General features: G+C 36.0%; 67 protein-coding genes (2 of these 67 cut by a window edge). 22 read left to right on the top strand and 45 right to left on the bottom strand.

The features are described 5' to 3' along the window. Positions 1 to 672, top strand: partial view of a M20 family metallopeptidase gene (locus J2Z26_RS10220; RefSeq protein WP_193539334.1) — the 3' portion only. The gene continues 498 nt to the left of window position 1, outside the view; 672 of the gene's 1170 nt are visible here — the last part of the coding sequence; its start codon lies off the left edge, out of view; its stop codon occupies positions 670 to 672. Between the two features lie 61 nt (positions 673 to 733). On the opposite strand, the gene cspD is transcribed toward J2Z26_RS10220, so the two are convergent. Then, positions 734 to 934 (bottom strand): cold-shock protein CspD, encoded by a 201-nt coding sequence (cspD, locus tag J2Z26_RS10215; RefSeq protein WP_193468961.1) that lies wholly within the window; start codon positions 932 to 934, stop codon positions 734 to 736. A gap of 329 nt (positions 935 to 1263) precedes the next feature. On the opposite strand from cspD, the gene adh reads away from it, so the two are divergent. Both adh and J2Z26_RS10205 read left to right on the top strand, forming a co-directional pair. Next, positions 1264 to 2784 (top strand): aldehyde dehydrogenase, encoded by a 1521-nt coding sequence (adh, locus tag J2Z26_RS10210; protein WP_193539336.1) that lies wholly within the window; start codon positions 1264 to 1266, stop codon positions 2782 to 2784. Positions 2785 to 2786: 2 nt separating this feature from the next. Further along, positions 2787 to 3107: a DUF779 domain-containing protein gene (locus tag J2Z26_RS10205; protein WP_193539338.1), complete on the top strand. Its 321-nt coding sequence runs from the start codon at positions 2787 to 2789 to the stop codon at positions 3105 to 3107. Between the two features lie 189 nt (positions 3108 to 3296). On the opposite strand, the gene msrA is transcribed toward J2Z26_RS10205, so the two are convergent. Further along, positions 3297 to 4253, bottom strand: a complete 957-nt coding sequence (gene msrA, locus J2Z26_RS10200) for a peptide-methionine (S)-S-oxide reductase MsrA (protein ID WP_193539341.1) — start codon at positions 4251 to 4253, stop codon at positions 3297 to 3299. A gap of 76 nt (positions 4254 to 4329) precedes the next feature. Next, a complete protein-coding gene (locus tag J2Z26_RS10195) occupies positions 4330 to 5256 on the bottom strand; it encodes a glycerophosphodiester phosphodiesterase family protein (protein WP_193539343.1) in 927 nt (308 codons plus the stop codon). A gap of 176 nt (positions 5257 to 5432) precedes the next feature. On the opposite strand from J2Z26_RS10195, the gene J2Z26_RS10190 reads away from it, so the two are divergent. After that, positions 5433 to 5684 (top strand): DNA alkylation repair protein, encoded by a 252-nt coding sequence (locus tag J2Z26_RS10190; protein WP_193539345.1) that lies wholly within the window; start codon positions 5433 to 5435, stop codon positions 5682 to 5684. A gap of 94 nt (positions 5685 to 5778) precedes the next feature. Here J2Z26_RS10190 and J2Z26_RS10185 read toward each other — a convergent pair whose 3' ends face one another. The 3 genes from J2Z26_RS10185 to J2Z26_RS10175 form a co-directional block, all read right to left on the bottom strand. Beyond that, positions 5779 to 5916, bottom strand: a complete 138-nt coding sequence (locus tag J2Z26_RS10185; protein WP_193539347.1) for a hypothetical protein — start codon at positions 5914 to 5916, stop codon at positions 5779 to 5781. 89 nt (positions 5917 to 6005) lie between these two features. Continuing rightward, the gene (gene rsgA, locus J2Z26_RS10180) at positions 6006 to 7067 is read right to left on the bottom strand and encodes a ribosome small subunit-dependent GTPase A (RefSeq protein WP_193539349.1); all 1062 of its coding nucleotides are present in this window, start codon (positions 7065 to 7067) and stop codon (positions 6006 to 6008) included. 443 nt (positions 7068 to 7510) lie between these two features. After that, positions 7511 to 7642 carry a YjcZ family sporulation protein gene (locus J2Z26_RS10175; protein ID WP_193539351.1) on the bottom strand — a complete coding sequence of 44 codons (132 nt, stop codon included), beginning with the start codon at positions 7640 to 7642 and terminating at the stop codon, positions 7511 to 7513. A gap of 154 nt (positions 7643 to 7796) precedes the next feature. Between J2Z26_RS10175 and J2Z26_RS10170 the strand changes: the two genes are divergently transcribed. Together J2Z26_RS10170 and J2Z26_RS10165 are read left to right on the top strand one after the other, a co-directional pair. Then, positions 7797 to 8156, top strand: coding sequence for a DUF2512 family protein (locus J2Z26_RS10170; protein ID WP_193539353.1), 360 nt, complete (start codon positions 7797 to 7799; stop codon positions 8154 to 8156). A 91-nt stretch (positions 8157 to 8247) separates the two neighbouring features. Beyond that, entirely contained in the window at positions 8248 to 8475 is a 228-nt protein-coding gene (locus J2Z26_RS10165; RefSeq protein WP_227413840.1) for a YozQ family protein, read from the top strand. 50 nt (positions 8476 to 8525) lie between these two features. On the opposite strand, the gene J2Z26_RS10160 is transcribed toward J2Z26_RS10165, so the two are convergent. The 4 genes from J2Z26_RS10160 to J2Z26_RS10145 all read right to left on the bottom strand — a co-directional run bounded on the left by J2Z26_RS10160 (position 8526) and on the right by J2Z26_RS10145 (position 11529). Next, positions 8526 to 9104: a YpmS family protein gene (locus J2Z26_RS10160; RefSeq protein ID WP_193539355.1), complete on the bottom strand. Its 579-nt coding sequence runs from the start codon at positions 9102 to 9104 to the stop codon at positions 8526 to 8528. Between the two features lie 20 nt (positions 9105 to 9124). Then, on the bottom strand, positions 9125 to 9907 hold the full coding sequence (locus J2Z26_RS10155) for an SGNH/GDSL hydrolase family protein (RefSeq protein ID WP_193539357.1): 783 nt from the start codon (positions 9905 to 9907) through the stop codon (positions 9125 to 9127). Positions 9908 to 10030: 123 nt separating this feature from the next. After that, complete coding sequence (locus tag J2Z26_RS10150; RefSeq protein ID WP_193539359.1) at positions 10031 to 10906, bottom strand: metallophosphoesterase; 876 nt, start codon at positions 10904 to 10906, stop codon at positions 10031 to 10033. 68 nt (positions 10907 to 10974) lie between these two features. Continuing rightward, a complete protein-coding gene (locus J2Z26_RS10145) occupies positions 10975 to 11529 on the bottom strand; it encodes a YkoP family protein (RefSeq protein ID WP_193539740.1) in 555 nt (184 codons plus the stop codon). A 190-nt stretch (positions 11530 to 11719) separates the two neighbouring features. Between J2Z26_RS10145 and J2Z26_RS10140 the strand changes: the two genes are divergently transcribed. Both J2Z26_RS10140 and J2Z26_RS10135 read left to right on the top strand, forming a co-directional pair. Beyond that, a complete protein-coding gene (locus tag J2Z26_RS10140) occupies positions 11720 to 12859 on the top strand; it encodes an MGDG synthase family glycosyltransferase (RefSeq protein ID WP_193539361.1) in 1140 nt (379 codons plus the stop codon). Next, a complete protein-coding gene (locus tag J2Z26_RS10135; protein WP_193539363.1) occupies positions 12856 to 13008 on the top strand; it encodes a hypothetical protein in 153 nt (50 codons plus the stop codon). Before J2Z26_RS10140 ends, J2Z26_RS10135 begins: the two co-directional genes overlap by 4 nt. A gap of 39 nt (positions 13009 to 13047) precedes the next feature. On the opposite strand, the gene J2Z26_RS10130 is transcribed toward J2Z26_RS10135, so the two are convergent. After that, positions 13048 to 13599, bottom strand: a complete 552-nt coding sequence (locus tag J2Z26_RS10130; protein ID WP_193539741.1) for an SCO family protein — start codon at positions 13597 to 13599, stop codon at positions 13048 to 13050. 265 nt (positions 13600 to 13864) lie between these two features. Here J2Z26_RS10130 and J2Z26_RS10125 point away from each other — a divergent pair, with 265 nt between their 5' ends. Continuing rightward, positions 13865 to 14485 (top strand): YitT family protein, encoded by a 621-nt coding sequence (locus J2Z26_RS10125; protein WP_193539365.1) that lies wholly within the window; start codon positions 13865 to 13867, stop codon positions 14483 to 14485. Between the two features lie 43 nt (positions 14486 to 14528). Here J2Z26_RS10125 and cysC read toward each other — a convergent pair whose 3' ends face one another. Genes cysC through J2Z26_RS10100 form a run of 5 tightly spaced genes read right to left on the bottom strand, consistent with a single transcriptional unit; the run spans position 14529 to position 18354 of the window. After that, entirely contained in the window at positions 14529 to 15128 is a 600-nt protein-coding gene (gene cysC / locus J2Z26_RS10120; protein WP_193539367.1) for an adenylyl-sulfate kinase, read from the bottom strand. A gap of 18 nt (positions 15129 to 15146) precedes the next feature. After that, positions 15147 to 16295: a sulfate adenylyltransferase gene (sat, locus tag J2Z26_RS10115; protein WP_193539370.1), complete on the bottom strand. Its 1149-nt coding sequence runs from the start codon at positions 16293 to 16295 to the stop codon at positions 15147 to 15149. Between the two features lie 29 nt (positions 16296 to 16324). Then, a complete protein-coding gene (locus J2Z26_RS10110) occupies positions 16325 to 17035 on the bottom strand; it encodes a phosphoadenylyl-sulfate reductase (RefSeq protein WP_193539372.1) in 711 nt (236 codons plus the stop codon). Positions 17036 to 17068: 33 nt separating this feature from the next. Then, positions 17069 to 17602: a histidine phosphatase family protein gene (locus J2Z26_RS10105; RefSeq protein ID WP_193539374.1), complete on the bottom strand. Its 534-nt coding sequence runs from the start codon at positions 17600 to 17602 to the stop codon at positions 17069 to 17071. Then, positions 17584 to 18354 (bottom strand): phosphosulfolactate synthase, encoded by a 771-nt coding sequence (locus J2Z26_RS10100; RefSeq protein WP_193539376.1) that lies wholly within the window; start codon positions 18352 to 18354, stop codon positions 17584 to 17586. The genes J2Z26_RS10105 and J2Z26_RS10100 overlap by 19 nt, the downstream gene beginning before the upstream one ends. A 286-nt stretch (positions 18355 to 18640) precedes the next feature. Between J2Z26_RS10100 and J2Z26_RS10095 the strand changes: the two genes are divergently transcribed. Further along, complete coding sequence (locus tag J2Z26_RS10095) at positions 18641 to 19864, top strand: MFS transporter (RefSeq protein WP_193539742.1); 1224 nt, start codon at positions 18641 to 18643, stop codon at positions 19862 to 19864. 15 nt (positions 19865 to 19879) lie between these two features. After that, complete coding sequence (locus J2Z26_RS10090; protein WP_193539378.1) at positions 19880 to 20164, top strand: hypothetical protein; 285 nt, start codon at positions 19880 to 19882, stop codon at positions 20162 to 20164. Positions 20165 to 20201: 37 nt separating this feature from the next. On the opposite strand, the gene J2Z26_RS10085 is transcribed toward J2Z26_RS10090, so the two are convergent. Continuing rightward, entirely contained in the window at positions 20202 to 21821 is a 1620-nt protein-coding gene (locus tag J2Z26_RS10085; RefSeq protein ID WP_193539380.1) for an ATP-binding protein, read from the bottom strand. A gap of 181 nt (positions 21822 to 22002) precedes the next feature. Here J2Z26_RS10085 and J2Z26_RS10080 point away from each other — a divergent pair, with 181 nt between their 5' ends. Continuing rightward, on the top strand, positions 22003 to 22266 hold the full coding sequence (locus J2Z26_RS10080; RefSeq protein WP_193539382.1) for a hypothetical protein: 264 nt from the start codon (positions 22003 to 22005) through the stop codon (positions 22264 to 22266). Positions 22267 to 22399: 133 nt separating this feature from the next. Continuing rightward, positions 22400 to 22891 (top strand): PCYCGC motif-containing (lipo)protein, encoded by a 492-nt coding sequence (locus J2Z26_RS10075; protein ID WP_193539384.1) that lies wholly within the window; start codon positions 22400 to 22402, stop codon positions 22889 to 22891. A 53-nt stretch (positions 22892 to 22944) separates the two neighbouring features. Here J2Z26_RS10075 and J2Z26_RS10070 read toward each other — a convergent pair whose 3' ends face one another. Together J2Z26_RS10070 and J2Z26_RS10065 are read right to left on the bottom strand one after the other, a co-directional pair. Further along, positions 22945 to 23787, bottom strand: coding sequence for a DegV family protein (locus tag J2Z26_RS10070; RefSeq protein WP_193539386.1), 843 nt, complete (start codon positions 23785 to 23787; stop codon positions 22945 to 22947). 119 nt (positions 23788 to 23906) lie between these two features. Further along, positions 23907 to 24158 carry a DUF2535 family protein gene (locus tag J2Z26_RS10065; protein ID WP_193539388.1) on the bottom strand — a complete coding sequence of 84 codons (252 nt, stop codon included), beginning with the start codon at positions 24156 to 24158 and terminating at the stop codon, positions 23907 to 23909. A 202-nt stretch (positions 24159 to 24360) separates the two neighbouring features. Between J2Z26_RS10065 and J2Z26_RS10060 the strand changes: the two genes are divergently transcribed. Both J2Z26_RS10060 and trhA read left to right on the top strand, forming a co-directional pair. Next, positions 24361 to 25407, top strand: a complete 1047-nt coding sequence (locus J2Z26_RS10060) for a sigma 54-interacting transcriptional regulator (protein WP_193539390.1) — start codon at positions 24361 to 24363, stop codon at positions 25405 to 25407. A gap of 19 nt (positions 25408 to 25426) precedes the next feature. Then, positions 25427 to 26068 carry a PAQR family membrane homeostasis protein TrhA gene (trhA, locus tag J2Z26_RS10055; RefSeq protein WP_193539392.1) on the top strand — a complete coding sequence of 214 codons (642 nt, stop codon included), beginning with the start codon at positions 25427 to 25429 and terminating at the stop codon, positions 26066 to 26068. A gap of 36 nt (positions 26069 to 26104) precedes the next feature. Here the strand turns inward: trhA and J2Z26_RS10050 are convergent, their stop codons facing one another. Genes J2Z26_RS10050 through J2Z26_RS10035 form a run of 4 tightly spaced genes read right to left on the bottom strand, consistent with a single transcriptional unit; the run spans position 26105 to position 28904 of the window. Further along, complete coding sequence (locus J2Z26_RS10050; protein ID WP_193539394.1) at positions 26105 to 26815, bottom strand: lysophospholipid acyltransferase family protein; 711 nt, start codon at positions 26813 to 26815, stop codon at positions 26105 to 26107. Further along, on the bottom strand, positions 26815 to 27321 hold the full coding sequence (locus J2Z26_RS10045; RefSeq protein ID WP_193539396.1) for a dihydrofolate reductase: 507 nt from the start codon (positions 27319 to 27321) through the stop codon (positions 26815 to 26817). The genes J2Z26_RS10050 and J2Z26_RS10045 overlap by 1 nt, the downstream gene beginning before the upstream one ends. Further along, positions 27318 to 28112, bottom strand: coding sequence for a thymidylate synthase (locus J2Z26_RS10040; RefSeq protein ID WP_193539398.1), 795 nt, complete (start codon positions 28110 to 28112; stop codon positions 27318 to 27320). The genes J2Z26_RS10045 and J2Z26_RS10040 overlap by 4 nt, the downstream gene beginning before the upstream one ends. A 45-nt stretch (positions 28113 to 28157) precedes the next feature. Then, positions 28158 to 28904 carry an anthrax toxin lethal factor-related metalloendopeptidase gene (locus tag J2Z26_RS10035; RefSeq protein WP_193539400.1) on the bottom strand — a complete coding sequence of 249 codons (747 nt, stop codon included), beginning with the start codon at positions 28902 to 28904 and terminating at the stop codon, positions 28158 to 28160. Positions 28905 to 29079: 175 nt separating this feature from the next. On the opposite strand from J2Z26_RS10035, the gene J2Z26_RS22280 reads away from it, so the two are divergent. Then, entirely contained in the window at positions 29080 to 29211 is a 132-nt protein-coding gene (locus J2Z26_RS22280; RefSeq protein ID WP_264467127.1) for a hypothetical protein, read from the top strand. Between the two features lie 38 nt (positions 29212 to 29249). Here the strand turns inward: J2Z26_RS22280 and J2Z26_RS10030 are convergent, their stop codons facing one another. From J2Z26_RS10030 to J2Z26_RS10010, 5 genes are all read right to left on the bottom strand, one after another. Further along, complete coding sequence (locus J2Z26_RS10030; protein ID WP_193539402.1) at positions 29250 to 29966, bottom strand: TerC family protein; 717 nt, start codon at positions 29964 to 29966, stop codon at positions 29250 to 29252. Positions 29967 to 30138: 172 nt separating this feature from the next. Continuing rightward, positions 30139 to 30729, bottom strand: a complete 591-nt coding sequence (locus tag J2Z26_RS10025; protein WP_193539404.1) for a YpjP family protein — start codon at positions 30727 to 30729, stop codon at positions 30139 to 30141. A 353-nt stretch (positions 30730 to 31082) separates the two neighbouring features. Continuing rightward, entirely contained in the window at positions 31083 to 31214 is a 132-nt protein-coding gene (locus tag J2Z26_RS10020) for a YuzL family protein (RefSeq protein ID WP_193539406.1), read from the bottom strand. A 69-nt stretch (positions 31215 to 31283) separates the two neighbouring features. Next, positions 31284 to 32060 (bottom strand): class I SAM-dependent methyltransferase, encoded by a 777-nt coding sequence (locus J2Z26_RS10015; protein ID WP_193539408.1) that lies wholly within the window; start codon positions 32058 to 32060, stop codon positions 31284 to 31286. A gap of 76 nt (positions 32061 to 32136) precedes the next feature. Further along, positions 32137 to 32571: a BrxA/BrxB family bacilliredoxin gene (locus J2Z26_RS10010; RefSeq protein ID WP_193539410.1), complete on the bottom strand. Its 435-nt coding sequence runs from the start codon at positions 32569 to 32571 to the stop codon at positions 32137 to 32139. Between the two features lie 649 nt (positions 32572 to 33220). On the opposite strand from J2Z26_RS10010, the gene J2Z26_RS10005 reads away from it, so the two are divergent. Further along, complete coding sequence (locus J2Z26_RS10005) at positions 33221 to 33886, top strand: polysaccharide deacetylase family protein (protein WP_209794334.1); 666 nt, start codon at positions 33221 to 33223, stop codon at positions 33884 to 33886. Between the two features lie 36 nt (positions 33887 to 33922). Here J2Z26_RS10005 and J2Z26_RS10000 read toward each other — a convergent pair whose 3' ends face one another. After that, complete coding sequence (locus J2Z26_RS10000; RefSeq protein WP_193539414.1) at positions 33923 to 35047, bottom strand: conserved virulence factor C family protein; 1125 nt, start codon at positions 35045 to 35047, stop codon at positions 33923 to 33925. Positions 35048 to 35309: 262 nt separating this feature from the next. On the opposite strand from J2Z26_RS10000, the gene J2Z26_RS22395 reads away from it, so the two are divergent. Next, a complete protein-coding gene (locus J2Z26_RS22395) occupies positions 35310 to 36299 on the top strand; it encodes a C40 family peptidase (RefSeq protein WP_193539416.1) in 990 nt (329 codons plus the stop codon). Between the two features lie 39 nt (positions 36300 to 36338). Here J2Z26_RS22395 and J2Z26_RS09990 read toward each other — a convergent pair whose 3' ends face one another. Both J2Z26_RS09990 and J2Z26_RS09985 read right to left on the bottom strand, forming a co-directional pair. After that, positions 36339 to 38228, bottom strand: a complete 1890-nt coding sequence (locus J2Z26_RS09990) for an ABC-F family ATP-binding cassette domain-containing protein (RefSeq protein ID WP_193539743.1) — start codon at positions 38226 to 38228, stop codon at positions 36339 to 36341. Beyond that, the gene (locus J2Z26_RS09985; RefSeq protein ID WP_193539418.1) at positions 38225 to 38872 is read right to left on the bottom strand and encodes an HD domain-containing protein; all 648 of its coding nucleotides are present in this window, start codon (positions 38870 to 38872) and stop codon (positions 38225 to 38227) included. The genes J2Z26_RS09990 and J2Z26_RS09985 overlap by 4 nt, the downstream gene beginning before the upstream one ends. A gap of 174 nt (positions 38873 to 39046) precedes the next feature. Here J2Z26_RS09985 and J2Z26_RS09980 point away from each other — a divergent pair, with 174 nt between their 5' ends. After that, positions 39047 to 39298, top strand: a complete 252-nt coding sequence (locus tag J2Z26_RS09980; RefSeq protein WP_193539419.1) for a hypothetical protein — start codon at positions 39047 to 39049, stop codon at positions 39296 to 39298. A 2-nt stretch (positions 39299 to 39300) separates the two neighbouring features. Here the strand turns inward: J2Z26_RS09980 and J2Z26_RS09975 are convergent, their stop codons facing one another. The 4 genes from J2Z26_RS09975 to J2Z26_RS09960 all read right to left on the bottom strand — a co-directional run bounded on the left by J2Z26_RS09975 (position 39301) and on the right by J2Z26_RS09960 (position 42858). Continuing rightward, complete coding sequence (locus J2Z26_RS09975; RefSeq protein ID WP_319638096.1) at positions 39301 to 39603, bottom strand: hypothetical protein; 303 nt, start codon at positions 39601 to 39603, stop codon at positions 39301 to 39303. A 29-nt stretch (positions 39604 to 39632) separates the two neighbouring features. Further along, complete coding sequence (locus J2Z26_RS09970) at positions 39633 to 40475, bottom strand: DegV family protein (protein ID WP_193539420.1); 843 nt, start codon at positions 40473 to 40475, stop codon at positions 39633 to 39635. A 140-nt stretch (positions 40476 to 40615) separates the two neighbouring features. After that, positions 40616 to 41143 carry a hypothetical protein gene (locus J2Z26_RS09965; RefSeq protein WP_193539421.1) on the bottom strand — a complete coding sequence of 176 codons (528 nt, stop codon included), beginning with the start codon at positions 41141 to 41143 and terminating at the stop codon, positions 40616 to 40618. Positions 41144 to 41169: 26 nt separating this feature from the next. Next, positions 41170 to 42858, bottom strand: coding sequence for a formate--tetrahydrofolate ligase (locus J2Z26_RS09960; protein WP_193539422.1), 1689 nt, complete (start codon positions 42856 to 42858; stop codon positions 41170 to 41172). A 195-nt stretch (positions 42859 to 43053) separates the two neighbouring features. Here J2Z26_RS09960 and metA point away from each other — a divergent pair, with 195 nt between their 5' ends. Continuing rightward, complete coding sequence (metA, locus tag J2Z26_RS09955) at positions 43054 to 43962, top strand: homoserine O-acetyltransferase MetA (protein WP_193539423.1); 909 nt, start codon at positions 43054 to 43056, stop codon at positions 43960 to 43962. 337 nt (positions 43963 to 44299) lie between these two features. Here the strand turns inward: metA and J2Z26_RS09950 are convergent, their stop codons facing one another. From J2Z26_RS09950 to J2Z26_RS09940, 3 genes are all read right to left on the bottom strand, one after another. After that, entirely contained in the window at positions 44300 to 45517 is a 1218-nt protein-coding gene (locus tag J2Z26_RS09950) for a thermonuclease family protein (protein ID WP_227413841.1), read from the bottom strand. A gap of 182 nt (positions 45518 to 45699) precedes the next feature. Further along, positions 45700 to 46392: an AIM24 family protein gene (locus tag J2Z26_RS09945; RefSeq protein WP_193539424.1), complete on the bottom strand. Its 693-nt coding sequence runs from the start codon at positions 46390 to 46392 to the stop codon at positions 45700 to 45702. Between the two features lie 6 nt (positions 46393 to 46398). Continuing rightward, entirely contained in the window at positions 46399 to 47082 is a 684-nt protein-coding gene (locus tag J2Z26_RS09940; protein WP_193539425.1) for a class I SAM-dependent methyltransferase, read from the bottom strand. 157 nt (positions 47083 to 47239) lie between these two features. On the opposite strand from J2Z26_RS09940, the gene J2Z26_RS09935 reads away from it, so the two are divergent. Continuing rightward, positions 47240 to 47395 (top strand): hypothetical protein, encoded by a 156-nt coding sequence (locus J2Z26_RS09935; RefSeq protein ID WP_193539426.1) that lies wholly within the window; start codon positions 47240 to 47242, stop codon positions 47393 to 47395. Between the two features lie 45 nt (positions 47396 to 47440). Here J2Z26_RS09935 and J2Z26_RS09930 read toward each other — a convergent pair whose 3' ends face one another. The 6 genes from J2Z26_RS09930 to J2Z26_RS09905 form a co-directional block, all read right to left on the bottom strand. Beyond that, positions 47441 to 49330, bottom strand: coding sequence for a PTS fructose transporter subunit IIABC (locus tag J2Z26_RS09930; RefSeq protein WP_193539427.1), 1890 nt, complete (start codon positions 49328 to 49330; stop codon positions 47441 to 47443). 14 nt (positions 49331 to 49344) lie between these two features. Further along, positions 49345 to 50256: a 1-phosphofructokinase gene (gene pfkB, locus J2Z26_RS09925; protein WP_193539428.1), complete on the bottom strand. Its 912-nt coding sequence runs from the start codon at positions 50254 to 50256 to the stop codon at positions 49345 to 49347. Continuing rightward, positions 50253 to 51005 (bottom strand): DeoR/GlpR family DNA-binding transcription regulator, encoded by a 753-nt coding sequence (locus J2Z26_RS09920; RefSeq protein ID WP_193539746.1) that lies wholly within the window; start codon positions 51003 to 51005, stop codon positions 50253 to 50255. Before J2Z26_RS09920 ends, pfkB begins: the two co-directional genes overlap by 4 nt. 232 nt (positions 51006 to 51237) lie before the next feature. Continuing rightward, positions 51238 to 53442: a DNA topoisomerase III gene (locus J2Z26_RS09915; RefSeq protein ID WP_193539429.1), complete on the bottom strand. Its 2205-nt coding sequence runs from the start codon at positions 53440 to 53442 to the stop codon at positions 51238 to 51240. Positions 53443 to 53544: 102 nt separating this feature from the next. After that, positions 53545 to 53799, bottom strand: a complete 255-nt coding sequence (locus tag J2Z26_RS09910; RefSeq protein WP_193539430.1) for a hypothetical protein — start codon at positions 53797 to 53799, stop codon at positions 53545 to 53547. Between the two features lie 89 nt (positions 53800 to 53888). Then, complete coding sequence (locus J2Z26_RS09905) at positions 53889 to 54833, bottom strand: HD-GYP domain-containing protein (protein ID WP_193539431.1); 945 nt, start codon at positions 54831 to 54833, stop codon at positions 53889 to 53891. Positions 54834 to 55069: 236 nt separating this feature from the next. Here J2Z26_RS09905 and J2Z26_RS09900 point away from each other — a divergent pair, with 236 nt between their 5' ends. Continuing rightward, the gene (locus J2Z26_RS09900; protein ID WP_193539432.1) at positions 55070 to 55339 is read left to right on the top strand and encodes a DUF2564 family protein; all 270 of its coding nucleotides are present in this window, start codon (positions 55070 to 55072) and stop codon (positions 55337 to 55339) included. 25 nt (positions 55340 to 55364) lie between these two features. On the opposite strand, the gene J2Z26_RS09895 is transcribed toward J2Z26_RS09900, so the two are convergent. Continuing rightward, positions 55365 to 55502 carry the 3' portion of a zinc-finger domain-containing protein gene (locus J2Z26_RS09895; RefSeq protein WP_193539433.1) on the bottom strand. The gene runs 42 nt beyond the window's last position, so only the last 138 of its 180 coding nucleotides appear in the window; the start codon falls outside the window, past its right edge — the gene reads right to left on this strand; the stop codon is at positions 55365 to 55367.

The raw sequence follows: 55502 nt of genomic DNA, 5'->3' as shown, positions 1-55502 counted from the left end.
GCAATTCAATTTGAATTTTTCGGCAAAGCTGCTCATGCCGCTGCTAGCCCTCATGAAGGAATTAATGCACTGGATGCAGTTATTCAAGTATTTAATAGTATGAATGCCTTAAGACAGCATATTACTCCAGATGCTCGAATTCATGGAATTATTCCAGAAGGTGGAAAGGCAGCAAATATTGTTCCTGATTATACTGTTGCTCAGTTCTATGTAAGAGCAAACTCTAGGGAATACGTGAATGAGTTGGTTGAGAAGCTAAAAAGGATTGCTGAAGGAGCAGCACTTGCAACTGGCTGCAAAATGGAATCCTCTTTTTATGAATTTTCATATGATAACATGGTAACTAATGAAAACTTATCTTCCGCTTTTACGAATGCACTTCTTTCTTTAGGCGTGAAAAGTGAGGAGATCAACGAAAAAACAGGTGGGTCAGGCTCTCTTGATATGGGAAATGTAAGTCAAGTTGTTCCTTCTATTCACCCCTATATTCAAATCTGCACAGAACCGTTTGCTTGCCATACTCACGAATTTAGAGAGGCAGCTATGAGTGACAGAGCTAAAGAAGCAATGATTTTAGGTGCTAAAGCGATGGCATTAGCAGGGTTAGAGGTTATCACTAGTCCAGAGTTACTTTCAAAAATAAAAGATGAGTTTACTAGCTCAAGAATCTAGTAAACTAAGAAAAAAACAGTTCCGAGATCGGAACTGCTTTTTTTATATATAAGACTCAAGCTTATAATTTTGTTACGTTAGCTGCTTGAGGTCCACGGTTACCTTCTACGATTTCGAAAGAAACTTCTTGACCTTCTTCTAAAGTTTTGAAGCCTTCACCTTGGATAGCTGAGAAATGTACGAATACATCTTCTCCACCTTGAACTTCGATGAATCCAAAACCTTTTTCGCTGTTAAACCATTTTACTTTACCATTTTGCATGTGTTTTGCCTCCTAAAAATTAACACACAATTACCTGTGTATCCCAAATATTTGACCATTTAACCCATAACATAAATCTTATGAATCCTTTGTACTCTTCGAACAATTTTCTTCATTAAACACTTATATATGTAGTACGGTCGCATTAATCATACCATTTTTAGAATAATTTAGTCAATATTCATGAGCTTCATTCAAGAAATATTTTCTACTAAATCCTTCAATTATTCTTTTCACTAAGTTCTATTGTTGAAGCGTCTTGAATACGCTTACAGTAGCTTGTACAACTCCGTATTAACCTCACATTTTTAAATTAGGAGGAAAGATAAATGATCTATAGTAAGCCAGGGACAACCGGTTCCAAAATCACGTTCAAAAGTCGCTATGAGAATTATATTGGTGGTGAGTGGGTAGCTCCCCTCAGTGGTCAGTATTTTGAAAATGTGAGTCCAGTAGACGGACAAGTATTTTGTGAGGTTGCTAGATCAAATCATGAGGATATTGAAAGAGCCTTAAATGCTGCACATGCAGCAAAAGATGCATGGGGTAAAACCTCTGTAACTGAACGAGCAAATATTTTAAATAAAATTGCAAACCGCATGGAAGAGAATCTAGAGATGCTTGCAAATGCAGAGACTTGGGATAATGGAAAGCCAGTTAGAGAGACTTTGGCTGCTGACCTTCCTCTTGCTATCGATCATTTTCGATATTTTGCCGGTTGCATTCGTTCTCAAGAAGGCAGTCTATCTCAAATTGACAATGATACAGTAGCTTATCATTTTCATGAGCCTCTTGGTGTAGTTGGACAAATTATCCCTTGGAACTTCCCAATATTAATGGCTACATGGAAATTAGCACCAGCTTTAGCAGCTGGAAACTGTGTCGTGTTAAAGCCAGCTGAGCAAACTCCAGCATCGATCATGGTTTTAATGGAGTTAATTGAAGATCTTCTACCACCTGGTGTTGTTAACATTGTTAATGGGTTTGGGTTAGAAGCTGGTAAGCCGCTTGCTTCTAGTTCTCGTGTAGCAAAAGTAGCCTTTACAGGTGAAACAACTACTGGTCGATTAATTATGCAATATGCTTCTCAAAATCTTATTCCTGTCACGCTTGAGCTTGGCGGAAAATCACCGAATATCTTCTTTGAGGACGTAATGTCTCAGGATGATGCATTTTTAGATAAAGCAATTGAAGGCTTTGTCATGTTTGCATTAAATCAGGGCGAGGTTTGTACATGCCCTTCTCGTGCCCTTATCCATGAATCCATTTATGAGCGTTTTATGGATCGTGCGCTTGCTCGTGTTGAACAAATTAAACAAGGTAATCCTTTAGATATCGAGACGATGATTGGGGCTCAAGCATCAAATGAGCAAGTTGAGAAAATCTTGTCCTATTTCGATATTGCCAATCAAGAGGGAGCTACTTGTCTAATCGGTGGCGGACGTAATACCCTTGAAGGTGACCTAAAAGATGGGTATTATATTAAACCAACCGTATTTAAGGGTCACAATAAAATGAGAATTTTCCAAGAAGAGATTTTTGGTCCAGTTGTTTCTGTAACTACGTTTAAAGACGAAGAAGAAGCTCTTCAAATCGCAAATGATACTTTATATGGGCTAGGTGCAGGAGTTTGGACTAGGGATGTTAATAAAGCCTACCGCTTTGGCAGAAATATTGAAGCTGGTCGCGTTTGGACAAATTGCTACCATGCATATCCTGCTCATGCAGCATTTGGAGGATATAAAATGTCAGGCATTGGTAGAGAAAACCATAAAATGATGCTTTCTCACTACCAACAAACTAAGAATCTACTTGTTAGCTATAGTCCTGACAAATTAGGATTCTTCTAAAAATGAAAGTAACAGCAACTGACGAAGCTCTTACACTCATAGAAAAACTGCAGATGAAGCATGGTTCTCTCCTTTTTCATCAATCTGGCGGATGTTGTGATGGAAGTTCACCGATGTGCTTTCCACGTGAAGAGTTTTTAATTGGTGATGCTGATATCCTTATTGGAGAGATTGGGAACACTCCGTTTTATATGAGTAAAAAACAATACGAATACTGGAAACATACAAATCTAATTATTGATGTTGTGAAAGGTCGCGGTGGAATGTTCTCACTAGAAGGGCCTGAAGGTGTTCGGTTTTTGATAAGATCTACGATTGCTTGATTGGTCTAAAGGGTAGAGAATATTTGGTCTCTACCCTTTTAACAATTAGGCGAATTACGGGCTATTCGCACACTTCAATTCAAATTTCTTCTAGCCAGAGCGACGATACTACCCTTTGATTGATTCAATTCATCCATATCACCAAAAAAATCACCCCAACCATAATCTGGTGGAGTGATCCATGCTTTTCTATTTAAATAACTTACTATATTCCCCATAACCCTCTTTTTCTAGGTCTTCCTTACGGATGAAGCGTAATGCTGCAGAATTGATGCAGTATCTTAATCCATTAGGTCCTGGGCCATCGTCAAAAACATGCCCTAAATGCGAGTCTGCTGTTTGACTTCTAACTTCAGTGCGAACCATACCATAAGTGAAGTCAGTCTCTTCTACTATTTCCGCTTCGTCAATTGGCTTTGTGAAACTTGGCCATCCGCAACCAGCATCATATTGATCCTTAGAGCTAAATAATGGTTTACCTGAGACAATGTCTACATAAATTCCTTCACTAGTATTATTCCAAAACTCATTTTTAAATGGTGGCTCTGTTCCGTTTTTTTGCGTAACTTCATATTGCATTGGCGTTAGCCTTGCCTTTAGTTCCTCTTTATTAAAAGTGCTCTTCCAATGATCTTTTATAAAAGCATCACGCCCTGAACCTTTACGGTAGCGTGTATAGTGCGTTGGGTTCTTTTTATAATAGTCCTGATGATATTCTTCTGCAGGATAAAAAGGTGCTGCTGGTAAGATATCTGTTACGATTGGCTTAGAGAATCGTCCACTTTCGTCAAGGTTTTTCTTTGATTCCTCGGCTATCTTTCGTTGTTCCTCGCTATGATAGAAGATGGCTGTTTTATACGAATCTCCTCTATCATAAAATTGTCCTCCACTATCTGTTGGGTCAATTTGCTGCCAGAATACATCAAGTAATTTGCTATAAGGAAATACCTCTGGATTAAATGTAATTTGTACAACCTCATAATGACCTGTTGTTTCCGAACAAACCTCTTTATATGTAGGATTTTCTTTCTGGCCACCAGAGTATCCAGAAATAACTTTTTCAATCCCCGGCTGCTCATCAAATGGTTTTACCATACACCAGAAACAACCACCTGCAAATGTAGCAAGCTCAAAATTTTGTGTCATGATTAACTCAACCTTTCATAAATAGCTGCTTTTTCCCCATTATATCATTGGAGATATAAACACCAAATTAACTTGCTTATATTTCACCGTTCCCCTTTTCTAAGAGGTTAATTAATCGATTAGGATAGTCCGTAATAATACCATCCACATTTAGCTCGATTAGCTTTTTCATCGTTTTTTCATCATTGATAGTCCAGTAATGGATAGCGATATTTCTTTCCTTGATTGTCTTTATTAAGCGTTCGGTTGCTAGGTCGATTTTTCCGACCTTAATGGGAATCTGAACAGCATGGCGTTCTAAGTTAACAAGTCTGTCTAATCCCACCTTATGTAAAATAACAAATTGCCTTATTGTTTCTACTCCTGTTCCCACAGGAATGTTTCCTTTTGATGTTGATACAAATCTTTTCAAACTTTTATCGTTAAATGAACCAACAATCACCTTATTTTTCATATCATATTTTTTTATCAATTTTATAATTTTCTTCTCAATCTTTTTAGTAGGATCCTTTAATTCAATCACAAGAGGGGTTCCATTACTATGCGTAAACACTTCTTCGAGACTTGGTATAGTAACACCTCTGTTTCTAAACGGGTACCCACCGTTGTCGTTTTTAATTTTATAGCCCGCATCTAATTTTTTGATTTCCTCAAGAGTGTAGTCTTTTACAAATCCCGTTCCATTGGTCGTACGATCTACAGTTTCATCATGAATAACAACTAACTCTTCATCCTTTGTCATTCGCACATCAAGTTCAATGGCATCAACACCTAGCTTTTCGGCTAAACGAAATGCTAATAGCGTATTTTCTGGTGCAATACCCGCTCCGCCACGATGGGCAATTACTAGTGGCTGGCTATCATCCTTTAAGAAGGCCGTATTGGATTGTTTGGAAACAGGAATGAACTGTATGGTTCCATATAAAATAGTTAGCAATAAAAAGACTATAACAACTCGATTAAAGAAAGCATGAGATGGTATTCTAAGGTTATTTATCTTCATTTATAATCCCTCAGTTTGCTTTTGTTTGGTTTATTATGACAATTTTCTATTCATTTTATTTCATTTTCAAGCACTTGATGAAAATTTTTTCTAAAGCTTGGATAATATAGAAATATAGATATGTTCATTTATGAAGTTTATGACTTCATCAAACTACAACTGGAGGTTGAAATGTTATGGTTGCTCCATATTTATGTCCTAACTGTAAAACGAATCGCTCACGCTTTAATCTTATTGAACAAAATGCAAAGCCGGTAAAAATGGATCCTAGAACTGGGGATTTACTTGAGGAGTATTCAAATGAAATGCTTAATCCTTTTCACGTTCCCTATAAAGGTCCAGCGATAAAGGTACAATGTGGTGTTTGCGGGCTAATTGAAGATGAAAGATCATTTATTAAACGTGCTGAAAGCAATAAATTGCAATAGAAGTATCAAGATTCTATTGTGAATCACACCTGTTTAAAAATAGAGCTCCCTAATTATTTTACATTAATAAAGATGAGGGTAAATTCCCCTCATCTTATTCACTATCTGGCGTGATATTGAAAAACATGTTTTCATTTTTATTCTTATCTTTATTATTTGATTTTTCCTTTGTATCTTTACCCATTTGACCATCAGATTCGTAGCTCAGATCGAATTTTGGCTTTTTTGTCATTTGGCATCCCTCCTGCCAATAGTCTTACACGAATTAATTACGATATACAAAAAAGGGGCGAACCTATTTCGGAGCGCCTCTTATTTCCCTTATTTGCGATGTGCTCTTGTTCGATCACCGCTTAGTTTTTTCCACTTATTTCGTTCCTCAAGTTGAGCCTTCTTGTCATTTTTCCGTTCCAGATAGGCTAGTTCTTTTTGAAGCTTTACGTAGCTTCTAAATCGCTCCTCATCAAGAATGCCATCTGAAATTGCATCGACAATCGCACATTTTGGTTCACTACCATGTGTACAATCTCTGTAGTAACAACTTTCAGCTAATGTTTCGATATCCTCAAAGCTATGACTTAAGCTGTCCTCAGCATCCCATAATTGGAGCTCCCTCATACCAGGGGTGTCAATGATAATTCCACCAGTCGGAACAACAATAAGTTCACGATGTGTTGTCGTGTGCTTTCCCCGATCATCCCCTTCTCGAATTTCATTCACCAGTTGCTTTTCAATACCTATTAATCGATTGGTTAATGTCGATTTTCCTGCTCCTGATGAACCGAGTAAGGCAACTGTTTGACCTTCTTCCAAGTACTTATCTAATTGGTCAATACCAGTGTTGTCTTTTACACTGACAGCATGAACTGGCACTCCAAGGGCCACTGGTTCAATTTGTTTTAGTTTTTCGTCAACATCATTGCATAGATCACTCTTAGTGAGAACGATAACAGGATTTGCGCCACTCTCCCAAGCCATAAGTAAATATCGCTCAATTCTTCGCAAGTTAAAATCCTGGTTTAAGGCATTAACTAGAAACAGCGTATTCACATTTGTTGCGACAATTTGTTCTTCAGTAGTCATCCCAGCGGCCTTCCTTGAGAACTTACTGAATCTAGGTAAGATTCCATGTATTGTAGCTTTACCTTCTTCATATCTTGGTGAGATTAGAACCCAATCCCCAACAGCTGGGTAGTCTTCTCTAGAAATGGAGTTGTGACGTAGTTTCCCGGATACCTCTCCAAGTAACTCACCATTTTCAGTGAAAATCCGATACATTCTTTTATGCTCTAATCCGATTCTTCCTACAGAGTAACCTTGCTCTGTATATTTTGTAAATTCATTATTAAAATACTCATTCCAACCTAATGTTTGTAAATTCAATTCCTATTCCTCCTAGGGATTCTTAAAATTAGACAAAATAAAAAAGACTGATCAGCAGTCTTTTTCTTAAAAGAATTAATAACTATGATCTGAGTTGTATCCAACCCATCACAAATCCCAGATAGATATTACAGAGAAAAAGGATGGGTGGTGTTATATTCAATTAATTTACCGATAGCTCCTAATAAATTTTTGCTCATAACACATCACCCACTTTCCGAATTTAATATAAGAAAATTATAGTATAACTACTAAAAGATGTAAATAGCTAGTTTTTTTATTTTTCCCCAATACACATTTTAAATGGGGCTGCTCTCTTATACAGGAACAGCCCCATCTTTTATTATTGAAGGAGGAAAGGCATCATACATAACTACGCTTGGAGTTTACCAGTAATGAAAAATCATTTACTGTATAAAACAAACTAGATTAGTTCATTTTTTTTAGCACCAAGAAGCACCTACAATGATTAATAAAATAAATAATACTACAATTAACACAAATCCACTACCAGTACCATAACCAGCACCAGCAACTTGTGGACCATAACCATAGCCACAGTGTCCGTAACCCATTCATTCCACCCCCTTTTACATCTATAGTTCTACCATATGCAAACCCCCACTGTTTCGAAAAGGCATATGCCTAGAGAGTTAATAAAAATCCAAATTTTTGCCAAACATAAGTTCAATTCTAGTTGGAAATTTTAGCAATAAGGAGGTAAGAAAGATGACAAGTTTATTAATGAAAATCATTATTTGTCCTTTAGTTGTGGCTTTATCAGCTTCATTCCTTGCAAATGTCCACTACGCAAACTTTATACAACCTATTATTGTCGGTTTGATTTTAGCTGTAGCTGGGGTAGCGATGGAGTATTTATTTTTAAAAGAGGGTCGTGTTTGGTTTAGTACATTAATGGATTTTGTTGCTTCAGTCATTATTGTATATTTCGTTACAAATCTTTTCACAACAGCATCTGCAACTCTGTTTGGTGCTCTCATTATTGGTTTTCTATTAGCTGTGACAGAACATTTTACTCATTCTTATTTAGTGAAATCCGGAAAAACAAGAAAAACATCAATGGCCTAACTTTTTTGGAAGAAAATTCTTCACATACGACAACCCACTAAAGTTGAGATTAATAAATGCATAAGAAATAAATGGGTAGGAGGCCTTTATTTTGACAAAAAACAATCATGAAATTCCTCAAAATGAAAACTTAAAAATTGCAGGTAAAACATATGATCCATCTGATTATCAAAGTAATTCACTTGAAGCACAGGGACTTGCAATCACTCATGAACAAACAAGCGACACGTTGACGGAAGGTACAATTGACGCAAAAATTGATGATGTAAATGGAAAAGATATTGAAATTCCACGTACTGGCTATGATGGAGATAAATAACTAACTAAAAAATCACTTGTGCATTTTGTGCATCAAGTGATTTTCTTGTTTTATTTAGTTAACGGTACAATAAGTTTAAAGGTTATATTATCTTCTTCTAAATCAAACGTATCTACTTTTACATCAACATCACTTTTCATATCCATTTGTGTTACAGAGACATAAATCAATTCTTCTTTTGGATCAATCACTACCCATTCAGGCAGGATATAGTTTTCCTTTATGTACGTTAGGACAAATGGAACAGGTAACATCAATTGACCGATTGAAATGGTTTCCTGTTCTAGAATAAGGTCACCTTCTGGAGTAACGATTGGATTAAACTTCATTTCTAGATGTAGTTTCCGATTAAACGCTGTAATTGATCCAATTAATAAGACTTCTTCATCTAGTATAATCTCATAATCTAGAGGATTATTTTTTGATTCCTTTTCTAAATAATTGTTAATTACTTTCGTTAATTCCCCTTTACTACTAACCACTTTTAACTCAACACCTGATTGATCTAAAGGTGTAAACGGATTGTCACGCTCCTCCGTTGGTACTTTAAAGAGTGCTGTTACTATTACAATAACAATGACTACATTTAGCGCCAGTAATCCAAAAAACAATCCCTTCCACTTTCCCATAATCTACTCCCTTACCCTGCTTATTGACTGAACTTCTCGATAAACGTTTGGTAAATTCTATCCGCCATACGTTGATACCCTATTGAGTTCGGGTGAAAATCATCCGTATATAATAAATTAACATCACTGTTTTTAAAGATATCATTCACTGCTACAAACGTCGTGTTTGGATACTTACTAAGCAAGTTTTGACTTCCATCATTCCATTCCTCTATGACAGTATCAACTTCAGGTAAATCACCTAACAAAACATCAAATGGATTATAGAGGCCAACCAACATAATGTGAATATCTCCATTAATAGTACGAATATTCTCTATGATCGTTTTCAGACGTTCTTCATATGGACCTTTCTCATCTCGAAACACATCAAAATCTAGCGCTAAAAAGTTCTCCATAGCAACCTTCATTAAGTCATTTCCACCAACAGTAATAATAACAATATCTGCATTTTTTAATGGTTGTTGTACTTCACTTAATTCCAGTCTTGCCAAAAGATGTCCAGTTGTATTCCCATTAATACCAAGGTTTTTCATATTAATATTTTTTATGCCTTTATTCTCAAGGAGCATCTTTTCTAACAAGGTCACATATCCACCGTTATTGGTCGTATCACCAAAGCCCTCTGTTAGGGAATCCCCAAAGGCTACAATGGAATAGTCCCTGGGTATAAATGACTCAGGAATAGATTGTTTTAAAGGAACAAAAACTAGTTGTCGTTGTGAAGATTGATTACTTACAGGACTTAGTATAGAGCATGAAGTTAGTAGCACTACACAGAATACTAGAAGTAGTTTATACATTACTTTGATCACCTACTAATCACTAATTCTATCAAATCAGATTTTAGATTTTTTTAGTATTATAGCATATTCAACTTTAATGAAATCATGAGGACAATTATCTAAAAAGTCAAAAAGGACACATTACTGTGCCCTTTTCATCTCTGTATGAACAACTATTTGGTCATTACATGTAATATTTACTTTATGAATCGTAATTTCAGGTAATGAGCCCACACGGATATTCACACCTGTTTGCCCAAGACCTTCACTAATATAATACGGCTTCCCATTACGCTCATGAAAGCCTTTAATAATATTCAACCGAGCTAATTTACCCATTTTTGCAAGATGATATGGCCTTGGCCAATGGATCTGACCACCATGAAAATGTCCAGATAATAAATAGTCAAAATGGTAGTTATCCATATGCAGAACAATATTTGGGTCATGTGTTAACACTAAATTGTAACCACCCTTAATATTTTTATACGACTTTTCTATGTCACTACGTTTTGTACTAAAATCATCAATTCCAATAATGTTAAGTTTATTGCCTTCAATTAGAATCGAAGCATTCTCATTTTGCATTGTTATACAGCCATTGTCTTCTAATGTTTTCCTCAATTCTTCAAATCTCTCATTCTTTAAAACATAATCATGATTACCAAATATAGCATACATCCCATGCTCTACCTGTAACTTATTAAGCACTTGAAGATATGGAACTAGTTTAGGTATGCTACGTTTACGATCTAAAAAGTCACCTGTAAGTGCAATTAAATCAATTTTTTCATCCTTTAATTTTTGATATAAAGTGTCTGGTGAAATTGAGAGATTCTCCAAATGGATATCAGATAAGTGAAGTATATTTAAAGTAGGGGAATTAGGGTTGTCGATTTTGTTCATAGAAGCATTAACATCTATTCTATTCATCACCACGTTGTGGGTGTTTTTATTCGCTCGGTAAATTCCGATAGCTAATACGATTATTAAGATCGCAATTAAGAAAAAAGACATAGTATCTCCTCCTTCTTTTACAATTATAGTAAAAAGAAGGAGAAAAGTAACTGGTAATAACTAGTTAGTTAACGTTTATATAGATTTAAAAGAGCTTCTTTTGACATAAAAAGATACTTCGGAGGTCTTCTGAGGCTTTGTGTATTTATTTGTGAAACTGATAAACAATACATTGGTATAAATACAAATTGCTTTATAAAACGATATAGCGGATTTTTAATTTCAAATGTCTCAAATCCGAGTCGACTACACCCTTTATGCAACATCGTAATACCAACTATACCCTTTATCTCCTCACTCCTTGAATGAGATTGTATATGGTCTGCTAGGCTTGGCATTCCATTTAAGACATGTTTATAAATGATTCTTCCCCTTCTTGTATCACTTTCCACACTATTCATGTCTTTCAATAACCGAACATTATGTAAATGAATCTTTATTAAAAGATCATTTTTCTTAATGATAGTGCCATCCTTCAGGTTTACTTCTTTACCTTTATAGCGAGTAAGTCTTACACGGAATATATTTCGTTGTTGATTCGTGTCTTCTAAGTAAATTAATCGGGTAAATAAGTAGTAAATTGGGTCTAGGATAGACCATATTGATAAAAAATATAATCTCATCTTCAACATATGAAGGATCACTCTCCTTTGCATGAAGGATACTTATAGTTAAATTTTTTGATTTTCTTACCAATAATATTATTGGGAATTAAAGGTTTTATTTTGGCGTACGTTAACCTAGCTATTTCTGAATAAATCCTTCATGAACAATTCAAACTAAGGTAACTATGTATTGCAAAGGAGTCTACTTATGAAAAAGGTCTTATTTTTGCCTTTTTTACAGATACCTTCCGGTCACCACCAAGTGGTAGATGCTTTGAGGGAGGACTTAGAGGTTAATTATTCAGGTTTGGTTTTTGATAAAATTGATGTGCTTCATTATGGGTACGGAAAGCTAGAGTCCCTTATATCGGGGATATATTTAAAATGGATACACCATTTCCCTTCAACTTACAGTTGGCTTTATAAGAGTTCTGTTTATAGTGGGGCATCCATTAATAAAAATTACAAACTTTATGAACTGTTATTTATTCATTTTATTAAAAAGATCCTGTTAGAAACGAAACCTGATATCGTCGTTTGCTCACATGCACTGCCTTCTTATATGTTGAACCAATTAAAAAAAAGAGGCTTTACTTCAGTACCTATTGTCAATGTTTATACCGATTTTTTTGTTCATAGCTTCTGGGGAACAAATTATATAGACTATCACTTTGTTTCTAATCGGAATATGAAAAATGACTTGATAACTCGGGGCATTACCGAAAATCAAATTTATGTCACCGGGATTCCTCTGCATCGTAAAATTCTCCAACAAACTCACTCTAGGTCTATTCCCTCTAAACCACAGCTACAATGTACGATTATGGGGGGCAGTTTAGGCGTCGGAGTCATTGATCGGCTTATAAATAAATTAAAACCAACAGGACAGATTATCTATCATATTTTGTGTGGGAAAAATACGAAACTTTATAACCAGCTAAAAAACCAAAGTTGTAAGTACATCCATCCGCTTCCTTACATAAGCTCTCGGGAAGAAATGGATACTATATATTGTCAGTCCGATTTTATAATTACGAAGCCTGGCGGTGTCACGGTAAGTGAATGCCTTCAGAAGAGAGTGCCTATTTTTGTGTATCATGCTCTCCCTGGCCAGGAAGAGATTAATCTAAATGAACTAAACAAATTGGGAGTTGTTTTCCCATTAACTGACTGGGAGCTATACGAAGATCTTGAACAACATTTACTATCTACCTACAGATCAGAGAAAAATTTAGAGCAATATCACTCTTCGCTAGAACAATATCACGGTGATTTCCACCATGAACCTGCAGCCGTTATTTTAGATCGAATAATACAAGAAACCGAAAGGAAGAGAAATGCCCAATGACAAACTCTAAAGAAAAGGAAAACGATGTCTCACAAATACCCGAAGAACTAGATTTCTTAATGCTAGATGACTGTCACACTTACAATGCAAAAGATCTCTTCTGGAAAGAACTCGCCACAATCGTAGAAGACGGAGCAACAGAAGACTAAAAAAGGACCTCCAAAAGAGATCCTTTTTTTGGTTAGACTCTAATTCAACGATTTAACATCTTTAATAATCTGTTCAAAAGGAACATCAACCCCGCTATAGCTTTGTTTAATGATTCCCTCTTTATCTACAACATAAAAAGAAGTCCCATGGCCAACCTGAGGCTCTCCCTTTATCTTTTGAACTAATGATTTAAAGCTTTCTCTCGCAAAAGTTTCAATTTCATCTTGAGAATAGCCAGTTAGAAAGTGCCAATTAGAAAAGTCAGCATCGAACTTCCCGGCAAACTCCTTTAACACATCCGGAGTATCAACTTCAGGGTCAACAGTAAATGAAACAATCTCCACATTTTCTATTCCTTCTTCATGTAATAGCCCTTGAATCTTAGCCATATTAGCAGTCATCGGTGGGCAAACCGTATCACAATTTGTGAAAATAAAGTTCGCTAACCACACCTTTCCTTTTAAACTCTCAAGAGCTACTTCTTTGCCATCTTGATTTATATACTTAAATTCCTGTACTTCCCAATTATGAGGATTTTCTATCTCATATCCACATGCCGTTAAAAACAGTAAAAATCCTATTAGGATCATTAAGCCACTTTTTCTCACAATTTGTCTCCTTTACTCTTATGAATTCATGAGCATTTTACCAAAAAAAAAGACAAGAAGAAAGAAAAAAGATAACCAAGCACATTTTCAGTTTCTCAAATCATAATCTTAAGATTATAATCATAGAATGGACAAGAAGTAATGAGTTGTCCAATAGTTATGGGGGTTTGAATCATGTTTGTTATGATTGTGACTGATAGAAACAAACCAAATATCCACTGTAACAGAGAGAAGGGCGACCCTACCTATGTCTAAAAGAGTACTAGTTTCGTATACTTTAATATTCTCAGGCGCAATCCTCCAAGGGTTAGCGATGTCATTATTTCTTTTTCCTCATAATATACCTTCTGGTGGAGCTGCAGGCTTAGCTATCTTAATTAACCATTGGTTGCAACTTCCTTTAGGACTAGCCCTCTGGTTTGTTAACTTTGCTTTTTTGGTTTTGGCCTTAAAGTATTTTGGATATACATGGACCATTCGAACAATGCTTTCTGTTACCATCACATCTGTAACAGTTAGCCTTGCTTCAGAACATATGGAGTTATCTACGAATTATTTTTGGGTTGATTTATTAAGTGGTGGTATTATTTTTGGTATCGGAGTTGGTTTGCTTATACGCAATGGGGCTTCTAGTGGTGGAATGGTTATTCCAGCATTAATGATTGCTAAAATGAAAGGTACTTCTCCAGGACGAGTGATGCTATGGATTAATTTTTTCATTTTCCTCCTAACCGCAACTGTGATTGACTGGACAATTGTAATCTTTGCGATTCTATGCCAAACCATCTCAACCAATATCATTGATTTTATCTATCATTTTAAAATTCCTTATACTTATTCAACTGAATTAGGGTGGAGAAAAAAATAACAAAGACTGTGGATATTTAATACACGGTCTTTGTTATGTTACCTTAAATTATTTTATTACTTTGTAGGTAATCAACGATAATATCGACTGATTTTGTCAGTGATTTACTATTCGTTTCAATAATTAATTCTGGATTTACAGGTTCTTCATAAGGTGAACTAATTCCAGTAAAATCCTTAATTTCTCCAGACCTTGCTTTTTTATAAAGTCCTTTTGGATCACGTCCTTCACATATTTCCAATGGACATCTAACATAGATTTCAATAAATTCCCCTTCTGGAAACAGCTCTCTAACTGAACACCTGTCTTCACGAAACGGAGAAATAAAAGCTGTTGAAACAATCGTTCCACTGTCTACAAATAGCTTTGAAACCTCACCAATTCGACGAATGTTTTCTTTTCGATCCTCTTTACTGAACCCAAGTCCCTTATTCAGACCATGACGGATATTGTCTCCATCTAACACATAGCTTTGTATACCTAGTGAATGTAGTTTTTTATCTAAGGCATTAGCTAATGAGGATTTTCCAGATCCAGAAAGCCCTGTAAACCAAAGAACACAGCTTTTATGATTGTTTTTGTCTTGTCGATCTGCTTTTGTTATAAACGACTTATGCCAAACGATATAAGGATGTTTCCCCACTTTAACTAACCACCCTTTTTAAATCTTTGTAAACGTACCTTGTAGGCCTTTAATTAACACCTCAACAACTTCAGGTCGACTGAATTCCTTAGGTGGTTTTTGACCTTGTTTTAACATTTGTCTTACTTTTGTTCCTGATAGTATCACATGATTTTCCTTGTCATGTGGGCATGTTTTTTCTGAGGCCATATTCCCACATTTTTTGCAGTAGAAACTGTGTTCAAAAAACAATGTTTGAATGCCCAGTTCCTCGCTTGTGAAATGACTGAAAATTTTCTGTGCATCATACGTACCATAATAGTTGCCGACACCTGCATGATCACGTCCGACAATAAAATGAGTACAGCCATAATTTTTCCTTACAATTGCATGAAAGACAGCCTCTCGTGGACCAGCATATCTCATCGCTGCAGGAAAAACAGCTAGAAGCACACGATTTTTTGGATAATATTTTTCTAAAAGCACTTTATAGCTTTCCATTCGTATATCACTTGGGATATCATCTGATTTTGTTTCCCCAACTAGAGGATTTAGGAACAATCCATCCACCATTTCAAGTGCTGTCTTTTGAATATATTCGTGAGCACGGTGGACAGGATTTCTTGTTTGAAAACCAACAATTGTATTCCAACCAAGTCTTTCAAAAAGTGCTCTTGTCTCAACTGGATCTAAATAATAATTAGTAAAGTCTTTTTTCTCAGGACGCTTTATTAAAGTTATAGGTCCAGCAATATATACATTTGGACGTTTAAAAAGGTTAGCTACTCCTGGATGTTCGCGATCATTTGTCTTATACACCTTAAATGCTTCTATCTCTTTATTTGGATAAAAAATCTCTGCAACTTTAATCACACCATAGGTTACTGAATCTTTTACAAGCTTTACTTTTTCTCCTATGATTAATTGCTCAGCTAAGGATTCATTAACAGCTAACGTAATCGGTATTGACCATGGTTCGCCTGTTGAAAGCCTCATTTGATGTAGGACATTCTCATAATCCTTTTTTCCAAGAAAGCCTGTTAAGGGACTGTATGCACCAATTGCGATCAGTTCCAAATCACTTAAAGCCATATTGTCTAGTTCAATTTCAGTTACATTATCGTCCACTGGCATCGTTTCATTAACTAAATTTATTAATTTACCACCATGTGGTTTACTAACTGTCACTTCTATTTCCTCCTATATGTCTATTAATCTTAGTTTTGATGTAAACCACACTCGGTTTTAGTTGAATTAGCCCAGCGTCCAGCTCTTAAATTTTCATTTCCTTTTACCTCAAATGTACATGGATAGCAGCCAATACTAGGATAATTCCGGTCATGAAGCTCATTATATGGAAGTTGATTTAACTTGATGTAATTCCAAACATCTTCCCAAGTCCAGTGAATGAGTGGACAAATTTTTATCGATTTAAACTTTTCATCTTTGTTAATGTAATTTACATGACTTCTTGTAGGAGATTGTTCTCTGCGTAGTCCAGAAATCCATGCTGTTACGCCTGATAAGGCTTCCGTTAATGGTTCTATTTTCCGGATTTGACAGCAAAGATTAGGGTTTGTTTTCCATAACTCTTCACCATGTTTATCTTTCTGCTCATCCAGTGTTAAATTTGGTTCTTTTAACTCAATTCTTAGAGAAGGATATTTTTCTCTCATCTGTTCGATAAGTTCGTAGGTCTCTTTAAAATGTAAACCGGTGTCTAGAAAAGTAATGTTTGCATCTTTTTTAACCCTGTGAATTAAATCGACTAATACAACTCCTTCTGCACCAAAACTACATGCATATACAACATCTTCACCGTACGTTTGATACGCCCACTTTATTACACTAAAATAATCCTTTAATTCTCGTTCTACACGTTTAACCTCGTTATCATCCCAGGTATGATACGTTACTTTCGTTGACAATCCTCTCACCCCTGTCTGGGATCTTTCCTCAATTTAATCAAATCCTACTAATATAAAATCATTATTCTTTACGACCACTTTATTCATTAAGGCAATTGATCCTGTTTTTTGAATAGAAATTGCTGCTCTAATCCATGAACCATGGCCAAATGCTAAGACCTTAGGGTATTCCTTATATTTTTCAACAAACTTTTTTACCCGCTCCTCTAATGCAAGTAAAGGTTCCCCCAAAGTCAAGGATGTAGGGGCATTGACCCAAAGATCTTCATTCTCTTTAATGAGTAAGCTTTTTTCTTTCCCTTCATAGACCCCAAAGTTTAATTCATTGAGTAAGGGCTCTTCCTTCATATCGAAATATCCATACACGTGTGCCGTTTGCTTGGTCCGTTTTAATGAGCTTGTAAGTATAAGATCATAAGGTTGATAATTGAGTATAGAGGCTTTATTTTCATCAATCTTTGCCTTATCCTCTACTGAAACATCATCGATTTCGATATCTTTACTCCCCTGTAGAAGACCTGCTTTATTCCAAGATGTCGGCAAGTGTCTTATAATGGCAAGTTGCATTCCTTTTCCTCCAAGAAAAATGTTTCACTTCTTAAACCACGTCTTTGCGATTCCAAAACCAGTAAGTCATTTAGTTTCACATTTCCTAAGTTGACGTTTGAACCAAATTGATTAATAAAAAACATTTGATTCTTTGGTGTTGGCGCTTCAAAAATTAGTTTATTTACATCGAGGCCCTCAACCATTTCTCTGATTAAATCTGTTTTTATAGCTCCATCTTTGCTATAAATTCCCGACGTTCCAGAATCTCTTCCCTCTGTTATAACGTATTTACAGCCAGCTTCGATAAGTAAATGAAGTTCTTCCTTCCATTGTTCAAGAGGCATTTCACTTTCTGCATCCTTTGAACCCACTTCTCCTAATACTGTAAATTCGTCTTTGACCATTGAAATTACCTCTAATCTTTCTTTTAGAGGAATATCAATCGTTCCATTTGATACTTCAATCCAGTTAATCCCCAATTCTTTTAACCAGTTTATATAGTTTGTGATTTTTCCTTGAAAATAACATTTTTCAAATAAAGTTCCACCAAAATAAACATTAATTTTATATCTTTTATATAAATTGATTTTTTCACTAAGGTTTGGAGTAACATAAGCAGATCCAATGCCAATTTTAGCTATATCAACAAACTGGTGATAATCTTTTAAAATTCCTTCGAGTTGGTTAAGTGGTGTACCAAAGTCAGCTATTGATGTAAGCCCATACTCACGTTGACCTGTTGTTCTTTGAGGTAATGATAAAAAATCCATTAGGGATAAACGCCTCCTTCACTTTACAGTTGCTATATTATTCACAGATAGGCAAATGGTGTAAATAATGGGCTTTTTAGCCTTTTTATTAATCACTTTTTCTTGTCTCACAATCTAAAAAGAAATATATGGTACGTATATTGATTTTTCATCTTTCAAACAATATAAAAAGTAGTTACTTAGTAATAAGGGGCAAAGCACATTGTATCCTCTAGAATGATGAATTCTGGATAATCAGCTTAGGTAAGGAGTTGTTTGATACTTGTCCAGTAAAAAAAACAAAGGAATGACCATCGTTGCAATTGGATCCATTCCACTCATTCTTGTACTCGGGAACTCCATGTTAATACCAATACTGCCTCAAATGACCAAAGAATTGGACATAACACAATTTCAAGTTAGCTTAGTTATCACAGCCTTTTCTATTGCAGCAGCTGTTTCTATACCAGTTCTTGGCTATCTATCCGACCGTTTTTCAAGAAAAGCGATCATCATACCAGCTTTAACAATTTACGGGCTTGGTGGATTATTAGCCGGTGCGGCAGCAGCTTGGTTTGATAACTCATATACTTGGATTTTAGCTGGCCGTATCATGCAAGGAATTGGTGCAGCTGGAACAGCGCCAATTGCAATGGCTTTAACAGGGGATTTATTTAAAGGCGGTGAACAAAGTAAGGTCTTAGGTCTCGTTGAGGCTTCTAATGGCTTTGGTAAAGTTGTTTCACCGATTATTGGTTCTTTACTTGCTATACTCATTTGGTATGCTGCGTTTTTTGCATTCCCTATTTTTTGTCTAATTTCAATCCTACTAACTATTTTTTTCGTAAAAGAAAAAAAACAGAAAAAAGAGCCACCTCCTGTTGGTCAATATGCTAAGGGACTCTTAACTGTGTTTAAGCATGAAGGGCGATGGCTTTTCACCGCTTATCTTGCAGGTGCTACCTGCTTATTTACTTTATTTGGGATTTTATTTTATCTCTCTGATGTTTTAGAAACAACATATAATACGGATGGCGTTTTAAAAGGTTTAATACTTGCAATCCCTCTTCTTGTGATGACAACAACTTCATACATAACCGGTAGCAAAATTGGAAAAAAACTACCCCTTATGAAGAAGTTGATTGTACTTGGATTACTCTTAATGACAATTTCTTTCTCCACCCTAGTTTTCTTTGAAAGTCTAGTACCATTTATAGCTATACTTGTCCTCAGCAGTTTAGGTACAGGTCTTGTCCTTCCATGTATAAATAGTTTGATTACAGGATCAGTATCTTCGGAACGAAGAGGATTTGTAACTTCTCTTTATGGTTCGGTTCGTTTTTTAGGAGTTGCCATCGGACCACCAATTTATGGAGCACTCATGTCATGGTCCCGTAGTGGAATGTTTTTAATTACTGCAGGATTAACATTGCTTGTAGGCCTTCTGTGTATGGTAATGATCAAGGTTAAGAAAGAAGAGCCAAGTGAAGCAACAGACAATTCTTTATTTGAAAAGGTACAATTTACGTAAAAAGGAGAGAGTGTAATGCAAATATTTTTCTCACCAGAATTAGTTACACCTGAATGTCAGGTACTTAATATCGTTGACCTAAAAGATAAAGCTGTTGGATATGTTGCCTTTTTATTCGATGAGAAAAAGATGTATGTATATGGCCATTGTGAAGAAGAAGGTGTAAGTGAAGACTACAAAGACCTTGTAACTCACTTCATACAAGGAATGTCAAAGGCAAAGTCTGACCTTGATGTATATTCATACTTGTCAGTGGCTGGGAAAAAGATTGACATTAAGTTAGAAAAGCCTAAAAACTAAAGAGAACACCTTGCTATTTGCAAGGTGTTCTTCTCACTCATTCGACGTACAATGGAATTTTTATTGTGAAGGTAGATCCTTTGCCTTTTTCACTTTCAACAGTAATCTTCCCCTTCATTCGTTCAATGATTTGATAACAGACCATGAGCCCTATTCCAGTGCCCTTTTCTTTTAGGGAATAAAATGGGGTACCTAAGCGCTTTAATTCCTCTGGAGTCATTCCAATACCTGTGTCTTTAATTTCATAGTGTACATATTCATCATCAGCAAAAACCTTAACAGATAATACACCTTCCGTTTTCATTGCCTCAACTGCATTTTTCATGATATTTAAGAGTACTTGCTTTAACTCAGAGGTATTTCCTTTACTATAATAGGTGCCTTTACATTCCATATTTACTGTGATGTTATTATTTAAAAGTGCGTACGAGCTTATAAGTTCAGTCACATTTTGAAGGATTTCCGTACAATTCATAACAGTTGCGGATTCAAGGTCCGGCTTAGCCAATGAAAGATAATCATTTATAATGGTCTCTGCACGGTTCATTTCTTCAATCATTAACTGTATATATTCTTTCTCTTCCTTAGTCATATCGTCTTTTGAATGAAATATCTGCAAGAAACCTTTTACAACTGTCATTGGATTCCGTATTTCATGGGCAACTGAAGCCGCTAACTGGCCAATTGCATTCATTCTTTCGGCTCTTTGTAATTCTGTTTGTAGTTTACTTTGCTTAATAATATTCTCCATTTCTCCAAGAGCTTTTTCAACTCCCTGTAAGTTGGAATCCTGTTGTGATTTATCCCCAAATTGCTCAGAGGTTACCGCCACTCGCTCGAATAAAACGTCTAGCTGTTTTGTCATTTCATTAAACTTCTTACTCAATTCACCAAGCTCAGAATCATCTGTTTGTTCCAATCTAACTCCAAAGTTTCCAAGACTAACCTGGTGTATTCCTTTTATCAATCCGTTTAAAGGTGATAAAACCTTACGTAATCCCCACTCCTGTATGATAAATATTATCGTAAAGAGGAATATACAAGATAGTAGTAAGGAAATCATTAAATCTGTTTGCAGATTGTGTAAAATGCTGGCATCGATGTCTACACCGAATACAGCGATTACATTTCCATTTTCATCGAAAATAGGTGAAAATGCTGTAATCCAAGTCCCGAAATCGTCACTATATACATCAGTATACACACTTGTCTTATTTGTAACTGTATAGACAAACGCATTATAAAATTCATCCCCCGAAATATAGTGATCCGTATATGTAAATCCTTGCTGAAGTAATGAAAGAGGTATTGCAATTGGTTTGAAATTTCGATCCTCAGGAATATCAGAAGCAAAAATATAGGCATGTGAATAAATCGAATGCTTTTCATGTATTTTATCAATCAAAAATGTTAGGTGTAATACAGAAGGATGGTTTGGATCAGTTGTATTTGCTGCAGCTATAACATCCTTCCTAGGAAGCGTCGATTTCCATAGGTTAGCTACACTTACAGCTTGATCTGATAAAATCTGAGTGATCGCATTGTTTTGAATATGGAAACTAATAACAGCTGTTGCCAACCCAACCACCAAAACGATACAGGAAGTAAATAATATTGTCTTTTTAAAAAAACTTAAGTTTTTTATACGATTTATCATCTTTTACTCCTACCGTCATACATTGATTCCTAATAATTCGACTAATTCTTTGGAAATTCCTCTATTCTTAGCAATAAATCTATTATAATTCTAATTTGGACTAACTACCCATGACATATGTACAATCATCCCTCGTCAACCTATCATACATTGTACTAATGCTATGAAAGGAGGAATATTAATGTCTGTTGTTAATTACTATGATACTTGCTGTCGTTATAAAGGAAAAGTAGTGAATATTACATGTCGTGATGGAAAAAAGCATGTTGGTAAAATAGTCAACGTTACACGTAGTCATGTTTACATCCAGCCAATGGGACCAAGAGGGAGAAATCTAGGAGGATTTGGATACGGATTCTATGGAGGATACGGATACCGTCGCCCATATGCAATTCCACTTGCCTTTATTACAGGATTAGCACTGGGTGGTTTATTTTTCTGGTAGACTCTAAGTTTGTCAGAAAAGTGAACATTGAGAATGGTAGTATTTAATAGTTTTACCCGCATCTATTTCTAACCTAAGCATTATGTTACTATTAGTTTATAATTGACTTTTTAGTATAGGATAGGTGAAATAGATGCGACTATCGAAAACATATTTTTTCTTACTACTCTTCATTCTACTTCTATCAGCTTGTAGTAATAAAGAGGCATCACACAATGAGCACGATCAAAAAGTTCCAATGCAAATAGGAGATATCCGTGAAGAAACTAGCTCTGCAGCAGAAATCCCATCATTCTTAGGTGATAAATCTGAGGAACTAGTAACCATCTATACTGCTGCAGCAAATCATCAAGAATTGCTTGAACAAATTCCGTGCTATTGTGGTTGCGGTGATTCTGTTGGTCACAGAGATAGTTATGATTGTTTTGTTCACCAAAACAATGCTGATGGATCTATCGTCTGGGATGATCATGGAACGAAATGTGGTGTATGTCTAGAAATTGCTGCTATTTCTATGATAGAGTACCAAGAGGGTAAATCAGTTGAAGAAATTCGTGATTTAATTGATGAAAAATATAAAGAAGGCTTCGCAAATCCTACACCTACTCCCAAGCCTGGTTCTTAGGTAGAGGAGATACAAAACCCCCACTACTATAGTGGGGGTTTTCGTTTCGTGTACTATTTTACATAATACATAAATCCAATTGCACCAGGTCCAGTATGAGTACTTATAACCGGAGTAGTATCTTCAACTGTTATTCCTTCAAAGCCACAAATCGTATAAATTGATTCTTTTAGCTTATTTGCTACTTGTATATTATCTGCATGAACAATGCCAACACCCATTACTTCTTTGCCTTTAGTATCTTCAGCAAATTGTTTTGAGAGGAAGCTAATAATTTGTGAATGGCTTCGAACCTTCGTTACAGGTGTATAAACCCCACCTTCTAGAGAGGCAATAGGTTTAATGTTTAGAAGAGAACCAATAAGGGCTTTCCCTTTACCAATTCTTCCACCTTTAACTAGGTTTTCAAGAGTGTCAACAGTAACATACAAATATGTATTTTCTCTAATTTTTTTAACAACGCTTAGGATCTCTTCAGCAGATTTACCTTGTTGTGCCATTTTAGCTGCCTCAATTACTTGAAACCCTAGTCCCTTTGAAATAAAACGTGAATCAATCACATGAACATTGTGATCTACCATTTTTGCAGCGCTTTCAGCAGATTGTACAGTACCGCTCATACCACCTGTCATATGTATAGAAATAATGTCACTACCATCACTTGCAAGTCTGTTATACACATCTACAAATTGTCCTGCTGCTGGTTGTGAACTTTTTGGAAGGTCCTTTGCATTTCTCATTTTCTGAATGAACTCACTAGGAGTTATATCAATTCGATCTAAGTAACTTTCACCGTCTATAGTAATTGTCAAAGGAACGACTTCAATATTATACTTTTCAATTAACTCTTTAGACAAATCAATTGTTGAATCGGTTACAACTCTAACCTTTTGCATATTGTCACTTCCCTATCTATATCTTATCTAGTATTATAACTATAATCTTTACTACATAAAAGCAAAAAGAATGAAAAAATGAAAAAAGAGCCATCTCAGTTAGAGAGTGGCCCTATAAATTATGCATTGTTTTTTAGAACACCTGTCTCAAACAGTTGTTCATAGTCCCGCCATTTTAGTACCTTTTTTAAATAGTGTTTGAATGAATACACTTTGTTCGGGTTTTTGTCAGCATGAATTTGTCTAATAAATCTTTCTAGCCGTATGCTGAGCATAAAATGATAAGTATTGCCTTCTTCTAGTACCGGAATATCCTTGACCTTAACCTTCTGTCCATTACAATGTTTGAACTCTAGGCTTTTAAATAGCAAAATATCAATCCTCTTTTTCACCCGTTTCCTATATTATAACCCAAAGTGCTATCGAAGTCTGTCTATTTATGTAGGTTATGGCAAGATATTTTGAAAAAAACAGAAATTTTTATGAACTATTTATTTATTTTTTCGCTTTATTGGTTCCAATTAGTTCTAATTGGGTGTTATAATATAAATATAACAAAGAAAGCAGGTAACTATGAGCTCGATTAATCAAACACCATTATACAATTTTACTCATATTCTTGGTAAGCACCCACTACTTTTAGAAACAATTATGGTCGCTCGAAAACTTGCCCAGACAGACTACCCCATTTTCATTCAAGGGGAGACAGGAACAGGTAAAGAATTATTTACAAGTGCCATTCATAATGAATCATCTAAAAAAGGTGGCCCGTTTGTTTTTGTTCCATGTAGTTCACTAGGTACTTTGCTAGAAACTGCGGACGATACTACAGTCGAACAATATTTAAACACCCTACTTATAAAAGCTGAAGAAGGTACGGTTGTCTTAGATGAAATTAGCGACTTAACGATAGATATCCAAAAAAACCTTCTTTACTTTCTAGAAAGTATGGAAGTACAAAACAAGCGAAAGATCAGGTTCATTTCAACCTCAAATAAAAATATACAAGCGATGATTCAAGATGGGACTATTAGAGAGGACTTGTATTATAGGCTAAACGTCCTTTCACTTGAGCTTCCAAGTTTACGTGAGATTAAATCGGATATCCCCATTCTCGTTGATCACTTCATCCGGGAATGCGGACAATTTGTGAAGGTGGATAAAGCTGTTTACAAGAAGTTAGCGAATGCATCTTGGTATGGCAATGTTAGAGAATTGAAAAATACAGTTGCTTATATGCTGGCTGTTTTTAACGGTAAGTCTATCGAAGTGCATGACCTGCCAATACAAAAACATAAAAAAGCAAAAGTGAAGAAGGTAAAAGTTCAACCGAGTAAAGTTACTATAAGTGAAGGCATAAGCCTTATGGAGAAAAAAGAGTTTTATTTTATTCTTCAAACCATCATGGAATGTAACGATAAAGGAGAGCCATCCAGCAGACGCATTATTGCTGATAAAAGCAGTATTACCACTCACCCTTTATCTACACAACAAGTAAGGCACAGACTAGATTTTCTAGAAAAGCATGGTTATATAACAATAGGAAGAGGGCGTGCCGGAACTAAAATCACCTCAGACGGCTTGGAGTATTTTCACTCTCTAGAGTCATTTATACAGTAAAGTTTAGGAGGGTTTTATTATGGAGTATACCATTAAAGAAGAGATTGCGAATGCAATCACTCATGGAATAGGTGTTTTATTAAGTATCCCTGCCTTAGTAATGCTAATCATTTTTGCAGTAAGATATGGTGATGCATGGCATGTAGTCAGTTTTTCAATTTTTGGTGCAACAATGATTTTACTATATTTATTCTCAACCTTAACTCATAGCCTTACACATCGAAAAGCAAAATACATTTTTGAGATTTTAGATCACTCTGCTATCTATTTACTGATTGCTGGAACATATACGCCATTTTTACTAGTAACATTACGTGGGGCGTTCGGATGGACCATGTTTGGTATAATATGGGGACTCGCTATTGTAGGTATTATCTTAAAGGTATTTTTCGTGAAACGATTTATTATTTTATCCACTGTATTTTATATCCTAATGGGCTGGATGATAATCATTGCGATTAAGCCTTTATATCAATCACTTTCAGCTGAAGGATTTATGCTGTTGTTAATAGGTGGACTCCTTTACACAGTCGGATCAATCTTTTATGTCTGGCGTAAAATTCCATATCATCATGCTATATGGCACGGATTTGTCCTTGCTGGGAGTGCAGCGATGTTTTTCTGTGTATTATTCTATGTTACGGATGTTCCGTTTGTATAAATGAAAAACAACTAAAAAAAATACCCCGTGGCTAAGCTACGGGGTGATTTTTTTAGAAATCAATGTTTGTAATTCTTTTGCGAGTTCTTTTACATTGCGATTTTCAGTACCAACGATTGGAGGTAAGATACTTACTTCAACATTGGAAGGTTTCATAAACAATCCACCATGCTCCATTATTTTATAGGTACCGTTAATTGCAATCGGAACAATAGGTACACCTGAATCTGTCGCGAGTCTTAGGCTGCCTGCTTTAAACTCCGCAACTTCTCCGCCCTTACTTCTAGTGCCCTCCGGAAATATAACTAGTGAGTGGCCTTTCTTTAACTTCTCGGCTCCTTCTTTGATTGAAAGAATAGCTTGTCTTCTATCTTTCCTGTTAATAAAAACACAGTTCATTACTTCCATCCACCTTGGGACGATTGGAATCTTTTGAACTTCTACTTTTGAAATAAACCCCATTGGTTTGTTCACATAACCTAGTAAAACAGGGATATCAAAGTTCCCTTGGTGATTACTAACAAATAAAACTGGTCCGTCAGGTAGATTCTCTGTTCCGTTTACCTGCACTTGTGAGCTTGTAATCTCGACTAGTCTTTTAGCCCAATGCTGTGGCAACTGATGGATTATTTTATCCCGTTCTTGAACATTAAGGGTTAAATCAAGTTTTTTTACTCTGTTTAGTGTTGGAATACTGTAAAGTAGGAAACCAAAGAAGTATAAAAACCAAAATATCGTTCGTAACATTATCTATCCTCATTCTCTGTACTAGAGATTCTTTCATATACTACAAAGTTATAATCGTAAGGATTTTTTTCATCCCTAGGACCTTTCTCGCTAGTGGTTTTTTGCCATTCATTTAAAGGGAACGCTGGGAAAAAGGTATCTCCCTCAAAAACATCATCGATCTCAGTAATGTAGAGGCGGTCTGCATAGGGCAATACTTCTTTAAAAATCTCTGCTCCACCAATAATGAATAGCTCTTTATTTTCTTGATTCATTTCAAGTACTTCCTCTATTGAGTGGATCACTATACACCCGTCTGCTTTATACTCTGTATTTCGAGTAATGATAATGTTTTCTCTTCCGGGAAGAGGACGTCCTATTGAGTCAAAGGTTTTCCTCCCCATTATAATGGAGTGGCCCATCGTTACTCTTTTAAAATAAGCTAAATCAGCTGGCAAACGCCATGGTAAATCATTGTCTTTTCCAATTAAACGGTTATTGTCCATTGCAACTAATAATGAAATCATACACTCACCTCACCTTTAATATGTGGATGAGCTACATAATTTACTAACGTAAAATCTTCAAACTTGAAGTCAAAGATAGACTTAACTTCTGGATTAATAAGCATTTGTGGAGATTCATAAGGTTCTCTCGTTAACTGAAGCTTGACTTGTTCAACATGGTTTGAGTAAATGTGAACATCTCCAAATGTGTGTACGAATTCTCCTGGCTCTAAGTCACAAACTTGAGCAATCATCATAGTCAATAAAGCATATGAGGCAATATTAAAAGGTACACCTAGGAACAAATCTGCTGACCTTTGATAAAGTTGACATGATAACTTTCCATTCGCAACATAGAACTGAAACAAACAATGACAAGGAGGCAATGCCATATTGTCGATATCAGAAACATTCCAAGCACTTACAATTAATCTGCGCGAGTCAGGATTTGTTTTAATCTGATGTATTAAGTTTGAGATTTGGTCAATCGTCTTACCATCATGAGTAGGCCATGAACGCCACTGATGACCATAAACAGGGCCTAAATCTCCACTTTCATCTGCCCACTCATTCCAAATACGAACTCCATTATCATTAAGATACTTTATATTTGTATCACCATTTAGAAACCACAATAATTCATGAATGATAGATTTAAGATGTAATTTTTTAGTTGTAACTAATGGGAAGCCGTCTTTTAAGTTAAAGCGCATTTGATGCCCAAAGGCACTATATGTCCCTGTACCTGTTCTATCTTCCTTAAACACACCGTTATCAAGGATATGTTGACAAAGTTCGAGATATTTCTTCATTTATTAAAAACCTCCACTAGACTAATAGAGTTTATTATATCAAAACTATCGGTATGTCGAAACATTGAAATCATAGGTACTTTGTTCAATTTGCCTAAATAACTCATAAGTCATCGGTGCCTTCTCTTTTAACTCTTTTTTTGTATCGTCACCTAAGTAGTACATAACAAAACTCTCAGCAAAGTATTCTTCTGGATAAGTGATAAAATAATCATGATTAGGGAACATCTTACTCGCTTCTTCTTTCCATATTCTTTGGAAAATAGTGTCCTCTCTGATTAGGTTGAGAACATGTCTATCAATTGAATGTGCAAGCTCATGTAATTCTAAATTAAGTGAGCCATGCCCATCACCATTCTCACTATGACCAATTTTTGCTAATGCCATTTTTCCTCCACCGATGCCAGGCACAGAGTCCCACGTTTTACTTTTGTTTGAATAACCCCTAGGAGTAGTTCCTTTCAGATGTGCGGCAGATGGTTCATCTGTTAAATTGCCATTAAAAAGCTTTATTGTTATATTTTCTGAAATTAATTGTTGGAGAAGTGATGGATGAATTGAATTAATACGTTGAATCATATTTATCGCTTCAGTTTGATTAAAGGAATCCTCTGGTAAGACAACAATATGTTCAAGTAGATGATAATTCTCTATTTGCTCCCTATTGATGAAAAAAGTAATGGAAGAGAAATCTCTCAATAGAACTCCATTTGTCGAAGCACTTTCCTCTTTAACACCTGGTACAAAAAAAAGAAAAAGAAAAACTCCTGTAATAAATGTTATTTTCCTCATAGAAGTTCGCTCCCGGATCTTGATGTCTACTCTACTTCTCTATTAATTTATGTATCATTATTATATCAGAATAATAGAATTCCGTGAATAATAAGAAAATATAAAATTAGTAAACATCTTTAACGCCTTTTCCCGCTTCTGCATATAATATGCATAAAGGAATGGAGGTCGGTTAATGAATAAAAATGATGAATCTCTAAACGACATTTTAGTAACCATTCAACTCCTTGAAGAAATCACCAAAAGTAAAAAAATGATGTATGTAGATATTGGATTTATTACACTTCCTTTGTTTTTTATCTTATAAAAAAACAGACACCTATAATAGTGCCTGCCTCTCTTACCTTAAGCTGTCTGCTTAAGTTTATTTTTTGTTTGAATGTTTTTATTTCTCATATAACCGATTCCTAACACTAGTGTAGTTAGTACTGCTAGTATTAAGTACGAAATTGGTCCATGAGGAATATGTAAGACTGTAGATAGTCTTTCTTCCTTTAAAATCATTTCCCCAGCAGTCCAAGTTAAGATACCCGAACCAACATAAGCAATCCAGCTGTATTTATCCATTGCTTTTACAATCGCTTTTGATCCAAATATCATAATAGGGATACTAATTGCAACCCCAAGTGCAATCATCCATACGTTCCCATGTGCTGCACCTGCAACAGCAACTACATTGTCCAAGCTCATTACCGCATCTGCCATAACGATTGTCCAAGTTGCCTTTAAGAAACCATTATGAGATTGAATATTACCATGTTCTTCCTCTTGTACAAGAACTTTATACGCAATGATTAACAGAAGTGCTCCACCTATTAAAGTAACATAAGGTATTTTTAATAAGTAAACTATAATAGCAGCAAAGAAAATACGAAGAATTACTGCCAAGGCAGTACCAAAAAAGATAGCCTTATTTCTCTGCTCTGCCGGTAAATTTCTAGTTGCCATCGCGATTACAATTGCATTATCTCCAGATAATACAATATCAATTGCAATAATTTTTAGTAAAGCAATAACTGCTGCAGAAGAGATTGCAAACCCTAATACTTCAAAAAATTCCACGTTCGTTCCCCCAACCTTGTAGTTCAAAATACATAAAATGTTTAGTGACACTAAGTATCTTATATTAAGATTTGCTCATATACAACTAGTTTTTTAAAAAATGTGTCTATTTTGTGACAACAAAAAAATACAAGGTATCTCTAACCTTGTATTTTTGAAGTTTATTTAATTATTAACTCATCCATTTCGGAGGAGTATTTTTCGCCCAAAAAATGTTACCGAGCTCGTGGTGAGTCTGGAATGAATCATGGTGCGTATGGTAATGGAAATTAAACCAAAAACCATCCTGCGGAGGATTATCACGCCTTACATGAAAACGAATAATGTCATTACCGCTCATTTCATCATAGATATGGAATATCTTCTCTGTATTTCCACCCGATACTTGTTCTGAAATGACCAACCTTTGTAATTCCTCGTTTGAATATTGGTCTGAGATAGATTGTATTACTTCCTCAATACGAGGGAGAATGATACTTTTGAACTCATCTTCAATTACTGGACCTATTCTAGAACCAAACTTTTCAAATGCAAGTACTTCCGCTTTGCTCATCGCGAGGTCCACAAAGCTACCCTTTGTATCTATTTTAAAATCTTCGAATGAAACGCTATGTGATGGATATTGATGTCTCTCGAAAGTATCAGGATTAATTGGAGCATTCGGTTTCGCAGGCTCCATAGTTAATGCAGAAGGTGGAGTTACTAACCCAAATGTCATAATCGTAAATCCGACTACTAACGATTTACGTAACCACTTTTTCATCTTTTTCATCCCCTTACATGTACCTATGTATCTGATGATTATATTAATTTTACCACAATTCTTTACTTTTTTAACTAAATAATTATAACTTTTACACTCTATTAAACTACTTATCTATTAGTACGGTTGAGAGAAATAAAAAGTTTCAAAATAAATTTCATTATAATTTTGTTCATAATTAGTTCACAATTTGGTAAGATATAAATAACAAATACATATTGAATGAGGTGAGGGAATGGATTGGTTTTTTGTTGTGGCAAGCTTTGTTACTTTAGGTTTTTTAGTCTACCTAAATCTCGCTGATAATGGATAAGTAAAAACTCGTAGATTGATCCCTACGAGTTTTTCTTTTACTATTGCCTTTTCGTTTTACGTCTAGCTGAATCCTTAGAAACACTATCATATTCACTAGTCGTTGTTCCTTGTCCTTCTACAGATGGAGCACTTAGCCCAGTCTTAGAAGGGTCTTTACGATGTTTTGCCATCCTCTTCACCTCCATAAGTATACATTGTCCAATGTACTACCCAATTATGAAGAAGAATTATGTTTACCTTCATTCTAAATCAAGAGCCCCGAAATGAAACTTAGCTGTCTTTCTTTTTAACACAGAGAAACCAAACCTATTAAACCTCTCACTTCTCCAATGGTCTTTAAGAATAACCTTTTTAATCGCTACTCTTTTTGCTTCTTCGATAACCTCGTTAGTTATATCCTTATAAATAGCAATGCTCTTCAAAGCACTTATTCCGTTCGACTCGTCGATTGCCTCTTCGAACATCGGATCAAAATAGACGACGTCAAAGCTTTTAGAACGGCAGGATTTTAAATAGTCCAGGTTATCTATATTAATAACATTTACTCTTTGCATTGCTTGGTTAAACATTTCTATCCCGCTATCCCATGTATGCAATCCGCTCTTAACTAGGTAGGATAATAATTCATTCCCTTCGATACCTACAGCCTTTCCTTGATGTCCAACGATGAAGCTTGCTACTATACTATCTGAACCTAATCCAAGTGTGCAGTCCAGAAAGCTCATTCCTTCTTTTAGTGCTGCTGCTTTAATTAAGGGATCATCTTCTCCATTCATTAGCCTTTTCATTCTAAACATCGCTGAGTTTGGATGAAAGAAGAAGGGTTCTTGTTCATTTTGTTTATATAGCTCTAGGCGATTCTTACCGATAACTAGCACATCATGACTGTATTTTTGCTGTAATTCTTCGACAGAGGCTTTTCGTCTTTCAATATACGTTGTAGATAGATCCTCCGCAATTTGTTTTGCGAGAGAAATCATCCTTTGGTCTGTTCTACCTGCTGTAGTAACAATCAATGTTTTCACCTTATCACCAGTTTTTTTATTTAAAAAAGGATGTCAAGTACTGACATCCAAATTGTTTCTTCACTTGTTAACAATGTTTTTCAAAGGCAGACATGATGTTTTCCATGATGCCTTCCATTGAGTTGCCTTCGATTTCGTGCCTAGGAATGAAGTGTACAACTTCTTTACCTTTTAGTACTGCCATTGAAGGGGAGGATGGTTCAATCCCCGTAAAATACTCACGCATTTGGGCTGTTGCATCTTTATCTTGTCCTGCAAATACAGTTACTAGATGATCTGGTTTTTTATCACTTTGCATTACAGCTTGTGTAGCTGCTGGGCGTGCTAAACCTGCGGCACAACCACATACTGAATTAATGACTACAAATGTGGTACCTTCAGCAGATTCAACAAATTCTGTTACTTCTTCGCTTGATGTTAGTTCTTTAAATCCAGCTGTTACTAGTTCTTTTCTCATTGGCAGAACCATTTGTCTCATATATTCTTCATAAGCCATTGACATGGTTTTATTCCCTCCATTACTTTCAATTCCACTTAGAGCATACTATAAGGTCTGTCTGAAAATCAAACATTGAGTTTATAAATTACATAACGTCAATCAATAAAACATCTAAAAGTCTACCCTTGTCTCAATTTGAATCTAGGCCGTTCCTTTACGCTGCAGACACTTGCTTTCCGCGGGGAGGGATGTGAGCCTCCTCGGCTTTGCCTGTGGGGTCTCACACTTCCCTCTATCTCCCGCAGGAGTCAAGTGTCTTCCGCTTCAATCCACTCTTGTAATATATTTAGGGTAACAACCTTTACGAGATGAGTCAGAGTCTTTGTTTGTTCTTCATAATCACTCTGTATTCCCCCTTACTTTATACCTAATTTTTGAAAATATCTATTAATATAGTGAGAAATATACTATATTAATAGAAGAAATAGTAAGAATGATGATGACGGAAAGGGTGAAATCCTTACATACTCCTATGAAAATACGTTACTTTCACCTATATACAACTATTACTCTTTTAACTTTTTTGCTTTTTTTCATAACAAATGTCCTATATGTTGGTATTAGTTCTCAACAGAAACGAGAATTATTTATAGTAAATGCTTTAGAAAAGCGTTCTATATCTAGCGATGATATTGTTAAGAGTCCTCTTTATGTGGTAGAAACTAGGGAGCTTGGTGCTCACTCTACTCTTTTTTCTCGGGATGAAAAAACGATTTATCTTACCTTTGATGATGGTCCAACTAAATATACTGAAGGTATTCTTAATATATTGTTGGAGAAAAATATCCAAGCTACTTTTTTTCTTCTCAAAAGTAATATCGATAAATACCCTGCCCTGGTGTCGAGAATTCACAAAGATGGACATTCTATAGGTTGTCACGGTGTTACACATGATCTTAAACAGTTCTATGCTACTCCTGACTCACCAATCGATGAAATGAATCAATGCTTTGAAAGTATTTCTAGTATCATTGATCATCCCTCGAATCTAATTCGAGTGCCTTTCGGAAGTTATCCTTATATGAAACAAGAACATCGTGATTTGCTGTCTTTGAATGGTTATTTAATGTGGGACTGGAATGTGGATAGCGAGGACTGGTCCAATTCAAGTGGTTCTTTTGTCAAAAAAAATGTAATAGAGCAGGTTTCTTCATTATCTATAAAGAACATTACACCTGTAGTACTCCTACATGATAAAAAAGTGACCAGCGATATTCTATCCATTATGATAGATGAATTAAGGAAGCAGGACTATACATTTTCTAAAATCACAGAAGACTTAAAACCTTTGCAATTCAAAAATAAGGCCTCCCACTAAAGAGTTTGGGGAGGCCTTTCAACTTCTTATGATTAATTATTCTTTTCGACTTTCTGTCATCTGTTTCCACACAGATCCTTTTGCTTCTTCACCGCCCGCAATACGTTCAATGGCAAGATTTATTTGCATACTCACTTCAAACTCCGGGTCATCCTTCGCTTCTTTTAAAGCTGGTAATGCTGATTCGTCACCTACTTCATAAAGAAACATGGCTGCTCTCCATCGAACTAATTTATTTGGATCCTTAAGTGCTTCAATCATTGGCTCTATTGAGGCTGGATTTCCTATATCTGATAGACAATCACCAGCCGTTCTTCTAACAGTAACGGACTTGTCCTTTAGTGCTCTATACAGAAATGGCAGTACTGACTCGTCCTCAATCATCCCTAGATAGACGGTCGCCAATCTTCTAATGGATGCTTTCTCATCCTTCAGTGCTTTCTCTAATACTGGAAGGTCTTCCTCTGTTGGATCCATTTGCTCTAAAGCAGCATAACGCTTTGTCCATTCTGGATCATCGAGCATTTCAAGAGATACTTTATAGGCACTACGCTTCTTTGATAGTATCTCTTTATCCTGATTAGCTGAAGCTTTTACCAACCTTGCTAGTCGTTCATGAGTATAGGCTGCAGATAACTCTTCGATCACTTCACTACCGATTTCATCCAAAGAGCCATAACGCACTCCTTGTTCTTTCCACGATCGATCCTTAACTACATTCTCATTTTCATTCTGAATAGCTAGAACTGCATTAACAAAACGTTCCGGTAAGCCGAATCTTGCTTCTTGGGTACCATCATTTAATTTTACTTGCATTGGTATCCCTTGCATCATCTGTACCCAAACCTTAACTTCACCGAAACCTTCATTAATCTCATTTCCTTTGTTATTTACCTCTTTAACATCCTCTCCAAACGTCTTACGTACTTCAGTAAGAATGTCCTTCCAATCGAATTTTGCATTTCGCTCAAGTGCTAAAAAATCAGCCACATGATAAACACCCTTAACTCCCTCAATGGCCATAATTTCTTGAATTATGGTAGGCGCATCCTGGAGATTTTCTTTTTTATAGTTATTGCTTTTGCCTGCAGGTAACTCTTGATCTAAGATAACTTTCATCGTATTTGGACTCGGAGTGGGTTCAATCGATTTAATTTTCATACTAATTTACCCCCTTATTTTGCTCTACACTATGTATTGATTTATTTTATCATAGTGAATTTCTAGTTGCCATTTTCATGTCTTATATGAGTTCTTCTCTTGCTTTCTTAGGTCTGGACAGGAAATATCGACAAGCCCTACTAAGAACCTGTCTTAAAATAGCGTAATTCGTACTATTTTTAGACAATTTTGTCATATATCACATTTTTAAACAATATGAATTTAGAGACTATCGTCAACCATACTTCAAGGAGGACACATCATGATAAAAAGTAAGCCAACTCGTGATGCAATTGTAGTAACATCGGTTGCTGCTGGGTTCTTTCTAGCGACTCCACTTGTATCAGAGGCTTCGGAGATGGAACTGGTTCCATCAAAATATTCTTCTCCTGAACCCATTCAAAATCAAATACTGAGATATGGACATACAGGATACTCTGTACGAGTATTACAAACAGAACTTAGTAAGTTAAGTCATTATTTTGGAACGATAGATGGTGTGTATGGTCCCAAAACTCAAGAAGCAGTTAGAAATTTTCAAAGGAGTGCCCATTTAAAAATCGATGGGGTTGCAGGACCCAATACACTATCGAAGCTTTCAGACACAACGAAACAGCTAAAGCCCAAAACCTTAACAATGGGTGATAGAGGGCCAGAAGTTGAAGCTTTACAATTAAAACTAAGTAAACTTAGCTACTATAACGGAAAAGTAGACGGTATCTTTGGAAAAATCACGAAAAGTGCAGTTGAGGCCTACCAAAAGCGAAATAAGCTTGAAACTAACGGAGTGGCTAATGATCAAACACTGCAGCATTTAGTACAAAATAAGAATGTAAAGGGACTAACAATAACAACAACAAAAGTAAAACACAATCGTAATTTTTCCGTTGATACCGGAGTGATTTCTTTAGCAAAGAACTTAATTGGTACTCCTTATCGCTGGGGTGGGACAAAACCTGGCGGGTTTGATTGTAGCGGCTTTTTAAAATATGTATTCGGATTAAAAGGGGTCAATATTCCCCGTACTGTGAGTGAAATATGGAATTATGGTAAAAGTGTTGATAAATTAAGTGTTGGTGATCTTGTATTTTATCAAACTTATAAACGAGGACCTTCTCATGCTGGAATTTATTTAGGAAATGGTAAGTTTATACACACAAGTTCATCCAAAGGAGTTACAATTAGCAATATGAGTAATTCCTATTGGAAAGCACGTTACTTAGGAGCCAAACGTATTGTTCAACATAAGTAAACAAACAAGCAGTGATGCAATCCACATCACTGCTTGTTTTTATTGTCCTTCAACAATTTCTGAAAGTTCGGACCAACGCTCAATTAATCGTTCTAGCTCTTCTGTTTTTTCCTTTTGCTCAGCCATCAGTGAATGTATTTTACCATAATCACTTCCCGCTTGGGCAATACTAGTTTCAAGTTGCTCACATTTTTCTTCTAGGTCAGAAATTTCCCCTTCAATTTCGGCCCATTCTTTTTGCTCCATGTACGTTAATTTTCTTTTCTTTGGACTACTAGCTACAGGTTCCTGTTTATCAACATTCGTACTCTTAGTAGATGTCTCTTTGACAGATTGACTCTCCTGCTCAAGGAAGTCAGTATAACTGCCATAGTAATGGCTAGCCAAGCCACTTCCTTTTAAAACAATAAGCTGCTCCGTAATTTTATCTAAGAAATATCGATCATGTGAAACAGTAATTACGACTCCCGGAAAATCCTCTATATAATCCTCAAGTACTGTTAGTGTCTGGGTATCCAAATCATTTGTAGGCTCATCAAGTAATAACACATTGGGCTCAGACATAAGTACCTTTAATAGATATAGTCTACGCTTTTCTCCACCGGATAGCTTTCGAATTGGTGTGCCATGTGTATGACCTGGAAATAAAAATCTCTCGAGCATTTGAGAAGCTGAAATCACTTTTCCATCAAGGGTCTTTATCACTTCAGCAGTTTCCTTGATATATTCAATCATTCGAAGGTTATCATTCATATCTTCATTTTCCTGAGTATAATAACCAATTTTTACGGTGGATCCGACTTCAACCTCGCCAGAATCAACTTCTAGTCTCCCTGCAAGCATATTTAATAAAGTAGACTTACCCGTACCATTGTTCCCGACAATTCCAATTCGGTCTCCTGGTTTTATTAGAAAACTAAAGTCTTTTAATAGGTAATGTCCTCCAAAGCTCTTGGATACAGCTTTTAGTTCAAGAACCTTTTTACCTAACCTACTTCCTCCGATAGAAATATCTACTTTTTCCTTATCAACAGGACCACTCACCTTATCGAGATCTTCAAAACGCTGTATTCTTGCCTTTTGTTTGGTAGTACGAGCCTTTGCACCTCTTCGTATCCAAGCTAATTCTCTTCGATAAAGGTTTTGTCTTTTCGATTCACTGGCAAGTTCCTGCTCTTCTCGAACTGCTTTTGCTTCTAAAAAATCCCCATAATTTCCTGTATAACTATATAAAGCTCCCTCATCCAGCTCTAAAATACGATTTGTCACCCGGTCTAAAAAGTAACGGTCATGGGTAACTAAAAGTAATGCACCATTGTATCTTGATAAGTACTCTTCTAACCATTTAATTGTTTCATAATCTAAATGGTTCGTTGGCTCGTCCAAGATTAGTAAGTCTGGTGTTTCAATTAAACATTGTGCTAAAGCTACCCGCTTCTTCTGACCACCAGACAGTTCTCCAACAAACCGATCAAAATCATGGATTCCCAATTTCGTAAGAACAGCCTTAGCATTAGAGTTAGCCTCCCAGGCATTACTAGCATCCATTCTTTGCTGTACTTGATAAAGGCTTTCTTGCACTTTCGGATTTGATGAATCCTTTTCTAATTGTAGTAGTACCTCTTCATATTCTTTAAGGAGTCGAATTAATGGAGTATCCCCGTGGAACACTTGCTCTAAAACTGTCTTTTTCTCGACAAAGTCTGGTTGCTGAGGTAAGTAACTAATCGTAAATCCTTTTGAACTAGAAATACTTCCCGCATCGGCTTCTTCAGCACCTGCAATGATTTTTAAAAATGTTGATTTCCCTGTACCATTTACACCGATTACTCCTATTCGTTCATTGTCCGTAATACTGCAGGACAATCCCTCAAATAACTGCTTTTCAGCATAGCTCTTTGAAAGATTTTCAATTGTTATCATTTTCATTTCTTTCCATTCCATTCTCTGTAAAATTGATCTAAATACTCTTCCATAAATTGATGCCTTCCTTCAGCCATCTGTTTAGCTGACTCGGTATTCATTAGCTGTGAAAGCTTTAATAATTTTTCGTAAAAGTGGTTGATAGCTGTACTCTTTCCATTTCTATACTCTTCTTTTGTCATACTTTCACGTACTTCAATAGTGGGGTCATAGATTAAGCTTCCGCGTGACCCAGCGTAAACAAAGGTTCTTGCAATTCCTATAGCACCCAGTGCATCAAGCCTATCAGCATCCTGAACAATTTTCCCTTCAATCGTATGAAGTGGTGTATTGTTTCCTCCCTTAAAGGACATGTTTTTTATAATTTCAATAATATGATTAACTTCTTTAGATGGTACAGTTAAATAGGTAAGCAAATTCTCAATTTGTTTAATTCCTTTTTCTTCATCCTTTACAAGCTTATCATCCGCTACATCATGTAATAAAGCAGCCAACTCTACAATAAATTGATTTGCATCTTCTTTAACAGCCAGTTCTATCGCTGTATTTCTTACGCGAACAATGTGCCACCAATCATGACCACTATGGTCATTCTCTAATAACTCCCTAACATAGTTCTCAGTTTGCAATATAATCTCTTTTGCTTCCATCTATTTGACCTCTCTTTGTTTGTTACTCTATTTTAACATGGAATATAGGCGAATGTGGATTTCATAGTTTACTTATTGCCAAAAGTGAGGGTGAACATATAATGAAATGATAACAAATATTTCTTAAAGAGGAAAAAAGCTAGGTCAATACCTAGCATGATGGAGGGTGGAACTATGATAAATAATCAATATCTTTTCAATCGGCGAGAAATCGGAACAGCCTGGCATGGTAGGCACGTCATTTTAATTAGATGTAACGTCTACACTAATCAATTTTTACAACTAGATAAAAGTCTTCATGCTCCTACCGAACCGGCTCATTCTAATTGTGCTGAAACACTTGCTCAATACTTTAGTATTGGATATGAATTAATTGGGGTATCCCGTATTTCACAAAGTGAAGTGTTGTATGTACTTAGAAAATAATATTAATCAAATCGCTTAGATTCAATATGCTCAATGATTTCCTCTAATTCATTGATAAAATTTAAATGGAGTGGTCCGGGTAATTCATTCATCATCTCCTTAATTTCAGGAATTTCTTCTGCTTCTTCTATCCTTTTTGGACGTGGCTCTAGTAGATCTATCCATTCTTTGAGTTTAGCAATGTATAGATAAAAGTTTCTCTCAAACCTTTCAGCCCAATCTGCCCCTTCATCTCCGGCCGTTTTACCCATCATTTCCCAGTCTTTCAGCATTGTGTGATATAAGGCCTGAACTTCATTAAACACAAAAATTCTCCCTTTCCTTTTCGTATTGTTTACTTATAAAACCAACTAATCCCTAGTGTATCTTCACCTGCGTGGACACCAATTGCAGTACCTAGTGGGAATATACTAATCTTTAATCTGCTTGATATCTGCTTTATCTCTTCTTTCAAGCCTTTTGCTTTATCATCATTTAAACCAAAAAGAATATAGATTTCCTCAATATCCTTGTTATTTATCGCATCTTTAAGAAGCTGTATAATTCTAGCTGTAGCTTTTTTTTCTGACCTTACCTTCTCCACCACAGATAGCGCACCATCCGTAATTGATATGATAGGTTTTATACTTAGCATACTCCCTAAAAAAAATTGAGCACTATTCATTCTTCCACTTCGGTGTAATTGCTCTAAACTGCCAATTAATACATAAGTCTCATTTTTATTTGCCATTGCTGTAAGATAACTATTAATCTCCTTAATATCCTTGCCGTCATCTCTTAGTCGAATACCTTCTCTAATTAAAACACCCATCGGGTAGGTCAAAATCTTAGAGTCTATAACAGTGACAGGAATATCCACAAGGTTAGCAGCCTGCTGAGCGGACGATAGCGTCCCACTAAGTTTACCAGATAAATGAATGGAGAAAATATGATCAAAGTCTTTATGCAAACGATTATATAACTGGGCGAACTTTCCTACTGGCGGTTGGGAGGTTTTAGGAACAGATTGTGATGTTCTTAGCTTAGTATAGAATTGCTCAGGTGTAATCGTTATTCCATCCAAATATTCCTCTTCCTCAAAAAAAATTGTAATTGGTTCTACAAAAACATCTGGTCGATTTTGAATATCTTCATCTAGCCACACAGAACTATCTGTTACCCATGCTACACGTTCCATAATTCCCCTCCTAAAAACGGTTTCTCTACTTATATTCTACTGTCAATTGTGTGAAAACTATGACAATTTTCAAGTTACTTTCAAGACACATTATAAAGTTAAAAACACGATAGGGAATCCCACCGTGTTTTACACTAGTCTTATTTCGCTCTACTTATCGTGTTCAGGCTGTTAAGTGTGTCTAAAATATAGGGTATCAATTCAACTAAATCATCCATGTGATCTTCATTTATCTTACGATCAAATGAGAGCACGATTGTATTTTTAATTAGGTTAGAGTCTCCATAAAAATATGAAATTTGTTGACTGATAGCACGCTCTGTTCCCCATATTCTAATTAACTCCTGCTCAATCTGCTTACATTCGACATCAGGATTGTCAATTTCCATCGTAAACAGCACCTCTACCGTACAGCCTGGTGTTGAATTTGTGATATTTAACAACTCTTCAGAAAGACTACGCAGATCCGTAAGAATTCTAAGCTTTGCGCCCTTTAGTGCAGTACTATGCTCAGAACTTCGGAAACTGATTTCATAGACCCGTGACATTTTTGCAAAATCAACGATATCTTTCCTGTCTATAACTTGAATCGTACCTGTAAGATCTAGATCATAGATTTCTCCTTCAACAACCACTTTTAAATTATCAAAGACTGTCGGGTCAAACAAGTAAATTCACCCTCATCTATCTAGCATTAGAATAAGCCTTGTGCTTTTCCATCTGCATCTACGTCCATATTTAATGCAGCTGGCTGTTTTGGTAACCCTGGCATTGTCATAACATCACCTGTGAGCGCAACGATAAATCCAGCTCCAATTGATGGTTTGAGTTCTCTTATCGTAATTGTAAAGTCTCTAGGTCTTCCTAATAGTGCTGGATTGTCTGAGAAGGAATATTGTGTTTTTGCCATACAAATTGGAAGATTGCCCCAGCCTTCACCCTCAAAAGCAGCCATTTGGTTCTTTGCCTTTGTAGAGAATTCTACACCCGCTGCTCCATACACCTTTGTTGCAATGGTTCTAATCTTGTTCTCAATTGAATCAGATAAATCATATAAAGGAGCAAAGTTATTTTCACCTTTTTCAATCTCTGAAATCAACTTAGAAGCAAGGTCCAATCCACCTTCCCCACCTTTTTCCCACACTTCGGACAGAGAAACCGGGAAATTGTTCTTTTCGCACCATTTGATGATCGCATCAATTTCTTCATTTGTATCAGTAATAAATCGATTTACTGCAACCACGAACGGTAAGCCAAAAGCTTGAATGGTTTCAATATGCTTTTGTAGATTTTCCATTCCTTTATTAAGCGCTTCAACATTTTCTTCTTTTAAATTATTTTTCGGAACGCCCCCATGCATTTTCAATGCACGAATAGTTGAAACAATAACAACTGCTTCAGGTTTGATTTGAGAAGTTCTCGCTTTAATGTTAAGGAATTTTTCAGCACCTAAATCTGCACCAAAACCTGCTTCAGTAATGACATATTCACCTAGTTTAGCTGCCATTTTTGTAGCGATTACACTATTACAACCATGGGCAATATTTGCAAAAGGACCACCATGAATAATCGCTGGAGTATGCTCTAGCGTTTGAACTAGGTTTGGCTTAATAGCTTCCTTCAATAATAATGTTAGTGCACCTTCTACCCCAAGATCCCCAACAGTAACAGGCTTTTTGTCATAGTTATAAGCAACTACAATTCTTGCTAATCTTTTCTTTAAATCCTGCACATCAGTTGCCAAACAGAAAATAGCCATTATCTCTGAAGCTACTGTGATATCAAATCCATCCTCACGAGGTACACCTTGTATTGGACCGCCTAATCCTACGATTACATTTCGTAACGCACGATCATTTAAATCAACTACGCGTTTCCAAACAACTCGTCTTGCATCAATATTCAATTGATTTCCTTGATGAATATGATTATCTAAAAGTGCTGCAAGTGCATTATTTGCAGTTGTGATTGCATGTAAATCCCCAGTGAAGTGGAGGTTGATATCTTCCATTGGTAGTACTTGAGAATAGCCACCACCTGTTGCCCCACCCTTAATTCCCATTGTTGGTCCAAGAGAAGGCTCACGCATTGCCACAATCGCTTTTTTACCAAGCTTATTAAACGCTTGGCCTAATCCAACAGTAACCGTTGATTTACCTTCACCTGCTGGTGTAGGACTTATTGCGGTAACTAGTATAACTTTACCGTCTTGTTTTGTTTCTAAACGCTTAAGAATGTCCAGAGATAATTTAGCCTTGTAGTGTCCATAAGGTTCTAATTCCTCCGTCTTTATATCCAAGTCATTGGCGATTTGGGTAATCGCTTTCATTTCTGCTTGCTGAGCTATTTCAATATCAGATTTAACATTCGTTGAAGTATTCATCATAAGCCCCCTTCAATAGTCATAATATGTATTTAGCCTTCATTGTTCACAACTTGTATTGTAACATTTAATGTATATCCCCTCTATATGTTTAACATAAAAATATCTGAATTTTTTTAGACATAATGATAGAATTACTATATATATTCTACTAACTACTTGAAATATTATTTATGAATACGGGGAGGATTTCCATTGCCAATTACCGTTCCAAATAATTTACCCGCAAAAGAAGTACTTGAGAAAGAAAATATTTTTATCATGGACGAGACAAGGGCCTTTACTCAAGATATTCGACCATTGAACATTGTGATCTTAAATATTATGCCTAATAAGGAACAAACGGAAACGCAATTACTTCGGTTATTAGGAAATACCCCATTGCAAGTACATATTACCCTCATTAGTCCTGAAACCTATAAACCAAAAACAACATCAAGAAATCACTTAGAGCAATTTTATACTACCTTTTCAGATATTAAGGAGAGAAAATTTGACGGCATGATTATTACAGGTGCTCCAATTGAACATTTGGAATTTGAAGAGGTTGCTTACTGGAAGGAATTGCAGTCGATTCTAAATTGGACAAAAACAAATGTAACGTCTACTCTTCACATTTGCTGGGGGGCACAGGCTGGACTCTATCACCATTATGGTATCAGGAAATATAGTCTAGGAAAGAAGTGCTCTGGGGTATTCACTCACAGGGTTCAACGAAATGACAGCAAATTAGTTAGAGGTTTTGATGATATCTATAATGTTCCACATTCTCGGTTTACAGACTTAGATAAGGACGATATCATGAATCATCCTGAGCTAGATCTATTATCAATATCAGACGAGGCTGGAGTTTGTCTTGTGGCTACAAAAGACGGAAAACAAATTTTTCTAACCGGCCACCCTGAATACGATATCACAACACTTGATGAGGAATTTAAAAGAGACAGAGAGTTACAATTAGAAGTTGAGATTCCACGTCACTATTACGTGAATAACGATCCATCACTTACTCCACTTCACACATGGAAATCTCATGCAAACCTTTTGTTTTCCAATTGGTTGAATTATTATGTCTATCAGGAAACTCCTTATTATTGGGAGTGAGCAGGGTGAAAAGTTGCTAACTTCTGGTTATTCAGATAGGTTGAGCTAGGGTTTGCCCAAACTTGTCTGGATTCGAAGCTTATTCAGACAGGTTGGGTTAGGGGGATCGCATTCTTGTCTGAATCCGAAGCTTATTCGGACAGATCGAGCTAGCGCTACCGCATTCTTGTCTGAATCCGGAGCTTATTCGGACAGGTTGAGCTAGAGCTACCGCATTCTTGTCTGAATCCGGAGCTTATTCGGACAAGTTGAGTTAGGGTAGCGGCTACCTGTCCGAAACCGAATAAGTGAGATCCTTTTAATTCTTATTGTTGCTGATTAAATAAAAAACAGCCCATTAAGCAACGGACTGTTTTCTTGATTTAGCTAAGTGTATCAATTCAATAACAATTACAATCAGTAATAGCCACCATAATGCAATATAGACACCTAAAAGTATAAAGTTGATCCACCATTTCTTAAAACTTAATTTATGTGCAAGTACTGGTTGAACTCCCATTCCTAATTTAATTCTTGGAAGCATGAAATAGAACATTGCTACAATTAATCCTGTGATGATATAACCATTACCTACTTCGGTTTCTTCCACCAATTCATCAGTTGCTAATACTTTCTCAGTAACCTTAGTTTCTGTAGCAGTTTCAGCATTAGTTGATTCTTTTACTGTAGAGGTAGAATTATCAGTTTTATCTGTTTCTGTTGTATCTTTACTTACTACTTCAGTTCCATCCTTATTATCTTCCTCTATAGTATCATCCTCAGTTGATGTATTGGATTCAGTAGTTGATTCCTTAGTAGTAGTTGCCACTGGTTTATTTATTTCATACATACCCGTATAGTTAGTTTTGGCAAAACTCATAGCAGCTATTACACGATCCTCATATTTGTATGTCCCATAGTCATAGAAATCTTCAACAAAGCCAGCTTTAGTGATTTCTTCTTGATGTAATTTACCATCTACAAATACCCAAGCTAACAAACGATCGTACTTATCGAATAAGTCGCCACCATCAGTTTCTAGTTTAATAGTACCTTGCTTTAAGAAATTACATGTATATTCACTAGCTTCCTTACCAAAAGGTTCTTTCTGAGTAGTACTTTCTGGTGTATCAATATAGAGGAAACGAGTTTTGTATATTGTACCATTAATATTAAAGTTAGCCGTATCACCGTCTGTACATTTCTCTAGAGTTGCCGTATACGTTTTACCCATTTCTAAAGCAGCACTTGGTTTAGGTGCTGGAGTAGTAGATGCAGGTGTTTCCTTTGGTGTAGACGAAGGGAAAGAATAACCTTCTAAGTCTACTGTGTCAGGTGATAATAAGGCTTTACATTTTTCATTTGTATTGTTTGCTTTAATTAATGCGATAAGTTCATTCATATTCTTTGCTGATCTAGCCAGTTCAGTAGGTGAGTGTAGTAAATAAGCACAATCTGATGATCTGAAATGACCGCCTAGTTCATCTTTTTTACCATTATGAGCAAAAGATTGAGTGGGTAATAGGATTGATATTAATAGAAAAGTAGAGATGAAATAAAGATAAGTGCGTTTCAATAATGTTCCTCCTTATGGGATTAATAAATCCAAATCAATATTAACATAGATTCCATTTTATTGGTAAAAAACTTATCAAACATGTGTATAGGTTAAACCACAATGTTACTGTTTTAGGACTTTAGTTGTTCAACCACAAAAAAATAGAAACCCTTATGCTAAAGGGTTTCTATTTTTTCTAGCTATTGTTGTTGTGCCAAATACACTTCCTCAAACGGTTGAACCACAACAAAGCCCTCTCCGGCGAATTTCATTTGAATCGACTCTCCACTACCACGTCCGAAGAACGTTTTTAACGTAATATCAGTAACAAATTCAGGTTGAAGACTGCCTGACCAAGCCACAGTTGCATTCGGGTCTGTTATAACTGGATTATCAGGAGTTACTAGTAGAGTCAAAGGCTCATAATGAGAAGTTATGGCTACCATTCCTGCACCATCAAGTTTAACGTTAAACAATCCCCCTGCCATCATTCCTGCTACACGTCTCATCATTTTTATATCCCAATCAAGAGATGTTTCAAAAGCTAATAAATCATTGCCATTTACATAGATGGAATCATTATTTAGGTGTAGGATTGAGATTTTCTTCCCTTGATCAGCTAAGTATAGTTTTCCGTTACCATTCGCTTTCATCAGTGAAGTTCCTTCTCCTGTTAGTGCTTTCTTAAACAACTTTCCAAGACCATGTTCAAGGATCCCTTCTCGTTCAAACTTTATTTGGCCACGGTAGGAGACCATTGACCCCATTTTAGCCCAGACCTGCCCCGCAAGGTTTACCTCTAACATCCTCGGTGTTTCAAGTTCAAAAAAACCTTCACCTTTGTCCTGTTGTTTCGTTTGTTTTATAAACTCATCAATTGAATATCTACTCATTAAAAATCATCCTTTCTTCTTTAAAATAAATACCCACATAAAAGTTAATGCCTGCTTTAGCTCTAGAGGGTAGTGATTGATTTTCGAAAGATCAACCGCATTTTTATATACACCCTGGCCATCAATCACTTCAAAGCCATTTTCCATCACAAGTTGCTGAAATTCCCACGGCATCATTGTATTACAAATAACATCTTCTCCATACAATCGTCGATATGCATTTTGTCTAGGTCCAGCAGTTGGCCCTAGTAATCCTACGCATAAGATTCCATTAGGTTTCAAAATTCTGCTACATTCGTTTATTGCCTTAAGAGGATTTGCTGTCCATTCTAGAGAATTTATTGCCATTACTGCTGAAAAAGTCTCTGCGTCAAAGGGTAAATCAGATAGGTCTGCTTGTTTATAATGTAACCTCTTACTCTCTAACCTTAACTTTGCTCTTTCAATCATTTCCTTTGAAATATCGACACCTGTAACATTAAAGCCTTCTTGGTAAAGCTTATACGACCCATATCCATCCCCACAGCCTGCATCCAAAATGTTCATTTCTGGCTGCAAATATCTTTTTAAGAAAGGAATGATCGTGCTCCGACTTCCTTTTTCCCACATATTCTCAGAGTTTTGATTCCAAAAATTTGCACGGTTGTCCCACTGCTTTTCAACTTCCTTGTGCCAATTGTTATTTTCCATGGTTATATATTCCTTCCTGTGCGTATGAATTCATATTATAGTGTTTCGATAAATAATTCAAAAACCCTTGAACAAACTCCTAATCCGATTCAGTTCGTATAATTAAATGTAAGAAAAGGAATATTACTTTTATATTATCTATGGAGGTTAACTAAGTATGACTAAAAAGTTTAACAAAGGTAGCAAAAATCAAAACTCGCCTAAAAGAGGAAATGAGATGGCTGAATTTGGCCAAGAATTTGTAAGTGGAGATAATAGCAAAGGTAATAAGCATAACAAAGACCAAAAAGATAAAACAAATTTAAACGATTAACTCAAAAACGGATCAACCATTTCAATATGGTTGATCCGTTTTAATCTAGTTTTTATTCACAGGTTTCTTTAAGAAACCTACCATTAGTGCTGTTATGATTGAACCTATTGCTATAGCAAGTATATATAATAATGGATTACCATCAACAACTGGAATAACAAATGCTCCTCCATGTGGTGCAGGTAAACCAATACCAAACATCATGGTTAAAGCACCTGCTACTGCCGAACCAATGATAGCTGAAGGGATAACACGCCCTGGGTCTGCTGCTGCAAAAGGGATTGCACCTTCAGTAATGAAAGAAGCTCCCATAATATAACAAGTCTTTCCTGCATCCTTTTCAGCTTTGGTGAATTTCTTCTTGAAGAAGGTAGTAGCTAAAGCCAGTCCTAATGGAGGTACCATACCACCTGCCATTATTGCTGCATGAGGAGCAAAATTACCAGCGTCAATCATCGCAATACCAAATGTAAATGCCGCCTTATTGATAGGACCTCCCATATCAACGGCCATCATACCACCTAAAATAATTCCAAGTAATACTAAATTAGTAGTACCCATGCCTCCTAACCACGCACTCATACCATCATTAAGTGCTTTAGCTGGATCATTTACGATAAACATCATAGCTAAACCTGTAATTAAAATACCGAATAACGGATATAACAATACTGGCTTAATACCCTCAAGCGACTGAGGAAGACCTGCAAACAGCTTTTTAAGTCCTAGAACAATATATCCTGCTAAGAAACCTGCAATTAAACCACCTAGGAATCCTGCCCCACCGGTTGCTGCCATCAAGCCACCAACCATACCAGGCGCAAAGCCAGGACGATCCGCGATACTCATCGCAATGAAACCAGCTAATACCGGAATCATTAGAGCAAATGCATTACCCCCACCAATCGTCATAAGTGCTTCTGCTATTGGGTGATAGGATGGGTCGTTTGGATCTGACGCATTAATTCCAAAAATAAATGATAATGCGATAAGAATTCCACCACCAACTACAAACGGTAGCATGTTCGAAACACCATTCATTAGGTGCTTATAAAAGCCTTGTCGCTCATTCTTTCCTTCATTTGAGCTTCTATCTTCAGATTTGCCTGTGCTTTGATAAACAGGAGCATCCTGCTTAACAGCCTTTTCTAAAAGTTCAGCAGGTTTACGAATTGCCTGTGCTACAGGTACTTGAATTACTTTTTTCCCAACGAAAGGTTCCATATCAACCTTTGTATCGGCAGCTACAATAATAGTTGCAGCCTTTTCAATTTCTTCAGAAGTTAGTTTATTCTTGATGCCACTAGAGCCATTTGTTTGAACTTTAATTGAAATATTCATTTCCTTCGCTTTAGCTTTGAGCGAGTCTGCTGCCATATACGTATGTGCAATACCCGTTGGACAACCAGTAACAGCTAAGACAAAGGGACTGTCTGAATTAACTGTCTCAACAACAGGCTTTTCATCTTCTTGATTTACTTCATTTTCTTTTTCGTCTATTAAACTAATAATTTCATCTACTGATGACGCAGTTAGTAGTTTTTGTCTAAATGCTTCATCCATTAATAGAGTAGAAAGTCTTGATAGTGTTTCCAAGTGAGCATTATTGGCCCCCTCACTTGCCGCAATCATAAAGAATAAAAAGCTCGGCTGACCATCTAACGCTTCATAATCAATTCCTTGCTTAGAACGACCAAAAGCAATAGCAGGTGTTTTGACTGCACTTGTTTTCGCATGTGGTATCGCTATACCTTCTCCAATACCTGTAGTACTTTGAGACTCTCTTTTTAATATAGCTTCTCTAAAGTCCGAACGATTTACTAACTTATTAGAATGATCGAGCTTGCTTACTAATTCATCTATAACCGTTTCTTTGGTACTTGATTTTAAATCAATAATAATAGTATCTTTCTTTAATAACTCTGTAATCCTCATCGTAGAACACCCCTTTACCTTTCAACTACTTCTATTTGTTTTCTTAAAGTATATACTTGTTCCCTTGTACATAAATCAGGGGAAAATGCTGTTGCACTTCCTGAGGCAACGCCCATCTTAAATGCTTCTTTAAGATCTCTGTCATTCATATATGTTCCAATAAACCCTGCAACAACAGAATCTCCTGCTCCAACTGAATTTTCAACTATCCCACTTGGGACATTTGCGTGTAATACCATATCCTTATTAATGAGTAGCGCACCTTTTCCAGCTAACGAAACAATGACGTTTTCTGCACCTAATTCGACTAGTTTCTTTCCATAAGGTACAGCCTCTTCAGGAGTAGTTATCTCAACGTCAAACAATTCTCCTAGCTCATGATGATTCGGTTTTAATAAAAATGGTTTAAATTCAAGAGTCTTCAAGAGTGTCTTTCCTGAAGCATCTACTATTACCTTCACATCATTTTGCCTGCATATCTCGGCCATTTTCACATAAATGTCTTCCGGTAAAGAAACAGGGATACTCCCCGCTAAAACAAGTACATCTTCAGAAGACAAACTTTTAATTTTCTCCAACATCTCACTTAGTTGCTCTGAGGAAATCGAAGGACCAAGACCATTTATTTCTGTTTCAACATCTGTTTTTAATTTAATATTAATTCTTGAATCACCATTGACCTTTATAAAGTCAAAGTCGATCTCTTCACTGTGTAAATAATCTTCTATAAACTCACCCGTAAAACCGCCAACAAACCCTAAGGCTTTACTCTTAATTCCTAACCTTTTCAGTACTCGTGCTACATTTATTCCTTTACCACCTGGATATTTCATTTCTTTGCTGATTTTATTTAAATCTCCCATTTTAAAATCATTGATATGAACAATAAAATCAATGGAAGGATTAAGTGTACAAGTATAAATCACGTGACCACTACCTTTATTGTTGTTTTTGATTCATAAGGTGCTAAAACTTCTACATTTGATTCTGTAGTTATCAATTGTGCTTTATCTAAATCTACTATCTTTGAAAAAGCGACTTCACCAAATTTTGATGTATCAGCCAGGAAATAAGATTGACGTGATAATTGAATCGCTGTTTGTTTAATTAAAGCCTCTTCGGGATCTGGAGTCGTATACCCATATCGATAATGAACTCCGTTTACACCCATAAAACATTTATCAAAGGAGTATTGCTTAAGACTCGCTAATGCTCCACTACCAATGAGGGCTCTAGTTTTACTTTTTATATATCCACCAACTAAATAAGTGTTGATGTTATGTTCAAGCAATAAATCAATGTGTGTCAGTCCATTAGTGACAACAACAATATCCTTCCCCTTTAGGAATTCAATCATCTGAAAAGTTGTTGTTCCTGCGTCAAGGTAGATACATTCTCCTTGATTTACAAGACTAGCTGAGTATTCAGCAATTGACATTTTTTCTTGAAGGTTTTTGGTTGATTTCTCAGGTATACCTAATTCATTACGATTCCCTTGAGGTAATGATGCTCCTCCATGAATTCGTTTAATCAGATTTTGCTCTTCGAGTAATTGTAAATCCCTACGGATTGTTGATTCGGAGGTATTGGTTTGTTCAACAAGCTCCTGAACTTTGACAATTGATTTCTCGTTTACAAGTTCAAGGATCAATCGATGTCTTTCCTGTGTTAACAATGACATCACTTCCTCTATTTGTTTGTAATTACATACTACCGTAAGCCTTTTCATAAATCAACCAAAAACTATCAAAAACAACCAAAACCAACCATTGCCATTTACTGTATATTCACATTTACTTACTTATTACAATTTGCATTTCAACTGACAAATATGATGTTTCTTTTAATGATGGGTTCTAAGTTGCGCCAGCCCCACAACAAAAAACAACCACAACGAGTTATAGTACTTAACTCGTTGTGGTTGTTTCTTTTTCTTGAGTTTGCATCTGGTTTTTACTGTTTTCAAAATGAAATATTACCTTCTTTTCTACCTCACTCCATTCCAATGCAGCATCAAAGGACTTTTCTCCTTTTTTAAACCCTTTTATACTGTTGGTTTTTCCTTCAGTTAAGAGCTTTTTAATATTAGTTGGAGTAATCGTTTTCGATAATATTTTTTTAGACAATGTAAATTTACATTGCTTTTCCTTATAATTTGTACATCCATAAAAACTGCCTTTATCAACAACTTTTCCATCACATAACTTACACTTTCCTACTTCTGTCCCGGTTGTAAACTTAGACTTTCTTGTAGGGATTTTATCGATTTCAATATGGTTAAAGTTCCATTCTTTCGACTGGCTAATTGCATCCGTTACAATTTTTTCAGAAAGCTTTTTTGTTTGCTCCATGAAGGTAATCGCAGAAGCTTTTCCTTCTCCAATTTCACTTAGCCTCTGCTCCCATTTAGCTGTCATTTCAGGAGAAGCCAGTATCTTTTCTCCAATGGCATCAATGAGGAGCATACCTTTTTCCGTAGCGAAAACTTGGTTTTTTACAACATCAATGTATTTTCGATCCTTAAGCATTGTAATAATTCCTGCTCGGGTTGCCTCAGTTCCTAAACCTTCTTTTTTCATAAGTACTTTTTCCAGTTCGTTATTATCAAGGTGTTTCCCCGCTGTCTTCATCAATGTAATTAATTGACCTTCAGTATAGCGTTTAGGCGGTTGAGTTTTGCCTTCCTTCACCTTAACAGACTTCACTTTACCAACCTCATTCTCTTCTAAGATAGGTAAAATAACATCATTGTCTTTCTTGGAGTCTTCTTCAAAAATGACCGTTCTCCAGCCTTCTTGAATAAGTTGCTTCCCCTTTGACTTAAAAGTTGCCCTCTCGTCGACAAGGGTTGTTATCGTTGTATAATCAAAAATGGCTACTTCGTAATGTGCCGCAATTAAACGACGAGCAATTAAATCATAGATTTTTTGCTCATCCCCTGACAACTTAGAGATGTTTGGCACTTGCTCTGTTGGAATAATAGCGTAGTGATCTGTAACCTTCTTTTCATTTACATACCGTTTATTGTTCATAATTGAAGGCAATGGTGCTGGTAGATAAGATTGATACTGCTCTTGCTTACCCAATTTCGAAAAGATTTCAGGAATTGTTTCGGCTTCACCTTTCGTAATGAAGCTTGAGTCTGAACGCGGATATGAAATAAAACCTTTTGTATATAACCCCTGTGCAATATCAAGCGTTTTCTTTGGTGAAAACTTAAAGGCTTTATTTGCTGTAGCCTGCAAGGAGGATAAATTAAAAAGAAATGGCGGTAAGTACTCTTTCCTATCCTTTATTAATTCTGAGACCAAAGCTTGCTTTCCTTTACAAAATGCCGCGATTCTTTCAGCCATTGCCTGTTCTTTTATACGAGATTCATTGTCCTTTTCCCATTTACCTTCATATACTTTACCGTCTATTGTAAAACTAGCAAGAACTTCCCAAAAAGGTTCAGAAGTAAACTCAGCAATCTCACGCTCTCTTTTAACGATTAGAGCAAGCGTTGGTGTTTGAACACGACCTGCTGAAAATACATCAGAGACACCTTGTTCTTTTAAAAGGAGAGAATACACTCTGGAAGCATTGATACCAACAATCCAGTCAGCACATGCTCTTGCTCTTGCCTCATAATATATATTTCTAGTTTCCTCTTCAGGTAATAGATTACTGAAGCCCTCTTTGACTGCTTTTTCTGTTAGAGATGAAATCCATAGTCTTTTCATTTCTTTCTTAATTCCAGCTGTAGCAATCACTGTCCGAATAATAAGCTCACCTTCACGACCAGCGTCGCCTGCATGGATTATTTCTGAAACTCGATTATTGTGTAAAAGCTGTCTTATCACATTAAATTGTTTTTGTTTGGATTTCATGACCTTATATTGGAATTTTTCAGGTATGAGTGGAAGTGTCCCTAGTGACCACTTTTTCCAGGAGGGGTTGTATTCTTCAGGGTACAATAATTCACAAATGTGGCCGACTGCCCATGTAAAAAAGGCACCACCCGGGAAGATTTCATTTGGAGCAACCTCAATATACCCTTGTTGCTTCTTTGATTTAAAAGGAGCTGCTAGCTTTGTAGCTTGGTCTGGTTTTTCAGCTATTATAACTTTCATCTTTTAATCACCTAATCATTAAAATGAAGGAAGAGAAGGATTTCTCCCTCTCTACTATATTTTTCATTATACTTTAAAATCGTCCGTATAAAAACTAGTAATTCAATCAAATACCATTTCTTTTTTTATAATGTGCTCTACCGTGATTATCGGTATTTCACTTAAAATAACATCTACTACAATAATACCAAATGAATAATCAAGGATCGCAATCGATGTATCCTCAGATAAGTTCTCAAGAACATCCTTATATTCCATCACTCTATTATATAAATAGGTTCGGTCCATTTCTTCTTTTTCTAGCTTTGCCCCAAGTCTAATAATAGCTTCTTCATCATTTAACATACACCGATACATCCTGATCCCTCCAAATGAACATGCTTTTTTACATCATATTCAGGAGTGATTTACAATATTAGTAATCTTAAAACCAGGAGATTAAATAATTAAGCTAAAATTCGTTCAATTACAATTTGCTTATTTTCAGCCAAATTAATGATTGTTTCATCTACTTTAACAAGTGGCATTAAACTATTATAAGGATTAAGCATTAGAATGACTCCACAACGCCCATCACTTAATACTACTTCACTTCCTACAAGAGTCTGCATTATGTTTGAGAGAAAAGGAAGTAGTATCTTAGGGTCAAATTTGCCAAAGACATCTTCATTCATTTGTTTTATTACTGAATAAAAAGGCAATGCGTCATGATACACCCGTTTTGAACTCATCGCGTGAAATACATCAGCGACTGCAACAATCTTACTAATAAGAGAAATCTGTTCACCGTGTATTCCAAATGGATATCCTGTACCATTTTCTCGTTCGTGATGTTGCAACGCAACAAGTGAGATATCTCGCGAAATACCAACTGTATTTTTTAATAGTTTGTACCCATATAACGTATGTTTTTTAACGATATCATACTCTTCTGCTGTCAGTTTCCCTGGCTTGTTTAGAATGTATGAGGGTATTTTTGTCTTTCCTATATCATGTAACGTAGCTGCTATTGTAACTTTTTCTAATTCAGTGGAGGATAAGTGTAGCCATTTTCCAATTAACGTAGCAATTACCCCTACTCCAATGTTATGACGGTATGTATAATCATCTGCTTTTCTTAATTCATGAAACAAGTAAAATAACTGAGGGGTTTCAACTGCTTGTTGTATGGTTGGAATGATCGTCTCTTTTATTTCCAGTAGTGGTATATGGTTTGTATTTTGAACATAGTCAAAAATCGTTTCAACCTGAATAATTGCTTCTTCTATTTTTGCTGATATCTCAAGAAATTTTTCTTTTACTTTTGGTTTAGTTTGTATACAACCTTGACCATTAGTAAGGCTCTCAATTACAGCATCCATTTCTCCTGAACTAAAAGGACTATGCTTCATCCAATCCTCCCCCAAACACCAGAACATAATAGGTGTCTTTCCCGTTTTTTAGACAAAAAGATTTTATATTCCTAATTATAACAAATAATTCCATTACTATACTACATAACCGAACACCATTTTTCGACATACTTATTGTTTTGTTAACAAATAATGACATGTAAACAACATTTAAGTACGTGTGAATAATTCGATATAGCATGACTAACGATATACTTTAGGAGGTGGATTAGAAAATGAAGAATCATAATGATGACATTACCACAGGCTTTAATGATCTTACACAAGTAGAGATGTCAATTATTGCAGCACAAAAAATGGTTGGTTCAGCAACAATGAGTATGGATGAGGAAATATTAGCAGATGCCGCTAGAGCAGTTGAAGATGCACGAGCACTGTTACAGAGCGCAATGGAAAATCAAACTGGACTTGATGGGGACTTTTTACAAAAATCACAAAATACACTATCGCAATGTGAACATCAATTACAAGAAGCACGCCATTAAGATAAACCGCCAAATCGGCGGTTTTTTACTTAGACAATTTGTCACCGTACGTTTTTAATTTCTGGCCAACTGTGCATTGTTTGATACAAAAGGTTTGAGCCTTCTTTTTACCAAATTCCTTTCGAAAATAAGACTGGAGGAAACATTCTTTACAATACGTATC

It is taken from the genome of Cytobacillus luteolus (genome assembly GCF_017873715.1).
Taxonomy (GTDB): Bacteria; Bacillota; Bacilli; order Bacillales; family Bacillaceae_L; genus Bacillus_BV; species Bacillus_BV luteola.
The sequence above is the reverse complement of the archived record's forward strand: the minus strand, read 5'-3'. Positions and strand labels throughout refer to the sequence as shown.

What these genes read in the sequence shown, in the direction of transcription:
- cspD (WP_193468961.1), bottom strand. Translation starts at nt 934, where the DNA reads ATGCAAAATGGTAAAGTAAAATGGTTTAACAGCGAAAAAGGTTTTGGA.
- adh (WP_193539336.1), top strand. Translation starts at nt 1,264, where the DNA reads ATGATCTATAGTAAGCCAGGGACAACCGGTTCCAAAATCACGTTCAAA.
- J2Z26_RS10205 (WP_193539338.1), top strand. Translation starts at nt 2,787, where the DNA reads ATGAAAGTAACAGCAACTGACGAAGCTCTTACACTCATAGAAAAACTG.
- msrA (WP_193539341.1), bottom strand. Translation starts at nt 4,253, where the DNA reads ATGACACAAAATTTTGAGCTTGCTACATTTGCAGGTGGTTGTTTCTGG.
- J2Z26_RS10195 (WP_193539343.1), bottom strand. Translation starts at nt 5,256, where the DNA reads ATGAAGATAAATAACCTTAGAATACCATCTCATGCTTTCTTTAATCGA.
- J2Z26_RS10190 (WP_193539345.1), top strand. Translation starts at nt 5,433, where the DNA reads ATGGTTGCTCCATATTTATGTCCTAACTGTAAAACGAATCGCTCACGC.
- J2Z26_RS10185 (WP_193539347.1), bottom strand. Translation starts at nt 5,916, where the DNA reads ATGACAAAAAAGCCAAAATTCGATCTGAGCTACGAATCTGATGGTCAA.
- J2Z26_RS10175 (WP_193539351.1), bottom strand. Translation starts at nt 7,642, where the DNA reads ATGGGTTACGGACACTGTGGCTATGGTTATGGTCCACAAGTTGCTGGT.
- J2Z26_RS10170 (WP_193539353.1), top strand. Translation starts at nt 7,797, where the DNA reads ATGACAAGTTTATTAATGAAAATCATTATTTGTCCTTTAGTTGTGGCT.
- J2Z26_RS10160 (WP_193539355.1), bottom strand. Translation starts at nt 9,104, where the DNA reads ATGGGAAAGTGGAAGGGATTGTTTTTTGGATTACTGGCGCTAAATGTA.
- J2Z26_RS10155 (WP_193539357.1), bottom strand. Translation starts at nt 9,907, where the DNA reads ATGTATAAACTACTTCTAGTATTCTGTGTAGTGCTACTAACTTCATGC.
- J2Z26_RS10150 (WP_193539359.1), bottom strand. Translation starts at nt 10,906, where the DNA reads ATGTCTTTTTTCTTAATTGCGATCTTAATAATCGTATTAGCTATCGGA.
- J2Z26_RS10145 (WP_193539740.1), bottom strand. Translation starts at nt 11,529, where the DNA reads ATGAGATTATATTTTTTATCAATATGGTCTATCCTAGACCCAATTTAC.
- J2Z26_RS10140 (WP_193539361.1), top strand. Translation starts at nt 11,720, where the DNA reads ATGAAAAAGGTCTTATTTTTGCCTTTTTTACAGATACCTTCCGGTCAC.
- J2Z26_RS10135 (WP_193539363.1), top strand. Translation starts at nt 12,856, where the DNA reads ATGACAAACTCTAAAGAAAAGGAAAACGATGTCTCACAAATACCCGAA.
- J2Z26_RS10130 (WP_193539741.1), bottom strand. Translation starts at nt 13,599, where the DNA reads ATGATCCTAATAGGATTTTTACTGTTTTTAACGGCATGTGGATATGAG.
- J2Z26_RS10125 (WP_193539365.1), top strand. Translation starts at nt 13,865, where the DNA reads ATGTCTAAAAGAGTACTAGTTTCGTATACTTTAATATTCTCAGGCGCA.
- J2Z26_RS10105 (WP_193539374.1), bottom strand. Translation starts at nt 17,602, where the DNA reads ATGCAACTTGCCATTATAAGACACTTGCCGACATCTTGGAATAAAGCA.
- J2Z26_RS10100 (WP_193539376.1), bottom strand. Translation starts at nt 18,354, where the DNA reads ATGGATTTTTTATCATTACCTCAAAGAACAACAGGTCAACGTGAGTAT.
- J2Z26_RS10095 (WP_193539742.1), top strand. Translation starts at nt 18,641, where the DNA reads ATGACCATCGTTGCAATTGGATCCATTCCACTCATTCTTGTACTCGGG.
- J2Z26_RS10090 (WP_193539378.1), top strand. Translation starts at nt 19,880, where the DNA reads ATGCAAATATTTTTCTCACCAGAATTAGTTACACCTGAATGTCAGGTA.
- J2Z26_RS10085 (WP_193539380.1), bottom strand. Translation starts at nt 21,821, where the DNA reads ATGATAAATCGTATAAAAAACTTAAGTTTTTTTAAAAAGACAATATTA.
- J2Z26_RS10080 (WP_193539382.1), top strand. Translation starts at nt 22,003, where the DNA reads ATGTCTGTTGTTAATTACTATGATACTTGCTGTCGTTATAAAGGAAAA.
- J2Z26_RS10075 (WP_193539384.1), top strand. Translation starts at nt 22,400, where the DNA reads ATGCGACTATCGAAAACATATTTTTTCTTACTACTCTTCATTCTACTT.
- J2Z26_RS10070 (WP_193539386.1), bottom strand. Translation starts at nt 23,787, where the DNA reads ATGCAAAAGGTTAGAGTTGTAACCGATTCAACAATTGATTTGTCTAAA.
- J2Z26_RS10060 (WP_193539390.1), top strand. Translation starts at nt 24,361, where the DNA reads ATGAGCTCGATTAATCAAACACCATTATACAATTTTACTCATATTCTT.
- trhA (WP_193539392.1), top strand. Translation starts at nt 25,427, where the DNA reads ATGGAGTATACCATTAAAGAAGAGATTGCGAATGCAATCACTCATGGA.
- J2Z26_RS10050 (WP_193539394.1), bottom strand. Translation starts at nt 26,815, where the DNA reads ATGTTACGAACGATATTTTGGTTTTTATACTTCTTTGGTTTCCTACTT.
- J2Z26_RS10045 (WP_193539396.1), bottom strand. Translation starts at nt 27,321, where the DNA reads ATGATTTCATTATTAGTTGCAATGGACAATAACCGTTTAATTGGAAAA.
- J2Z26_RS10040 (WP_193539398.1), bottom strand. Translation starts at nt 28,112, where the DNA reads ATGAAGAAATATCTCGAACTTTGTCAACATATCCTTGATAACGGTGTG.
- J2Z26_RS10035 (WP_193539400.1), bottom strand. Translation starts at nt 28,904, where the DNA reads ATGAGGAAAATAACATTTATTACAGGAGTTTTTCTTTTTCTTTTTTTT.
- J2Z26_RS22280 (WP_264467127.1), top strand. Translation starts at nt 29,080, where the DNA reads ATGAATAAAAATGATGAATCTCTAAACGACATTTTAGTAACCATTCAA.
- J2Z26_RS10025 (WP_193539404.1), bottom strand. Translation starts at nt 30,729, where the DNA reads ATGAAAAAGTGGTTACGTAAATCGTTAGTAGTCGGATTTACGATTATG.
- J2Z26_RS10020 (WP_193539406.1), bottom strand. Translation starts at nt 31,214, where the DNA reads ATGGCAAAACATCGTAAAGACCCTTCTAAGACTGGGCTAAGTGCTCCA.
- J2Z26_RS10010 (WP_193539410.1), bottom strand. Translation starts at nt 32,571, where the DNA reads ATGTCAATGGCTTATGAAGAATATATGAGACAAATGGTTCTGCCAATG.
- J2Z26_RS10000 (WP_193539414.1), bottom strand. Translation starts at nt 35,047, where the DNA reads ATGAAAATTAAATCGATTGAACCCACTCCGAGTCCAAATACGATGAAA.
- J2Z26_RS22395 (WP_193539416.1), top strand. Translation starts at nt 35,310, where the DNA reads ATGATAAAAAGTAAGCCAACTCGTGATGCAATTGTAGTAACATCGGTT.
- J2Z26_RS09990 (WP_193539743.1), bottom strand. Translation starts at nt 38,228, where the DNA reads ATGAAAATGATAACAATTGAAAATCTTTCAAAGAGCTATGCTGAAAAG.
- J2Z26_RS09985 (WP_193539418.1), bottom strand. Translation starts at nt 38,872, where the DNA reads ATGGAAGCAAAAGAGATTATATTGCAAACTGAGAACTATGTTAGGGAG.
- J2Z26_RS09980 (WP_193539419.1), top strand. Translation starts at nt 39,047, where the DNA reads ATGATAAATAATCAATATCTTTTCAATCGGCGAGAAATCGGAACAGCC.
- J2Z26_RS09970 (WP_193539420.1), bottom strand. Translation starts at nt 40,475, where the DNA reads ATGGAACGTGTAGCATGGGTAACAGATAGTTCTGTGTGGCTAGATGAA.
- J2Z26_RS09960 (WP_193539422.1), bottom strand. Translation starts at nt 42,858, where the DNA reads ATGAATACTTCAACGAATGTTAAATCTGATATTGAAATAGCTCAGCAA.
- J2Z26_RS09945 (WP_193539424.1), bottom strand. Translation starts at nt 46,392, where the DNA reads ATGAGTAGATATTCAATTGATGAGTTTATAAAACAAACGAAACAACAG.
- J2Z26_RS09940 (WP_193539425.1), bottom strand. Translation starts at nt 47,082, where the DNA reads ATGGAAAATAACAATTGGCACAAGGAAGTTGAAAAGCAGTGGGACAAC.
- J2Z26_RS09935 (WP_193539426.1), top strand. Translation starts at nt 47,240, where the DNA reads ATGACTAAAAAGTTTAACAAAGGTAGCAAAAATCAAAACTCGCCTAAA.
- J2Z26_RS09930 (WP_193539427.1), bottom strand. Translation starts at nt 49,330, where the DNA reads ATGAGGATTACAGAGTTATTAAAGAAAGATACTATTATTATTGATTTA.
- J2Z26_RS09915 (WP_193539429.1), bottom strand. Translation starts at nt 53,442, where the DNA reads ATGAAAGTTATAATAGCTGAAAAACCAGACCAAGCTACAAAGCTAGCA.
- J2Z26_RS09910 (WP_193539430.1), bottom strand. Translation starts at nt 53,799, where the DNA reads ATGTATCGGTGTATGTTAAATGATGAAGAAGCTATTATTAGACTTGGG.
- J2Z26_RS09905 (WP_193539431.1), bottom strand. Translation starts at nt 54,833, where the DNA reads ATGAAGCATAGTCCTTTTAGTTCAGGAGAAATGGATGCTGTAATTGAG.
- J2Z26_RS09900 (WP_193539432.1), top strand. Translation starts at nt 55,070, where the DNA reads ATGAAGAATCATAATGATGACATTACCACAGGCTTTAATGATCTTACA.